Annotated in this window: 52 protein-coding genes (2 of these 52 cut by a window edge); 20 read left to right on the top strand and 32 right to left on the bottom strand. The window is 60.9% G+C overall.

Going from position 1 to position 55,764, the window contains the following annotated elements; genetic code table 11:
* From tcyN to ABFB52_RS02205, 9 genes are all read left to right on the top strand, one after another.
* A protein-coding gene (tcyN, locus tag ABFB52_RS02245) for an L-cystine ABC transporter ATP-binding protein TcyN (protein ID WP_085746330.1) crosses the window boundary here: on the top strand, nt 1-578 show its 3' portion. It extends 172 nt beyond the left edge of the window; the window shows 578 of its 750 coding nt (coding positions 173-750); its start codon lies off the left edge, out of view; it ends in the stop codon at nt 576-578.
* Between the two features lie 459 nt (nt 579-1,037).
* Nucleotides 1,038-1,802: a hypothetical protein gene (locus tag ABFB52_RS02240; RefSeq protein WP_129973802.1), complete on the top strand. Its 765-nt coding sequence runs from the start codon at nt 1,038-1,040 to the stop codon at nt 1,800-1,802.
* Between the two features lie 266 nt (nt 1,803-2,068).
* Nucleotides 2,069-3,310 carry an SfnB family sulfur acquisition oxidoreductase gene (locus ABFB52_RS02235; RefSeq protein WP_085746329.1) on the top strand — a complete coding sequence of 414 codons (1,242 nt, stop codon included), beginning with the start codon at nt 2,069-2,071 and terminating at the stop codon, nt 3,308-3,310.
* Between the two features lie 38 nt (nt 3,311-3,348).
* A complete protein-coding gene (locus ABFB52_RS02230; protein ID WP_129973804.1) occupies nt 3,349-4,542 on the top strand; it encodes an SfnB family sulfur acquisition oxidoreductase in 1,194 nt (397 codons plus the stop codon).
* Entirely contained in the window at nt 4,542-5,906 is a 1,365-nt protein-coding gene (locus ABFB52_RS02225) for an LLM class flavin-dependent oxidoreductase (RefSeq protein WP_129973805.1), read from the top strand. The genes ABFB52_RS02230 and ABFB52_RS02225 overlap by 1 nt, the downstream gene beginning before the upstream one ends.
* Nucleotides 5,907-5,919: 13 nt before the next feature.
* Nucleotides 5,920-6,729, top strand: a complete 810-nt coding sequence (locus ABFB52_RS02220) for a MetQ/NlpA family ABC transporter substrate-binding protein (RefSeq protein ID WP_007952748.1) — start codon at nt 5,920-5,922, stop codon at nt 6,727-6,729.
* A 2-nt stretch (nt 6,730-6,731) separates the two neighbouring features.
* The gene (locus tag ABFB52_RS02215) at nt 6,732-7,856 is read left to right on the top strand and encodes an ATP-binding cassette domain-containing protein (protein ID WP_129973806.1); all 1,125 of its coding nucleotides are present in this window, start codon (nt 6,732-6,734) and stop codon (nt 7,854-7,856) included.
* Nucleotides 7,846-8,490: a methionine ABC transporter permease gene (locus tag ABFB52_RS02210; protein ID WP_007952752.1), complete on the top strand. Its 645-nt coding sequence runs from the start codon at nt 7,846-7,848 to the stop codon at nt 8,488-8,490. The genes ABFB52_RS02215 and ABFB52_RS02210 overlap by 11 nt, the downstream gene beginning before the upstream one ends.
* Nucleotides 8,491-8,538: 48 nt before the next feature.
* Nucleotides 8,539-9,165 (top strand): methyltransferase domain-containing protein, encoded by a 627-nt coding sequence (locus tag ABFB52_RS02205; protein WP_129973807.1) that lies wholly within the window; start codon nt 8,539-8,541, stop codon nt 9,163-9,165.
* 3 nt (nt 9,166-9,168) lie between these two features.
* Here ABFB52_RS02205 and ABFB52_RS02200 read toward each other — a convergent pair whose 3' ends face one another.
* The 4 genes from ABFB52_RS02200 to ABFB52_RS02185 all read right to left on the bottom strand — a co-directional run bounded on the left by ABFB52_RS02200 (nt 9,169) and on the right by ABFB52_RS02185 (nt 16,738).
* Nucleotides 9,169-11,421, bottom strand: a complete 2,253-nt coding sequence (locus ABFB52_RS02200; RefSeq protein ID WP_129973808.1) for a glycoside hydrolase — start codon at nt 11,419-11,421, stop codon at nt 9,169-9,171.
* Nucleotides 11,422-11,511: 90 nt separating this feature from the next.
* Nucleotides 11,512-14,577 carry an efflux RND transporter permease subunit gene (locus ABFB52_RS02195; protein ID WP_129973809.1) on the bottom strand — a complete coding sequence of 1,022 codons (3,066 nt, stop codon included), beginning with the start codon at nt 14,575-14,577 and terminating at the stop codon, nt 11,512-11,514.
* Nucleotides 14,574-15,638: an efflux RND transporter periplasmic adaptor subunit gene (locus tag ABFB52_RS02190; protein ID WP_129973810.1), complete on the bottom strand. Its 1,065-nt coding sequence runs from the start codon at nt 15,636-15,638 to the stop codon at nt 14,574-14,576. The genes ABFB52_RS02195 and ABFB52_RS02190 overlap by 4 nt, the downstream gene beginning before the upstream one ends.
* The gene (locus ABFB52_RS02185) at nt 15,635-16,738 is read right to left on the bottom strand and encodes an efflux RND transporter periplasmic adaptor subunit (RefSeq protein ID WP_129973811.1); all 1,104 of its coding nucleotides are present in this window, start codon (nt 16,736-16,738) and stop codon (nt 15,635-15,637) included. The genes ABFB52_RS02190 and ABFB52_RS02185 overlap by 4 nt, the downstream gene beginning before the upstream one ends.
* 144 nt (nt 16,739-16,882) lie before the next feature.
* On the opposite strand from ABFB52_RS02185, the gene ABFB52_RS02180 reads away from it, so the two are divergent.
* Complete coding sequence (locus ABFB52_RS02180; protein ID WP_085746320.1) at nt 16,883-18,043, top strand: AAA family ATPase; 1,161 nt, start codon at nt 16,883-16,885, stop codon at nt 18,041-18,043.
* Nucleotides 18,044-18,273: 230 nt separating this feature from the next.
* Here ABFB52_RS02180 and ABFB52_RS02175 read toward each other — a convergent pair whose 3' ends face one another.
* From ABFB52_RS02175 to ABFB52_RS02115, 13 genes are all read right to left on the bottom strand, one after another.
* Nucleotides 18,274-19,152, bottom strand: a complete 879-nt coding sequence (locus tag ABFB52_RS02175; RefSeq protein ID WP_007952765.1) for a transporter substrate-binding domain-containing protein — start codon at nt 19,150-19,152, stop codon at nt 18,274-18,276.
* Nucleotides 19,149-19,946 carry an amino acid ABC transporter ATP-binding protein gene (locus ABFB52_RS02170; RefSeq protein WP_129973812.1) on the bottom strand — a complete coding sequence of 266 codons (798 nt, stop codon included), beginning with the start codon at nt 19,944-19,946 and terminating at the stop codon, nt 19,149-19,151. The genes ABFB52_RS02175 and ABFB52_RS02170 overlap by 4 nt, the downstream gene beginning before the upstream one ends.
* Complete coding sequence (locus tag ABFB52_RS02165; protein WP_007952770.1) at nt 19,943-20,602, bottom strand: amino acid ABC transporter permease; 660 nt, start codon at nt 20,600-20,602, stop codon at nt 19,943-19,945. The genes ABFB52_RS02170 and ABFB52_RS02165 overlap by 4 nt, the downstream gene beginning before the upstream one ends.
* Nucleotides 20,583-21,248: an amino acid ABC transporter permease gene (locus ABFB52_RS02160; protein WP_074689410.1), complete on the bottom strand. Its 666-nt coding sequence runs from the start codon at nt 21,246-21,248 to the stop codon at nt 20,583-20,585. The genes ABFB52_RS02165 and ABFB52_RS02160 overlap by 20 nt, the downstream gene beginning before the upstream one ends.
* A gap of 461 nt (nt 21,249-21,709) precedes the next feature.
* Entirely contained in the window at nt 21,710-22,507 is a 798-nt protein-coding gene (locus tag ABFB52_RS02155) for a MetQ/NlpA family ABC transporter substrate-binding protein (RefSeq protein ID WP_129973813.1), read from the bottom strand.
* Between the two features lie 166 nt (nt 22,508-22,673).
* The gene (locus tag ABFB52_RS02150) at nt 22,674-23,606 is read right to left on the bottom strand and encodes a sigma 54-interacting transcriptional regulator (RefSeq protein WP_129973814.1); all 933 of its coding nucleotides are present in this window, start codon (nt 23,604-23,606) and stop codon (nt 22,674-22,676) included.
* 56 nt (nt 23,607-23,662) lie between these two features.
* Nucleotides 23,663-24,244 carry an alpha/beta hydrolase gene (locus tag ABFB52_RS02145; protein ID WP_007952774.1) on the bottom strand — a complete coding sequence of 194 codons (582 nt, stop codon included), beginning with the start codon at nt 24,242-24,244 and terminating at the stop codon, nt 23,663-23,665.
* 169 nt (nt 24,245-24,413) lie between these two features.
* Complete coding sequence (locus ABFB52_RS02140) at nt 24,414-24,815, bottom strand: biopolymer transporter ExbD (protein WP_129973815.1); 402 nt, start codon at nt 24,813-24,815, stop codon at nt 24,414-24,416.
* A 1-nt stretch (nt 24,816) separates the two neighbouring features.
* Nucleotides 24,817-25,542 carry a MotA/TolQ/ExbB proton channel family protein gene (locus ABFB52_RS02135; RefSeq protein WP_007952775.1) on the bottom strand — a complete coding sequence of 242 codons (726 nt, stop codon included), beginning with the start codon at nt 25,540-25,542 and terminating at the stop codon, nt 24,817-24,819.
* 45 nt (nt 25,543-25,587) lie between these two features.
* Nucleotides 25,588-26,400: an energy transducer TonB gene (locus ABFB52_RS02130; RefSeq protein ID WP_041475106.1), complete on the bottom strand. Its 813-nt coding sequence runs from the start codon at nt 26,398-26,400 to the stop codon at nt 25,588-25,590.
* Between the two features lie 381 nt (nt 26,401-26,781).
* Nucleotides 26,782-27,108 carry a hypothetical protein gene (locus ABFB52_RS02125; RefSeq protein ID WP_039764506.1) on the bottom strand — a complete coding sequence of 109 codons (327 nt, stop codon included), beginning with the start codon at nt 27,106-27,108 and terminating at the stop codon, nt 26,782-26,784.
* A gap of 181 nt (nt 27,109-27,289) precedes the next feature.
* Nucleotides 27,290-28,633, bottom strand: coding sequence for an aryl-sulfate sulfotransferase (locus tag ABFB52_RS02120; RefSeq protein ID WP_129973816.1), 1,344 nt, complete (start codon nt 28,631-28,633; stop codon nt 27,290-27,292).
* 23 nt (nt 28,634-28,656) lie between these two features.
* On the bottom strand, nt 28,657-31,017 hold the full coding sequence (locus tag ABFB52_RS02115; protein WP_129973817.1) for a TonB-dependent receptor: 2,361 nt from the start codon (nt 31,015-31,017) through the stop codon (nt 28,657-28,659).
* A 165-nt stretch (nt 31,018-31,182) separates the two neighbouring features.
* Between ABFB52_RS02115 and ABFB52_RS02110 the strand changes: the two genes are divergently transcribed.
* On the top strand, nt 31,183-32,127 hold the full coding sequence (locus tag ABFB52_RS02110; protein ID WP_039764502.1) for a LysR family transcriptional regulator: 945 nt from the start codon (nt 31,183-31,185) through the stop codon (nt 32,125-32,127).
* A 101-nt stretch (nt 32,128-32,228) separates the two neighbouring features.
* The gene (locus tag ABFB52_RS02105) at nt 32,229-33,839 is read left to right on the top strand and encodes an alkaline phosphatase family protein (RefSeq protein WP_129973818.1); all 1,611 of its coding nucleotides are present in this window, start codon (nt 32,229-32,231) and stop codon (nt 33,837-33,839) included.
* 222 nt (nt 33,840-34,061) lie between these two features.
* Here ABFB52_RS02105 and ABFB52_RS02100 read toward each other — a convergent pair whose 3' ends face one another.
* The gene (locus ABFB52_RS02100) at nt 34,062-34,970 is read right to left on the bottom strand and encodes a TauD/TfdA family dioxygenase (protein WP_129973819.1); all 909 of its coding nucleotides are present in this window, start codon (nt 34,968-34,970) and stop codon (nt 34,062-34,064) included.
* 180 nt (nt 34,971-35,150) lie between these two features.
* Between ABFB52_RS02100 and ABFB52_RS02095 the strand changes: the two genes are divergently transcribed.
* A complete protein-coding gene (locus ABFB52_RS02095; RefSeq protein WP_041475105.1) occupies nt 35,151-36,071 on the top strand; it encodes a LysR family transcriptional regulator in 921 nt (306 codons plus the stop codon).
* Nucleotides 36,072-36,166: 95 nt separating this feature from the next.
* On the opposite strand, the gene ABFB52_RS02090 is transcribed toward ABFB52_RS02095, so the two are convergent.
* A complete protein-coding gene (locus ABFB52_RS02090; RefSeq protein WP_011331920.1) occupies nt 36,167-37,180 on the bottom strand; it encodes an ABC transporter substrate-binding protein in 1,014 nt (337 codons plus the stop codon).
* A 304-nt stretch (nt 37,181-37,484) separates the two neighbouring features.
* Here ABFB52_RS02090 and ABFB52_RS02085 point away from each other — a divergent pair, with 304 nt between their 5' ends.
* The 3 genes from ABFB52_RS02085 to ABFB52_RS02075 are packed head-to-tail and all read left to right on the top strand — an operon-like array spanning nt 37,485 to nt 41,520.
* On the top strand, nt 37,485-39,083 hold the full coding sequence (locus ABFB52_RS02085) for an ABC transporter permease (RefSeq protein ID WP_129973820.1): 1,599 nt from the start codon (nt 37,485-37,487) through the stop codon (nt 39,081-39,083).
* Nucleotides 39,080-39,895, top strand: coding sequence for an ABC transporter ATP-binding protein (locus tag ABFB52_RS02080; protein ID WP_129973821.1), 816 nt, complete (start codon nt 39,080-39,082; stop codon nt 39,893-39,895). Before ABFB52_RS02085 ends, ABFB52_RS02080 begins: the two co-directional genes overlap by 4 nt.
* A gap of 14 nt (nt 39,896-39,909) precedes the next feature.
* Nucleotides 39,910-41,520 (top strand): arylsulfatase, encoded by a 1,611-nt coding sequence (locus tag ABFB52_RS02075; RefSeq protein WP_129973822.1) that lies wholly within the window; start codon nt 39,910-39,912, stop codon nt 41,518-41,520.
* Nucleotides 41,521-41,601: 81 nt separating this feature from the next.
* Here ABFB52_RS02075 and ABFB52_RS02070 read toward each other — a convergent pair whose 3' ends face one another.
* Entirely contained in the window at nt 41,602-42,753 is a 1,152-nt protein-coding gene (locus ABFB52_RS02070; RefSeq protein ID WP_074690342.1) for an integrase core domain-containing protein, read from the bottom strand.
* A gap of 279 nt (nt 42,754-43,032) precedes the next feature.
* Nucleotides 43,033-44,106: a fatty acid desaturase gene (locus ABFB52_RS02065; RefSeq protein WP_129973823.1), complete on the bottom strand. Its 1,074-nt coding sequence runs from the start codon at nt 44,104-44,106 to the stop codon at nt 43,033-43,035.
* A gap of 100 nt (nt 44,107-44,206) precedes the next feature.
* Between ABFB52_RS02065 and ABFB52_RS02060 the strand changes: the two genes are divergently transcribed.
* Entirely contained in the window at nt 44,207-45,211 is a 1,005-nt protein-coding gene (locus ABFB52_RS02060; protein ID WP_129973824.1) for an AraC family transcriptional regulator, read from the top strand.
* Between the two features lie 14 nt (nt 45,212-45,225).
* Here the strand turns inward: ABFB52_RS02060 and ABFB52_RS02055 are convergent, their stop codons facing one another.
* The 4 genes from ABFB52_RS02055 to ABFB52_RS02040 form a co-directional block, all read right to left on the bottom strand.
* On the bottom strand, nt 45,226-46,449 hold the full coding sequence (locus ABFB52_RS02055) for a type II toxin-antitoxin system HipA family toxin (protein WP_085746305.1): 1,224 nt from the start codon (nt 46,447-46,449) through the stop codon (nt 45,226-45,228).
* Complete coding sequence (locus ABFB52_RS02050) at nt 46,442-46,690, bottom strand: helix-turn-helix transcriptional regulator (RefSeq protein WP_085746304.1); 249 nt, start codon at nt 46,688-46,690, stop codon at nt 46,442-46,444. The genes ABFB52_RS02055 and ABFB52_RS02050 overlap by 8 nt, the downstream gene beginning before the upstream one ends.
* Nucleotides 46,691-46,804: 114 nt before the next feature.
* The gene (locus ABFB52_RS02045) at nt 46,805-48,193 is read right to left on the bottom strand and encodes a heavy metal sensor histidine kinase (RefSeq protein ID WP_129973825.1); all 1,389 of its coding nucleotides are present in this window, start codon (nt 48,191-48,193) and stop codon (nt 46,805-46,807) included.
* A complete protein-coding gene (locus tag ABFB52_RS02040) occupies nt 48,183-48,863 on the bottom strand; it encodes a heavy metal response regulator transcription factor (protein ID WP_129973826.1) in 681 nt (226 codons plus the stop codon). The genes ABFB52_RS02045 and ABFB52_RS02040 overlap by 11 nt, the downstream gene beginning before the upstream one ends.
* A 136-nt stretch (nt 48,864-48,999) precedes the next feature.
* Between ABFB52_RS02040 and ABFB52_RS02035 the strand changes: the two genes are divergently transcribed.
* Nucleotides 49,000-49,482, top strand: coding sequence for a heme-binding protein (locus ABFB52_RS02035; RefSeq protein ID WP_129973827.1), 483 nt, complete (start codon nt 49,000-49,002; stop codon nt 49,480-49,482).
* A 16-nt stretch (nt 49,483-49,498) separates the two neighbouring features.
* Complete coding sequence (uraH, locus tag ABFB52_RS02030; RefSeq protein ID WP_007952813.1) at nt 49,499-49,909, top strand: hydroxyisourate hydrolase; 411 nt, start codon at nt 49,499-49,501, stop codon at nt 49,907-49,909.
* Nucleotides 49,910-50,033: 124 nt separating this feature from the next.
* Here uraH and ABFB52_RS02025 read toward each other — a convergent pair whose 3' ends face one another.
* On the bottom strand, nt 50,034-50,717 hold the full coding sequence (locus ABFB52_RS02025) for a Crp/Fnr family transcriptional regulator (RefSeq protein WP_129973828.1): 684 nt from the start codon (nt 50,715-50,717) through the stop codon (nt 50,034-50,036).
* A gap of 85 nt (nt 50,718-50,802) precedes the next feature.
* On the opposite strand from ABFB52_RS02025, the gene ABFB52_RS02020 reads away from it, so the two are divergent.
* Nucleotides 50,803-51,327, top strand: coding sequence for an Mpo1-like protein (locus ABFB52_RS02020; RefSeq protein WP_102687463.1), 525 nt, complete (start codon nt 50,803-50,805; stop codon nt 51,325-51,327).
* A 123-nt stretch (nt 51,328-51,450) separates the two neighbouring features.
* Here the strand turns inward: ABFB52_RS02020 and ABFB52_RS02015 are convergent, their stop codons facing one another.
* The 6 genes from ABFB52_RS02015 to dibA form a co-directional block, all read right to left on the bottom strand.
* Nucleotides 51,451-52,440, bottom strand: a complete 990-nt coding sequence (locus tag ABFB52_RS02015; protein WP_102687462.1) for a sulfate ABC transporter ATP-binding protein — start codon at nt 52,438-52,440, stop codon at nt 51,451-51,453.
* A gap of 3 nt (nt 52,441-52,443) precedes the next feature.
* Nucleotides 52,444-53,316 carry a sulfate ABC transporter permease subunit CysW gene (gene cysW, locus ABFB52_RS02010; protein WP_011331905.1) on the bottom strand — a complete coding sequence of 291 codons (873 nt, stop codon included), beginning with the start codon at nt 53,314-53,316 and terminating at the stop codon, nt 52,444-52,446.
* A 13-nt stretch (nt 53,317-53,329) separates the two neighbouring features.
* Nucleotides 53,330-54,148: a sulfate ABC transporter permease subunit CysT gene (gene cysT / locus ABFB52_RS02005; RefSeq protein ID WP_007952818.1), complete on the bottom strand. Its 819-nt coding sequence runs from the start codon at nt 54,146-54,148 to the stop codon at nt 53,330-53,332.
* A gap of 70 nt (nt 54,149-54,218) precedes the next feature.
* Nucleotides 54,219-55,232: a sulfate ABC transporter substrate-binding protein gene (locus tag ABFB52_RS02000; RefSeq protein WP_085746296.1), complete on the bottom strand. Its 1,014-nt coding sequence runs from the start codon at nt 55,230-55,232 to the stop codon at nt 54,219-54,221.
* Nucleotides 55,233-55,364: 132 nt separating this feature from the next.
* Nucleotides 55,365-55,547 (bottom strand): sulfur starvation response protein OscA, encoded by a 183-nt coding sequence (gene oscA, locus ABFB52_RS01995; RefSeq protein ID WP_007952821.1) that lies wholly within the window; start codon nt 55,545-55,547, stop codon nt 55,365-55,367.
* A 190-nt stretch (nt 55,548-55,737) separates the two neighbouring features.
* Nucleotides 55,738-55,764: the 3' end of a phosphodiesterase DibA gene (gene dibA, locus ABFB52_RS01990; RefSeq protein ID WP_085746295.1), read on the bottom strand. Its footprint extends 1,893 nt past the window's final position; only the last 27 of its 1,920 coding nucleotides appear in the window; the start codon falls outside the window, past its right edge; the stop codon is at nt 55,738-55,740.

Genomic DNA, 55,764 nt, shown 5'->3' with positions numbered 1-55,764 from the left:
TCAAGGTCGGCGAGATCGAGATCGATACCAGTCGCCCGCTGAACCAGCAGCAGAGCCTGGTGCGCAACCTGCGCCAGCACGTGGGCTTCGTGTTCCAGAACTTCAACCTGTTCCCCCACCGCACCGCGCTGGAAAACGTCATCGAAGGCCCGATCGTGGTCAAGAAGACGCCTCGCGATGCAGCCATTGCCCTGGGCAAGAAGCTGCTGGCCAAGGTCGGCCTGGCGGGCAAGGAAGACGCCTACCCACGGCGCCTGTCCGGTGGCCAGCAACAGCGCGTGGCGATCGCCCGGGCGCTGGCGATGGAGCCGGAAGTGATCCTGTTCGACGAGCCAACCTCGGCCCTCGATCCGGAGCTGGTAGGTGAAGTGCTGGCGACCATCCGCGGCCTCGCCGAGGAGAAACGCACCATGGTGATCGTCACCCACGAAATGGCGTTCGCCCGTGACGTGGCCAACCGCGTGGTGTTTTTCGATAAAGGCGTGATCGTCGAACAAGGTGAAGCGAAAGCGTTGTTTGCCAATCCGCAAGAAGAACGCACTCGACAGTTCCTCAGCAAGTTCAGAAACAACGGCTGACCTGCAAACTTCCCCGAATACAAACTTCCATGGACGGAAGTTTCGCTTACACCCTCCCAAATAAAAACTTAATCAAGTGACTGCATTACATATATATGTCCTGCAACAGTCTCCCCCGCGATTAAAGTTCGTCCCCTCCAAATTTCCAGCTGTACAAACCGACCGACGGCAGAGCAATAAAATCCGGCAAAAGCTGTGGCCCGATTCGCTATGGAGAATAGGTAGAGTGCCTTATCCGCGTAGGAAGCTTCTGATAAATCCGTAATTCTTCAATTAAATAATCCTGTCCGTTGACATGCCATTCGGCGAACTTTTATCTAGTCACTCATCGCAACCCGCTACATCAACAAGACCCAATAACGACTGGCCGAAAGATCCTGTTCTTATTACCAGGCAATTCTGGCCTTTTGAACTTTCAGAAACGGATTTCGCTGCAAGGCTTCAAGGAGAGAGGATTTCATGACCCGCACTTCGCACATCCCCGAACTGGCCGCGCCGAGCCTGGCGCCATCCCAAAACCACGGCATCAACCTCGCAGCAGCGGCTCATCTGCTGGTCGATGTGCCGCCCTACCCGGACATGGACATCGGCGATCTGATCGAACTGTTCTGGAACAACTGCTATGTCGCCTCTCACGTGCTGACAGCGCAGGACGTCGCCACCCCCGTCAGTCTGCGTGTGCCGGAGAGCTTTATCGCCAGCGGTCCGTCTCGCATCCACTACCGGGTCATGCGGGTGGGTCACGGGCCATCGCTGTCGGCGGCGGCGCGCGTCACGGTGAAACTCGACTGCCCCGGCGGGCAGCCCCCCGCGGTGTGTGGTGACGAAAACCAGCAACTGGCCCCTGTGACCCTGCCCGAGACCATTCGCCGTCAGGGGGTCAACGCGAACCAGATCAAGCGTGGCGTACCACTGACCATCGAGCCGTACCTGAACATGGCTGAAGGCGATGCCATCACCCTGCGCTGGGGCGATGTACGGATGGATCTGGCGCGCATCACCACGGCCGATATCGACAAGCCGATTCAGGTCTGGGTGCCGCCGGCGATCATCACCGAGGCCGGCGAGGACCTGCGGCTGGACGTGACCTACTGCATCCTCGACCGGGTCGGCAACAACTCGCGCTGGGCGCCGCCGCGAACACTGAAGATCGGTTGTGTGAATCCCTACCTCAAGGTGCCGCTCAAGGAAACGCTGAAGGCCGCAGAGCACCGAAAAAAATGACACACCTCGCTCGGCGAGAGGCGTCCTCCCTCGCCGCCGCGAACTTAACCAGACGGACCACGCCCCCTTCTATACATATTCCTAAAAGTTAGTTTATTTAAATTTTATACGCGCTTAGGGTATATGAACCGGACCACCGGACATTCTTTCGTTCGCCGCACTTTTGCGGCGTTTTTCATGAGATGTGAGGTAGGTAACATGGTCCGGAACACAATCACCCCAGTGCGGATCGCCAGGGCATTGCGTGCAGCCAAGGAGCGGCACTGATGTCCAGTCTGGCAGACGCAAACGTCCAGAGTGACCTGGATATCGCCCCGTTGTTGTTGCCCGCACAAGTGCTGCGCAACGACGCTCAAGCCATCAAGGCCGCCCATGAGCTGGCGCAGGTCGCCCGCGTGCAGGCCGCCAAACGTGACCGTCAGCGCAAGCTGCCGTGGTCGGAAATCGAACAGTTCACCCGCAGCGGCCTCGGCAGCATCGCGATTCCGCGCGAGTACGGCGGCCCGCAGGTTTCCTTCGTGACCCTGGCCGAAGTGTTCGCGATCATTTCCGCGGCCGACCCGGCACTGGGACAGATCCCGCAAAACCAGTTCGGCATCATCAACCTGATCCTCGGCAGCGCCACCGAACAGCAGAAAAAACAACTGTTGCAGAGCGTGCTCGAAGGCTGGCGCATCGGTAATGCCGGGCCTGAACGCGGCACCAAGGACACCCTGGAACTGAAAGCGCGCATCACCGCTGACGGCGATGACTACGTGATCAACGGCCAGAAGTTCTATTCCACCGGCGCCCTGTTCGCCCACTGGGTGGCGGTCAAGGCGCTCAACGATGACGGCAAGCAAGTCCTGGCCTTCGTCCGTCGCGGCACGCCGGGATTGCGCATCGTCGATGACTGGTCCGGTTTCGGCCAGCGCACCACCGCCAGCGGCACGATCCTGTTGAACAACGTGCGGGTCGATGCCGGCCTCGTGGTGGACAACTGGAAGATCAACGAAAAGCCCAACACCCAAGGCGCGGTGTCGCAGCTGATTCAGGCCGCGATCGACGCCGGCATCGCCCGTGGCGCGATCGATGACGCCATCGAATTCGTCAAGACTCGCGCCCGGCCGTGGATCGACGCCAACGTCGAACGCGCCAGCGACGATCTCTACGTGATCGCCGATATCGGCAAACTGAAAATCGAACTGCACGCCGCTGAAGCGCTGCTGCGCAAGGCCGGGCAGGTGCTGGATCAGGTGCACGCCGCGCCACTGACCGCCGAATCCGCCGCCCGCGCCTCGATTGCCGTGGCCGAAGCCAAGGTGCTGACCACCGAGATCTCGCTGCTGGCCAGCGAAAAACTCTTCGAACTGGCCGGCAGCCGCGCGACCCTCGCCGAATTCAACCTCGACCGTCACTGGCGCAACGCCCGGGTGCACACCTTGCACGACCCGGTGCGCTGGAAGTACCACGCGGTCGGCGCCTATCGCCTCAACGGCAAGTTGCCGGCTCGCCATTCCTGGATCTGACGACCCGAACACTTTTGACCAGATCTCTGGAGAAACACATGACTCTTTCCCATCCCGTCGCGCTCATCACCAGCGACGAGCAAGCCCTGATCGTCGCCAGCGACCTGGCCGAAGATTTCCAGCGTGACAGCAACCTGCGCGACCGCGAACGCCGCCTGCCGCTGCCGGAGCTCGACGTGTTTTCCCGCTCCGGCCTGTGGGGCATCAGCGTGCCCAAGGAGTACGGCGGCGCCGGCGTATCCAACGTGACCCTGGCCAAAGTCATCGCCCTGATTGCCCGGGCCGACGGCTCGCTGGGGCAGATTCCACAGAACCATTTCTATGCCCTGGAAGTGCTTCGGGTGAACGGCAGCCACGAGCAGAAACAACGGCTGTACGCCGAAGTCCTCGCCGGTCAGCGCTTCGGCAACGCCTTGGCAGAGCTGGGCACCAAGACCGCCCACGACCGTGTCACCAGCCTGAAACGCGACGGCAGCGGTTATCGCATCAACGGTCGCAAGTTCTATGCGACCGGTGCGATCTACGCCCAACGGATTCCAACGTCCGTAGTCGATGAAAACGGCGTGCAGCAGTTGGCCTTTGTCCCGCGCGATAGCAAAGGCCTGACCGTGATCGACGACTGGAGCGGCTTCGGCCAGCGCACCACCGGCAGCGGTTCGGTGGTGTTCGAAGACGCGTATGTCGCTGCCGAAGATGTCATCCCGTTCCAGAGTGCTTTCGAGCGCCCGACCCCGGTCGGCCCGCTGGCGCAGATCCTTCACGCCGCCATCGACACCGGCATCGCCCGCGCCGCTTACGAAGATGCACTGCACTTCGTGCGCAGCAAGACCCGGCCATGGATCGATTCGGGTAACGACAAAGCCACCGAAGACCCGCTGACCCTCAAGAGCTTCGGCCACCTGAGCATTCGCCTGCACGCCACCGAAGCCCTGCTCGAACGCGCCGGCGAATTCCTCGATGCGGCCCAGGTCGAGACCAATGCCGAGACGGTTGCAGCGGCCTCGATTGCCGTCGCCGAAGCACGGGCGATCAGCACCGAAATCTCCCTGGCCGCCGGCAGCACCCTGTTCGAACTGGCCGGCAGCCAGGCCACCCTGATCGAGCACGGCCTCGACCGCCACTGGCGCAACGCCCGGGTGCACACCCTGCACGACCCGGTACGCTGGAAGTATCACGCGGTGGGCAATTACTACCTCAACGATGAAAACCCTCCGCTGCGAGGGACCATCTGATGAGCAAGAAAAAGATCCTGCTCAATGCGTTCAACATGAACTGCATCGGCCACATCAACCATGGGCTGTGGACCCATCCCCGCGACACCTCGACCCGATACAAGACCATCGAATACTGGACCGAACTGGCGCAACTGCTGGAGCGCGGGCTGTTCGACGGGCTTTTCATCGCCGACATCGTCGGCGTGTACGACGTCTATCAGAACTCGGTGGACGTCACCCTGAAAGAGTCGATCCAGCTGCCGGTCAACGATCCGTTGCTGCTGGTATCGGCGATGTCCGCGGTAACCAAAAACCTCGGTTTCGGCCTGACCGCCAACCTCACCTACGAGCCCCCATATTTGTTCGCCCGACGCATGTCGACCCTCGATCACCTGAGCCGTGGACGGGTGGGCTGGAACATCGTCACCGGCTATCTGGACAGCGCCGCCAAGGCCATGGGCCTCAGTGAACAGGTCGAGCACGACCGGCGTTACGACCAGGCCGACGAGTACCTCGAAGTGCTCTACAAACTCTGGGAAGGCAGCTGGGAAAACGGCGCGGTGCTCAACGATCCGCAGCAGCGGATCTACGCGCAGCCGGACAAGGTGCACAAGGTCGAACACAAGGGCGAGTTCTATCAGGTCGAGGGTTATCACCTGTGCGAGCCGTCGCCGCAGCGCACGCCGGTGCTGTTCCAGGCCGGCAGTTCGGATCGCGGTCTGCTGTTCGCCGGGCGGCATGCCGAGTGCGTGTTCATCAGCGGTCAGAACAAGCCGTCGACCAAGGTGCAGGTGGACAAGGTCCGCGCCAGCGCCGTCGAGGCGGGGCGCAATCCCGAGGACATCAAGGTGTTCATGGGCCTGAACGTGATCGTCGGCGAGACCGAAGAAGCGGCCTGGGCCAAGCACGCCGAATACCTGAGCTACGCCAGCGCCGAAGCGGGCGTGGCGCACTTTTCGGCGTCCACTGGCATCGACTTTTCCCAATACGAAATCGACGAGCCGATCCAATACGTCAAAAGCAACGCGATCCAGTCCGCCACCAAGAACCTGCAGAACAACGACTGGACCCGGCGCAAGTTGCTCGACCAGCACGCACTCGGCGGGCGCTACATCACGGTGGTCGGCTCGCCGCAACAAGTGGCGGATGAACTGGAATCGTGGATCGCCGAAACCGGCCTCGACGGTTTCAACCTGACCCGCATCGTCACCCCGGAAAGCTATGTGGATTTCATCGATCTGGTGATTCCGGAGCTGCAACGACGCGGTTCGTACAAGACCGCATACGACAGCGGCAGCCTGCGGGAAAAACTGTTTCACGGCGAAGCGCATTTGCCGCAGCAACACACCGGCGCCCACTACCGACACTCCTCCTCGCACTGACTGGAAAACCACCATGACCAAGAAGCTCCTGTCCCACCCAGTCAAAGCACTGGCCCTGGCCTTCGGCCTGTTCAGCTCGGCGGTGTTCGCCGCCGATGCTCCGTTGAAAATCGGCACCACCGCCGCCTTCGCGATTCCGCTGGAAGCGGCCGTCGAAGAGGCCTCCAAACAAGGCCTGAAAGTCGAGCTGGTGGAATTCACCGACTGGATCGCGCCGAACGTCAGCCTCGCCGCCGGTGACATCGACGTGAACTACTTCCAGCACATCCCGTTCCTGGAAAATGCCAAGGCCGCCTCCGGTTTCGACCTGGTGCCATTCGCCCCGGGGATCATCAACAACGTCGGCCTGTACTCGAAGAAATACAAAAGCTTCGACGAGCTGCCGGAAGGCGCCAGCGTCGCCATTGCCAACGACCCGATCAACAGCGGACGCGGTCTGCAACTGCTGGCCAAGGCCGGTCTGATCACCCTCAAACCGGGCGTCGGCTACAAGGCCACCGAAGACGATATCGTCGCCAACCCGAAGAAGATCAAGATCCTGCAAGTCGAAGCCGTGCAACTGGTGCGCGCCTACGATGACGCCGATCTGGTCCAGGGCTACCCGGCCTACATCCGTCTGGCGAAGACCTTCGATGCGGGCTCCGCGTTGCTGTTCGACGGCCTCGACCACAAGGAATACGTGATTCAGTTCGTGATCCAGCCGAAGAGCAAAACCGACCCGCGCCTGATCAAGTTCGTCGACATCTACCAGCATTCGCCGGCCGTTCGCGCCGCACTGGATAAGGCCCACGGCAAGCTGTACCAGGCCGGCTGGGAAAGCTGAGGATGACCGCGGCCATTCAACGGCGACTGGATCTTCCAGAGCCACCCGCGCTGGCACAGCGCACCGAACTGCATCCCGAACTGAACCGCGCTCATGTGCGTTTCGTCGGGCTCGGCAAAACCTACGACGGCAAACAAGGCCCGGTCGCTGCCCTGCAAGGCATCGACTTGGCGATCCAGCGCGGTGAAGTGTTCGGCATCATCGGCCGCAGCGGCGCCGGCAAGTCGTCGCTGATCCGCACCATCAACCGCCTCGAACAACCGACCTCGGGCCGGGTGCTGATCGACCAGGTGGACATCGGCGAATACGACGAGGATCGCCTCGTCGCCCTGCGGCGGCGGATCGGCATGATCTTCCAGCACTTCAACCTGATGTCGGCGAAAACGGTGTGGCAAAACGTCGAACTGCCGCTGAAAGTCGCCGGCGTTCCGAAGGAACAGCGGGAGAAAAAGGTTCGTGAACTGCTGGAACTGGTGGGCCTGCAAGCCAAGCACACGGCGTATCCGGCGCAGCTGTCCGGCGGGCAGAAACAGCGTGTCGGCATCGCCCGCGCGCTGGTGCATGACCCGGACATTCTGCTCTGCGACGAAGCCACTTCGGCACTGGATCCGGAAACCACCCAGTCGATCCTCGGCCTGCTGCGCGAGATCAACAAACGCCTGGGCCTGACCATCGTGCTGATCACCCACGAGATGGCGGTGATCCGGGAAATCTGCGACCGCGTCGTCGTGCTCGAACATGGCCGCATCGTCGAGCAAGGCCCGGTGTGGGAAGTGTTCGGCAATCCACAGCACGAGGTCAGCCAGACCCTGCTCGCACCGTTGCAACACGCTTTGCCCGAGGAGCTGCAAAGCCGTTTGCAGGCGCAACCGTCGTCGTCCGATGCGTCAGTTGTGCTGCGTTTGCAGTTCACCGGCAGCCAGCAGGATGAGCCGGATCTGGCCGCGCTGTTCGCCGCGCTCGGTGGGCGGGTGAAATTGCTCCAGGGTGGCGTGGAACGGATTCAGGGCCACGCGCTCGGGCAACTGCTGCTGGCGGTAGCGGGCTCAAAGCTGAACGCCGAGGAATTGCGCCAGCGTGCCAGCCAGTGGGCACAACGCACGGAGGTGCTGGGTTATGTGGTTTGATCGCTTGCTGCAGGGTTTTATCGACACGTTTCTGATGGTCGGCGTGTCGTCGCTGATCGCGTTGCTCGCCGGGATTCCGATGGCGGTGATTCTGGTCACCAGCGACAAGGGCGGGATCTACGAAGCACCGGTGCTCAATCGCGCGTTGGGTGCATTCGTGAACCTGTTTCGTTCGATCCCGTTCCTGATTCTGATGGTCGCCCTGATTCCGTTCACCCGTTTGATCGTCGGCACCACCTACGGCGTGTGGGCGGCGGTCGTGCCGTTGACCATCGCGGCCACGCCGTTCTTTGCGCGGATCGCCGAAGTGAGCCTGCGTGAAGTCGACTACGGCCTGATCGAAGCCGCGCAGGCCATGGGCTGCCGGCGCTGGCACATCGTCTGGCATGTGCTGTTGCCCGAGGCGCTGCCGGGGATCGTCGGCGGTTTCACCATCACCCTGGTGACGATGATCAACTCCTCGGCCATGGCCGGAGCGATTGGCGCCGGCGGTCTGGGCGACATCGCCTATCGCTATGGCTATCAGCGCTTCGACAGCCAGATCATGCTGACGGTGATCGTGCTGCTGGTGGCGCTGGTAGCGCTGATTCAGCTGGGTGGCGATCGTCTGGCTCGAGGGTTGAACAAGCGCTGAATGGCATGGCGTATAGTCGGCAAAATCCTTTGCCGGCGCAGTTCGACCATGAAGCAGACCCCCACCGATCTGGAACAGATCACCTCTACCACCCTCGGCCACTACAACTCGGTGGCCGAGGACTTTCGTGAAGGCACCCGCGATCACGATGTCAGCCAGAACATCGACGCCCTGTTGCGGCACATCCAGGCTGAGGCGCCGTTTTCCATCCTCGATTTCGGCTGTGGGCCGGGGCGGGATTTGCAGACATTCACCCGGATGGGACACGTCGCCGTCGGCCTCGACGGCGCGGAGAAATTCGCGCAGATGGCTCGGGAAGACAGTGGCTGTGAAGTGTGGTGCCAGGACTTTTTGAAGCTGGATCTGCCGGCAGAACGCTTCGACGGGATCTTCGCCAATGCGGTGCTGTTTCATGTGCCGTTGCAGGAATTGCCTCGGGTCTTGAAGCAGTTGCACGGGACATTGAAACCGGGCGGCGTGCTGTTCAGCTCCAATCCGCGTGGGGATAACCGTGAAGGCTGGAACGGGCCGCGTTATGGCTCGTATCACGATCTTGAAGCCTGGCGCGGGTTGTTGACCGCTGCCAGGTTCGTCGAGCTGGAACATTACTACCGACCGGCGGGGCTACCGCGTGAGCAGCAGCCCTGGCTGGCGAGTGTCTGGCGCAAGACCTGAGACTCAGGGCCCCGTCTCAACCTGAAAGTAAGCTGGCGCTTGCTCGGGCGAGCGCACAGTGATGCTCCGTGCGGGCAATGTCAGCCCCTGCACCTCACGCGCCTGCACATCAAAATTGGCCAGCAATCGCGTGCCGTCTTCAAAGGATGTCTGCTGAACCAGCCGGTCCGCACTCAACCATTCGAAACCGGTGAGCGCCTGAGTTGCCAGACGTTCATGCAAAGGCCGGAAGAACGCATCCTGACGGGCAATCTGCGGCAATCGCTGCGCAAGCGTATCGACACTGAGGTGATACAGCGGCGCAACGTTGTAGAGAAGCTGAGCGAGCTCGTTGTCCGCCCGAACGTTGGTCAATTTCAGGCTATCGAACAGCCAATGGTGGGACGTGATCACCGAGCCATGAAAAACCGCTTGGTACAGCGGCAAACGGCTGGCCGGATCAAAGTGAATACGCCGCAACGACTCTTTGATCGGCACGGGTTTGAAGAAAACCTCTGGCTGCTCCGGCGGATACCACTTGCCTGCAAAATACCTGGACTTGGTGTTCTTGCTCATTTCGACGTCACCCCAACCGATCACTGGTGTCTGCATGCCATGGGCGAACAGCACGCCTTGCGCGGTCGTTGCGTTGCCATCTTCTGAACCGGTGGGCAGTTTCAATACTTCATTGATCCAGCGTGATGCGCCGATGTTGCCTTCGGCATTTTGTGCCTGGGTCATCGTTGCTCCGGGACGGTAGCTGTCGAACAGCATGCCGGTGGCATAGGCATCGAGAAACCAGCTGTTGAAACCGGCGGCGTCGCGAATCGCTTCGACGCGCTGCTCAAGCAGCGGTCGCACGCAACGGGGGTCGGTGTAATGCCCCGATTGCTGGAAACCGCTTTTCAACGTTCCGTCGCCCTTCACGATTGCGCACTCGAGATTCGCCTTGTCCCCCAGATGTGCCGTGGTCCAATCAGGGTTCTCGCTGCGGCTCAGCGCCGTCTCATAGGAATCGTACGGCGCGATCAGATAACCCGCCGCCACGCCGGCCTTGATCGTCTCGGGGTGCCAGAGGCCACCCTCCCAGCCTTCACCCAGTCCCAACCACAAACGGGACAGCCCGGCGTTCTGTAATTGCTTGATCGTATCCAGTGACAAGGTGCTGCCCCAGCGTTCGGGTTCGGGCATCAGCGCCTCACCGAGGTCGGACGCCACTTTCGCGCGGACTTCAGCGTAACCGTTGACGAGAGCCTGCATGTCCGGCACCGCTCGGGCCTGCCAGGTCTTGCGCGCCAGGGTATTCACGGCACGGTTGAGACCGCGTAAAAGCACGGTTTTCTGATACCCGCTCAACTCCCTGTCGGTGACGAGAGTCTGCAACGCCTCACGGTCCATTCCCGTTTTCAGCTCACGGGCCAGTGGGCCACCGCCACGCAAGGTGTCGAGCAGCAAGGGCCAACTGCGCACATCTTTGGCCCCCAGCAGATCGTTGCCCCAAAGGTACAGATGACTGGCACCCAGCAGCCGCTTCGCCTGAGGCGTTTTCTCGAATTTGCTGCTCAGAGTTTCATAGCGACCGTTATCGATCAGCCATTGCCGGTAGCGTTTGGCACCAGCCAACGGGTCGTCCGCCCCGAGGAACAGCGTGAACGTCAATGGTGCGGACGGATCGAGTGAGGTGAAGCGATGCCGGGCGGAAAGTGCCAAAGCCTCGCCTTGGGCACTGAACAACAGCCGATTGTTGAAGGGATTGGTCATCAGCCAATGCAGGCTGAATCCGTCATGCTCAACACCCCAGAGCGGCAGGCTCAGATCCTGAGTGGTATTGAATTCGCCCTGACTCAAAAGGAATGCCTGCCACACCGGATCGCCACGCGGCACATAGTGCCCCTCGGCCAGGGGCCAGATCAGTCCCTTGCCCATCACGCTGGCGGGCTGACGAAGAAATTCCAGTTCCGCGGGTTCACGCGCGGTGATCGAGAAGGACAGTTCATGTTGATCCAGGCTCGCGCTGAGGGTCCAGGCCCCGTCATCCCATTGCCAATCGATGCGATCACCACGCCTGATCAAGTGGCTGACCTTATGTGCGGCAACGCCCGCCGAGACCTGCACCGTCGCATCGTTTGCAGGCGTGACACGGACAGCCAGCGTTGCCGGATCGAGTTGCACGTGCCACAACGAGTTTTCCAATAATGTGTCGGCCCAGGACAGGGACGACAGGCATAAACCGGCAATCAGCAATAGCGCGCGCAGCCAGCAGGTAACGGTAAGCATCAGACGTCCCTTCTCCTAAAGGAGGAGGGACGTTAACCGAATACGCCGACGCTGTAAGTCAGGCCCTTCGCAAATATGTAACAGGCGTACTCACTGTGCCGATGGCGAAGCGTCCTTCTTCGGCTCGCGAATCTTGTACCAGGCCACGTACAGCGCTGGCAGAAACAGCAGCGTCAGCAGGGTCGCAATCACGATCCCGCCGATCATCGCGTAGGCCATCGGCCCCCAGAACACTTCCCGGGCGATCGGGATCATGCCCATGCTCGCCGCCGCGGCGGTGAGCAGGATCGGGCGACGTCGGTGCTCGGTGGCTTCCACCACCGCATCCCACGGCGCGTAGCCTTTGCGCTCGAACTCGTCGATCTGGGTCACGAGGATCACCGAGTTGCGGATGATGATGCCGATCAGCGCCAGGATCCCGAGGATTGCCACGAAGCCCATCGGCGTACCGGTCGGCACCAGCGCCAGCACCACGCCGATCAGCCCAAGCGGCGCGACACTGGCCACCAGGAACAGCTTCTGCACGCTGTGCAGCTGGATCATCAGGAAAGTCGCCATCAAAAACAGCATCAACGGCAGCACTTTCGCAATCGGCCCTTGGGCCTTGCCACTCTCCTCGACCGTACCGCCGGTGGCGACCTTGTAGCCAACGGGCAGTTTTTCGGCGAACGCGTCGATGGACGGCTTCAACAGTTTCACCAGATCGGTCGGCTGAATCTCGTCACGCACCGACGCCTTGATGGTGATGGTCGGAAGGCGATCACGACGCCACACCAGCGGCTGCTCCAGCTCATAACGAACCGTGGCGAAGGCCAGCAGCGGAATCGACGTGCCGTTGGGCGTGACGATCTGCAGGTTCTGCAGGGTTTCCGGCGTACCGCGTTCCGAACTCACTGCGCGACCGACCACATTGATCAGGTAGATGTCGTCGTTGACCTGGGTCAGCGGCGCGCCACTGACGATGCTGTTCATCAGGTTCGCCACGTCTTCGGACGACAGCCCGAGCTGGCGCGCCTTGTCCTGGGCGATGTCGATTCGCAGGACTTTGCCTGGCTCGTTCCAGTCGTAAATGATCTCGCCGATGTGCTCGTTCTTGTCCAGTTCAGTCGCCAGGTCGATGGCGTGCTTGCGCACCTGATCGATGTCCTTGCCGCTGATCCGGTACTGGATCGGACGCCCCACCGGCGGGCCCATTTCCAGCGCCTGCACGTAACTGCCGATGCCGACGAAGTCCTTGTGCAGCCGTTCGCGCAGGCGCTGACTCAGGGCCTCGCGGGCTTCGAAGTCTTTGCTGACGATCACCAGTTGCGCGTAGTACGGGTTCTGCAATTGCTGGTCGAGTGGCAGGTAGAAACGGATCGCACCCTGGCCGATATAGGTGCTCCAGCGCACGATGTCCGCATCGCCCTTGAGCGTGGCCTCGAGCTTGTCGACGGCCTTGCGGGTCTCGTCGATCGAGGCGTTTTGCGGCAGGTTGAGGTCGACCAGGATTTCCGGTCGATCCGAAGACGGGAAAAACTGATTCTGCACAAACCGCATGCAGAACACCGCCAGCACAAACAACAGCACGGTGATGCCGATGGCCCACCAGCGATTGCGCATGCACCACAGCAAACCGCCGTTGAATGCGCGGCCAACGCGCCCCGGTTCGGCTTCATGGGCTTTCACGTTGGTACTGAGAATGTGCACGCCGATCACCGGGGCGAAGAACACCGCCACAATCCAGGACACGATCATCGCCACGGCAATCACCGCGAACAGCGTGTAGGTGTACTCGCCGGCAGAACTGGCGTTGAGCCCGATGGGGACGAAACCGGCGACCGTCACCAGCGTACCGGTGAGCATCGGGAACGCGGTCGAGGTGTAGGCGAACGTCGCGGCCTCTTCCTTGCTCTCGCCCATTTCCAGGCGCGTGACCATCATTTCCACGGTGATCATCGCATCGTCCACCAACAGGCCGAGGGCAATGATCAGAGCACCGAGGGAAATCCGCTGCATGGTGATGCCGCTGTACTCCATGAACACAAACACCATCGCCAGCACCAGCGGGATCGAGCACGCCACCACCAGCCCGGCGCGCACGCCGAGGCTGATGAAGCTGACCACCAGCACGATCACCACTGCTTCGAACAAGGCACTGGTGAAGCCGCCAACGGCCTCCTCCACCACCACGGCCTGATCCGACACCGTGTGCACCCCGACGCCGACTGGTAGATCCGCCGTCAGTTCATCGATGCGCTTGTGCAGGGCCTTGCCAAACTCCTGGACGTTGCCGCCCTTCTGCATGGCAATCGCCAGCCCGATCGCCGGTTTGCCGTCGAAACGGAATTCCGGCGTGGCCGGATCGGTGTAACCGCGAGTGATGTCGGCGACGTCTGCCAGGCGATAGAAGCGGTCGTTGAGCTTGAGATTGACCTCGGCCAGGTCTTTCTCCGAAGCGAACTGCCCCGAAGTCCGCACGGAAATCCGCTCCGGGCCCGCCTCGATGACACCGGCCGGAGTCACGGCGTTCTGCGATTGCAGGCTCTGCACCACCTGGCGCTGATCGATGCCCAGCGCCGCGAGTTTGCGGGTGGAGAAGTTCAGGTAAATCACTTCGTCCTGCTGGCCGATCATTTCGATCTTGCCCAGCCCCGGCACATTGCGGATCTCGGCCCGCGCCTGTTCCACATAATCGCGCAACTGGCGCATGGTCAGGCCGTCGGCGGTGAAGGCGTACACCGAGCCGAACACGTCACCGAATTCGTCGTTGAATCCCGGCCCCTGAATGCCTTGAGGAAACTGCCCGCGAATGTCGTCGATCTTCTTGCGCACCTGGTACCAGATCTCCGGAATATCCTTGGCGCTGGTGGTGTCGCGCAGGTACACGTACACCGTCGATTCGCCGGGGCGCGTGTAGCTTTTCACATAGTCTAGGGAATCGAGTTCTTCGAGTTTTTTCTCGATGCGGTCGGTGACCTGCTTGAGGGTTTCTTCCTGGGTCGCGCCCGGCCATTTGGTCTGGATCACCATGGTCTTGATGGTGAACGACGGGTCTTCCTCGCGCCCCAGATTGAAGTAGGAGAACACCCCCATGAGCAATGCGACGAACATCAGATACCAGACGAAAGACTGATGCTTGAGGGCCCATTCGGAGAGATTGAAAGAGCCTTTCATTGACTGTCCTCGTCAAGTTTCACGGATTGTCCGGGTTTGAGACTGTTGACGCCGGCGCTGACCACACGCTCGCCGTTCTTCACGCCCCCCGCAAGTACAACGCTGCTATCGGTGCGGCTGATCACGCTGACGTCGCGCGGGTTGACGGTTTTGCTCTGGGTGTCGATGACCCAGATCCGCGCTTTTCCGTCGACCTCCTGCAACGCGGTGACGGGCAATTCGATACGCGGCTTGATCGCCGAGCTGAGGGTGACGCTGATCGCGGTGCCGAGGCGAAAGCCGTCGGGCGTATTGGCCAGGGTCAACCGTGCGCGGCGGGTGCGCGTCGCACTTTGTGCCTGGGGTTCGATCTCGCGCAGGGTGGCCGTGGAGTTGATGCTCGGGTCGAGCTGCCCGGCCACCAGAAACACCACGTCGGACGGGATCTCATCGACCAGGGTGTCCGGCAGATCGATCACGGCTTCCTTGATGTCCGGTTGCGCCAGGGTCACCACCTGCTGGCCCGCCGTCACCACCTGCCCGGTCTCGGCGTTCCACGCGGTGACCACCGCCTTGTGGTCGGAGCGTAGCTGGGTGTAATCGAGTTGATCCTTGCTCTGGTTGACCGCCGCGCGCGCCTGATCCAGCGAAGCCTGGGTGGTTTTCAGGTCCGTCATGGCAATGTCCAGTTGCGCCTGCGCGCCGACACCACGGTCGAACAGCGCTTGCTGACGGCGGGCATTGGCCTGGGCGTTGATCAGCTGTGCCTGAACCCTGGCCAGGTCGCCCTGGGCCGAACGCAACTGGTTCTGCTGGTCGGTCGGATCGAGGGTGGCGAGCAGCGTGCCCTTCTGCACCTCGGTACCGACGTCGACGTTACGGCTGGCAATGCGCCCGCCAACACGAAAACCGGTGTTGCTTTCATAGCGTGCCTGAATGCTGCCGGCGAAACGCCCGAGGTTTTCCTCGCTCATCGCTTCGACCTTGACCGACAACACCGGCCGTACCGGCTCCGGCGGTGGCTCGCTTTTCGAGCAGGCGGCGAGCAACACGCCAATGGATAACAGCCCCAGACGCTTCATGGCTGTGCTCCCGGTTGCAGATCCTTGTAGGTGTTTTCGGCAATTTCGACCTTCATGCCCGGATGCAGCAACTGCCCACCCGCGACAATGACTTTTCCCCCGCCCTTGAGGCCCTCGCTGATGATGACCTTGCCGATCAGATAGCGGCTGACGGTGACGTTGTGCAACTGAGCTTCGCCTTTATCGTCGACCATCCACACGGCCGGATCGCTGACGTTCTTGGTCAGCGCCGACCAGGGCAATTCAACGGCCGACTTGCCGGTGCCCTTGGCCGTGGCGCTCACCACCGAGCCCAGTTGCATCCCCTGCGGCAGGCTGTCGAGGCTGACCTTGACCTGCACCGTGCCGGATTGCGCGGACACCGCCGGGGTGATTTCGCGCACGGTGCCGGTGGTCTTGATGGCGGGGTTGTCGAGCAGGCTGACGACGATCGAACGCTCCGCCGGCCGCTCGGCCAGCAGGGATTCGTAAACGTTGAACACGGCGTCGCGGTCACCGTCCCGGGCCAGGCTGAAAATCGGTGCCGTGGCCTGAACCACTTGGCCGACTTCGGCCTGACGCTCGGTGATGACGCCCGGCGCATCGGCAATCAGCGAGGTGTAGCTCAGTTGATCCTTGGCGTTGGCCAGCTGCGCCTGGGCCGCGCTCAAGGCACTCTGGCTGCTGCGCAAGGCGGCCTGCGCCGAATCGTATTCGCTCTGGCTGGTGTAGCCCTTGGGCAACAGTTTCTGCTGGCGGACGAACGCGGCGGCGCTCTGTTTGACCCGCGCCTGCTCGGCCACTACCTGAGCCTGGGCGGAATCGACGTTGGTCTGCAAATCCTTCGGATCGAGCTTGGCCAGCACTTGTTTGGCCGAGACGCGGTCACCGACATCGACCATGCGCTGGATGATCTTGCCACCGACCCGGAACGACAGTTCGGTCTGCACGCGGGCCTGCACATCGCCGGTGAGGGTCACGGCGGCGGCGTAATTGGCGGGGTTCACCTCCTGCACGAAGACCCGGGGCAGGTATTCGGCGGGGGCCTTTTTCTCGCCGCAGGCGCTCAATAAAGCGAGCAGACTCAGCATGACCGCTGTTTTCAATCCGGGACTCGCCATGCAGACTCCTTCCTGTGTACGAACGTGCAAGTGACGATACGACTGTGAGCTTAGAACAGGGTTCAACCTTCGTCCGGGCGATATATGCATTTCTGTGCAGCGAGTATCCTGACCCGGATTTCGGGGCACTCAAGAAGGATTTTCATGCTCAAGACCCTCGCGGTGGCCAATTACCGCTCGATCAATAAATTGGTGATTCCGCTGGGCCGTCTGAACCTGATCACCGGCCCCAACGGCAGCGGCAAGTCCAACCTTTATCGGGCGCTGCGGCTGCTGGCGGAAACCGCTCAGGGCGGCGTGGTCAATGCGCTGGCCCGTGAGGGTGGTCTCGACTCGACCTTCTGGGCCGGACCGGAAACCATCAGCCGGCGCATGCGCAACGGCGAGGTGCCGATCCAGTCCACCGTGCGCCAGGGTGTGAAACGCCTGCGTCTGGGCTTTGCCGGGGAAGATTTCAGCTATTCGATCGCCCTGGGTTTGCCGGAGCCAAGCCTCTCGTTTTTTTCCCTCGACCCGGAAATCAAAAAGGAATGCATCTGGGCCGGACCGCTCTATCGTCCGGCCAGTCTGCTGGTGGATCGCGACGGGCCGATGATCCGTACCCGTGAAGGTCGTGGCTGGGATGTTCTGGCGCAATACACGCCGAACTTCGACAGCCTGTTCGATCAGGTCGGCAGCCTGCGTACCTCGCCGGAAGTTTTCCAGATGCGTGAGTTCATCCGCCGCTGGCGCTTCTACGACCACTTTCGCAGCGACGCCGACGCCCCGGTGCGCCAGCCGCAACTGGGCACGCGCACGCCGGTGCTACATCACGACGGGCGCGATCTGGCGGCGGCGTTGCAGACCATCCGCGAGATCGGCGATCCCGAGGCGCTGCAGGCGGCGATCAGCGATGCGTTTCCCGGTGCACGGCTGAACATTGCGCCGCTGGCAGGCGGACGCTTCGCTATCGAGTTCTTTCAGGAAGGGTTGCTGCGGCCGCTGTCGGCGGCGGAACTGTCGGATGGCACGTTGCGCTATCTGCTGCTGGTCGCCGCGCTGCTGACGCCACGCCCGCCATCGCTGATGGTGCTGAACGAGCCGGAAACCAGCCTGCATCCGGATCTGCTGCCGGCGCTGGCGCGTTTGATTATCCGGGTGTCGGAGCAGTGTCAGGTGTGGGTGGTGTCCCATGCCCGGCGATTGATTTCGGCGCTGCAGGAAGACCCGGAATGCAATTGCATCGTGCTGGAAAAAACCCTCGGCCAGACGGGGATCGTCGGGCAGAGGGTTCTGGATGAGCCGGCGTGGAATTGGCCTGATTAGGTGTGTCAGTTGGAGAGCCCCTCACCCTAACCCTCTCCCGGAGGGAGAGGGAACCGATTGGGGAAAGCTCAAGAGTTACGCCGACCTGAAAGTGCTTCTGTGAATCCATAATCGACTCGGTGTCTCAGGTCGATGTAACTCTCAAAACACCTCGGTCGGCTCCCTCTCCCTCCGGGAGAGGGCTGGGGTGAGGGGTTGCTCTGCATCCTCACCGCCGACCTGTCAGGCAATCAGCCCTGCCACTTCCCACCCTCAACAATCACGCTCTCGGGCTTGGTGTCATCACTCAGCTCTTTACGCACATATTGGTCATACAGCTTGAGCAGATATTTCTCCTCACCAAGCTTGGCCAGTTCAGTATTCACCCAGTCGCGCAATTCGATATTGCCCTTCTTCACCGCCGGGGCAATCGGCGCTTCGGCGCCAAGTTTTTCGTCCAGCACGCGGTAGCCCGGGTTCTGCTTGGCCCAGCTGAACAGCACCAGATTGTCCTGCGCGTAGGCATCGCCACGGCCGTTGGCCAGGGCTTGCAGGGACTCGGAGTTTTTCTCGAACTTCAGCAGTTTCCAGTCCGGGTGGTTCTTGGTCAGCCAGATATCGGCGGTGGTGCCGGTGGTGACGATGGTGGTGCGGGTCGCCAGGTCATCCAGCTTTTTCACCTCACTGCCTTGGGGCACCAGCGCCTGCACCGCGACCTTGAGGTTCGGGTTGGTGAATTCCACCGCTTCCTTGCGCTCCGGGGTCACGGTCATGTTGGCGAGGATCAGGTCGACCTTGTCGCTTTGCAGGAACGGAATGCGGCTCGCCGGTTCCACGGCCACGAACTCGACCTTGTTTTCATCGCCCAGCAGATCCTTGGCGAATTGACGACCGATGTCGGTATCGAAGCCGACATAGCGTCCCGCTTCGTTGACGAAACCGAACGGCGGCTTGTCGGTGAACACGCCGACGATCAGTTTGTCGCGGGCCTTGATCTTGTCCAGGTAACCGGCCGGCGCGGTGCTTTCGCTGGCGACTTTCGGCTTGGCCGGTTCTTCGGTCTTGTTGCAGCCGGCCAGCAGCGCGAGGCTGATCAGCGGTAAAGCAAATAGGGCTTTGGCAGTTTTCATGGCAGTTCCAGTTCCTTGGGTTGAGTCGTTGTGGGCGAAGTCGTTGAAGTCAGCGCTTCGACGTAGGAGAACTTCTCCAGGAACTGCTGCGCGCGTGCGGTTTGCGGGTTCGTAAAGAAAAGCTCGGGCGGGTTCTGTTCAAGGATGCGCCCGCCATCCATGAACACGATGCGATCGGCCACCGCGCGGGCGAAGGCCATTTCGTGGGTGACGATCAACAGGGTCATGCCTTCGCGGGCCAGGCCCTGAATCACTTCCAGCACTTCCTTGACCATCTCCGGATCAAGGGCGGCGGTGACTTCGTCGAAGAGCATCACCCGCGGGTTCATGCACAACGAGCGGACGATGGCGATGCGTTGCTGCTGGCCACCGGAGAGCTGGCGCGGGAAGGCGTCCCGCTTGTCCGCCAGGCCGACGCGCGCGAGCAACGCTTCGGCTTGTTGCTGTGCTTCGCGGCGTTCGCGTTTCTGCACTTTCAGCGGGCCGAGCAGCAGGTTGTCGAGCACGCTCATGTGCGGAAACAGGTGATAACTCTGGAACACCATGCCGATCTGCTGACGCACTTCGCGCCAGTCGGTGGCCTTGTCCAGCAATTCACGGCCGGCGAACTTCAGGTGACCGCTGTGGGCGGTTTCCAGACCGTTGAGGCAGCGCAGCAAGGTGCTTTTGCCGCAGCCGCTGGGGCCGAGGATGACGATGACTTCGCCGGACTTCACTTGCAGGTCGATGCCCTTGAGCACCTGCTGTTCGCCGAAGAATTTGTTGAAACCCTGAAACTCGATCAATGCGCTCATGCTTGCGTCCAGCGCCGCTCCAGCACGCGCGAGGCGGCCGACAGCGGGTAGCAGATGAAAAAGAAAAACAGAAACAGCGCGCCGTAGATCAGCACCGATTCGTAGGTGCGCTCGATGATCTGCTGGCCGACCTTGATCACATCCACCACACCGATCAGCACCGCCAGCGAACTGGTCTTGATGATCCGCGTGTAGACGTTGATGGTCGGTGGCGTCATGCGTTTCAGCGCCTGGGGCAGCAGCACGTAACCGTAGAGTTGCGCCGCGTTCAGACCGATCGACAGCCCCGCTTCACGCTGCCCGCGCGGCAACGAATGCAACGCACCGCGCGCCACTTCGCCAACCTCGCTGGCGCCCCACAGCGACAGCACCAGGACCGCACACCAGAAGCTCGGCAGGCTCAGCCCGAAGAAAATCGGCAGGCCGAAAAACAGCAGGTACAACCAGACCAGCACCGGGATCGCCCGGAACAGCTCCAGATAGATCCGCAGCAGCGCGTTCAGCCACGTCACGTTGAGCGTGCGCAGCACGCCGTAGAGCACGCCGCCGACGGTGCTGATGGCGATACTGAGGAACGAGATCGACAGGGTTTGCCCGGCGCCTTTGGCCAGTTGCGGCAACGACACCCAGAGCAGTTCAAGACCCGAACTGGCCATGCTGGAGCCTCCTTTCCAGACGGCTCAACAGCAGCGACAGCGGCAGGAACAGCAGCACGCAGATCAGCGTCAGCACGGCGAGCATTTCGTAGGTTTTGTAGTAGAGCGCGATGTAGCTTTTGGTGGTGTAGAGAATTTCCGGCACCGCCACTGCCGAGACCACGGTGGTCTCCTTGAGCAGGAAAATGAAATTGGCGAACAGCGACGGCAGGCTGAGGATCCCCGCTTGCGGCAGGATCACGTAACGCAGCAACTGACCGTGGGACAGGCCGATTGAGCGGCCCGATTCAAGCTGCGCCTGAGGCACCGCATCGACACCGGCGCGCAGCACTTCGGTGAGGTAGGCCCCGCCGAGAAACGTCATGGTGATGATCGCGGCGCTGAAGCCGGAAACCTTGATCCCCAGGGCCGGCAACGCGAAGTAGACGAAGAACAGCTGGATCAGCAGCGGCGTGTTGCGTGCCAGTTCCACATACAGCCCGACCAGTTTTTGCAGGTAAGGCGTGCGGAACACCAGAATCGTCGCATTGAGCAGCGCCACCAGTAGCGAGGTGCCAATGGCAATCAAACCGACCTGCAGCGTCACGCCCACGGCCTTGAGAAACGCCGGCAGGGTGCTGAGGATAAATGCGTAATCGAAGGTCATGAAACATCCTGACGCCGCTCGGTAAGCGACGGTGGTGCAGTCCATGGACAGCGGGTAACTGTCCGGCAGGCACCGACTTTAAAGGTATAAGAAAAAGAATTTAAATACCGTTAAAGCATATTGATATCACGCAAAAAACTATCCTGCGGGTTTGCTCCGACAGAATAAGAAGGCTATTTTTCCTTTCGCTGTAGGACGGATCTTTTTTTCGTAAAAGCCCTCCAAGGACGAACAGCTTTTGGCCAGACTCCCCCGGCCAACCCCATAACAAGGAAGAGAACATGGACGTAAAAGTGCCGCAGCGACCGGACCCGCAGGATTTCGTGAAATGGCTGGTGGCCTTGCGCAGGGCGCTGAAAACCAGCGCTGCCTGAGTTATCCACACGCAAAAAAAACGCCGATGACCATCGCTGATCATCGGCGTTTTTTTCAACCTTGAAGGGGGTTGCTGTTGCGTCGGATCAGAACGCCGGCAGTACCGCGCCGTTGTACTTCTTCTCGATGAACGCTTTGACTTCAGGGCTGGTCAGGGCAGCGGCCAGTTTCTTGATGGCGTCGCTGTTCTTGTTGTCTTCACGGGCAACCAGGAAGTTCACGTAAGGCGAATCAGCACCTTCGATCACCAGGGCGTCCTTGGTCGGGTTCAGCTTGGCTTCCAGTGCATAGTTGGTGTTGATCATGTCCAGGTCGACTTCTTTCAGAACGCGCGGCAGCAGGGCCGACTCCAGTTCCTTGAACTTGAAGTTGTGCGGGTTCTTGGCGATGTCTTTTGGCGTGGCCAGGGCATTCTTCGGATCTTTCAGCTCGATCAGGCCAGCCTTCTGCAGCAGGATCAGAGCGCGACCGCTGTTGCTGCCTTCGTTCGGAATGGCGATGGTGGCGCCGTCCGGCAGTTCAGCCAGGGCCTTGTACTTGCTCGAGTAGCCACCGAACGGTTCAACGTGAACGCCTTGCACGGTCACCAGGTACTTGGCCTTGTCGTCCTTGTATTTGCCGGCGTTGAAGCTGTCCAGGTAAGGCTTGGTCTGGAAGTAGTTGGCGTCCAGACGCTTCTCGCCCACCTGTACGTTCGGCTGTACGTAGTCGGTGAAGACCTTGATTTCCAGATCCACGCCTTCTTTGGCGAGGGTCGGTTTGATCAGTTCGAGGATCTCGGCGTGCGGTACCGGCGTCGCAGCAACCACCAGTTTCTCGCCGGCCTGGGCCAGGGAAGCAGTCAGAGCAGCCGCCAATGCGGTAAACAACAGAACCTTTTTCATGCAGTGTCCTTATCGAAAATCACGGTCGTCATCGACGACGGCATTAATACGTGTGCCAGCGATGTGCTACTGCTGGCGTGAAGCGGACAATACCGGGATTTTTTATTCCCGGACAATAACGTTTATTCAGCTTCATATTCCATTTTGTTCGTGTTGAACAAAATGGTTACAACGCCTCGCTCAGGCTCAACAGCAATTCTTTCAATGCCTTACGTTCGTCGACGGTGCCGTTGAGGCTGACGCTCGCCACCTGACGTTCGATCTGAACCAGCGGCCCAGACACCTCGGGCAGGTTCAGGTGCTCCGGCAGGATTTCGTCGCCGGTGCTCACCAGCAGCGCAAAATGAATGACGTTTTCCAGCTCCCGGGTGTTGCCCGGCCAGCTGTGTTGCTCCAGCACCTGTTGCGCCGCCTCGCTGATCAGCGGCACCGGCAGGTCCAGGCGCTGGCTGTAGATGCCGAGGAAGTACTCGGCCAACGACAGAATGTCGCCGACCCGCGCGCGCAATGCTGGCAGCTCCAGATGCCCTTCGCTGAGATAGTGATAAAGCCGCTCGTGGAATTTCCCCGCCGCCACCGCTTGGGCCAGATCGATGCTGGTCGCAGCGACCAGCCGCACGTCCACCGGGCTCGGTTGATGCGCACCGACGCGGGTGACTTCGTGATTTTCCAGTGCGGATAGCAACTTGATCTGGATCGGCAGCGGCAGGTCGCCGATCTCGTCCAGGTACAAGGTGCCGCCGTTGGCCGAACCGAACCAGCCGGCGCGACTGCTGGCCGATCCGCTGTAGCTGCCGGCGGCGTAGCCGAACAATTCGGCATCGGCGTAGGTCGGGCTGATCGCCCCGCAATTGACCGAGACAAACAAGCCGCTGCGATCACTGGCGCGGTGGATGTGGCGGGCGAGCAATTCCTTGCCGGTGCCGGTCTCGCCGCGAATCAACACCGAGATCGAGCGGGGTGCGAGCTGGGCCATTTCCTCGCGCAACTGGCGCGAGCGTGGATCGACGAACACCAGCGCCTTGGCGCGAATGCTCAGGGGACTTTTTTCCGCATCGGGAAAGGTCAGCAACGGCTGACCGAAGGTTTCAAGACTCATGGCAGACTCCCGCCCCAAATCGCCGGGAGACGGGGGCGTTGAAAAAATAAAAGTGATCAGGCACGGCGCCGGGCGTGGTGTTCCATGCGGTTTTGCAGGCGATACAGATAAGCGAATCCCTGCTCCCAGCGTTGATGCCCGGACTTCACGTTGATATGGCCGGCACCGGCGAGAATCCCCGCCTCGGCGCCCCAGTTGCGCGCCAGTTCCAGCGCACGCGGCGCACTGACGGCGGCGTCGTTGTCGGAGCTGACGACCTGGCTCGGGAACGGCAGCAGATCGGTCGGGATCGGTGCGAAATTGCGCAGTGCCGGCACGCACGCCGGGCGCTCGACATCCGCCGGTGCGACCAGCAGCGCCCCGCGCACCTGACGCAAATGATGCAGTGGCGCGGTGGCCGCCCAGTGCGCTACGGTGATGCAGCCCAGGCTGTGCGCGATGAGAATCACCGGCGAGCTGTCGGCGGCAATCGCCTCGGCCAGCGCCGCGACCCAGTCTTCACGACGCGGCGTCAGCCAGTCGGCCTGCTCCACCCGCGCGCTGTTGGGCAGGCTGTTCTGCCAGTGGGTTTGCCAATGATCTTCTGGCGATCCTTGCCAGCCCGGCACAATCAGATAACGGATTGATTCGTTGCGCATGGGGGAGCTCTCCTGCGTCGTGTCTGTTCCTGAACGAGTATAGGGACGGGATATATATTCGTTAAGGAATAAGAAGCTATTTATTAAGACCTGAAAAGCATATTAAGCATTGGGCAAAAAAAGGGGCCGCACCCTGCCAAGGAGACGGCCCCGGAAAAACGTGAAACCCTTATCGTGCAGTGATCACCGACAGCTTGGTGATGCCCGCCCGCTCAATCGAAGCCATGGCTCGCGCCACTTCGCCGTAATTCACCCCGTCGTCGGCCTGCAATTGCACGCGCACTTCCGGGTCCTTGGCCTTGGCCGACTTGAGGTTGAACTCCAGCAGATCCGGCTGGATTTCGTCCTTGTTGATAAACAGTTTTCCAGCACCGTCGATGCTCACCACCAACGGGTCTTTCTGCTCGACCGGCGCCACCGCTTCGGTCTTCGGCAGGTTGATCGGTATCGCGTTGGTCAAAAGCGGCGCGGTGACGATGAACACCACCAACAGCACCAGCATCACGTCCACCAGCGGCGTCACGTTGATCTCGCTCAGCACCTCGTCGCTGTCTTGCGCGGAGAAGGCCATATCAGGACGCCTCCTTCACTTTTGTTGCGTTGCCCTGGGCCGCAGCCTTGTGCGCGGTCGGGTGGATCAGTACGCGGAACGAGCTCTTTTGCGCCAGGCTGTAGAAGTCGTGGGCAAAGTCGTCCAGGTCCGCCGCCGTCAGTTTCAGACGACGCAAAAAGTAGTTGTAAACCAGCACCGCCGGCACCGCGACCGCGATCCCCACTCCGGTGGCGACCAGCGCTGCACCGATGGGCCCTGCGACCGTTTCCAGGCTCGCCGAGCCCGCCGCGCTGATGCCTTTCAACGCTTCCATGATTCCCCACACCGTGCCGAACAGACCAATGAACGGCGAGGTGCTGCCAATACTCGCGACCACCGCCAGACCGGTTTCCAGCGAACGGCGCTCGCGGACGATCTGCTGGCGCAAGGCACGTTCGAGGCGATCCTGATGATTGATCGCCTGGCTCAGGTCATTGGCCTGCGGCGCCTCGCCCACTTGTATCGCCGCATAACCGGCCTGTGCCACCCGCGCTGCCGCGCCGGGCTGGGTTTCGCTCAACTCGGCGGCGGAGTCCAGACTCGACGCCGCCCAGAAGCGTTTGTGAAATTTTCGGTCCTGCGCCTTCAACCGGCCGAACTGCAAAGCCTTGAGCAATGCCAGGCCCCAAGTGGCGACAGAGAAGACCACCAGCAGCCAGATCACCGCGCTTTCGATGGATTCCAGTGGAGATGCCAGTAACGTCATGATGTGTTCCCTCGTGTAAACGTTTAGCGCGAAATTGGTTTCGGTTTAATGAATCTTGAAATCGATGGGTACGCTGACCCAGCCGTCCTGGGCGACATCACCCTGCTTGGCCGGCACGAAGCTCCAGCGCTTCACGGCGTCCAGCGCCGCGTCGTCGAGCTGTTGCCGGCCACTGCTTTTCTGGATCTGGATCTCGCCCGGTTTGCCGCTGGCCAACACGTGCACCCGCAACAACACCGTGCCTTCCCAACCGCGACGCTGGGCCAGCGACGGATACTCGGGCGCCGGGTTCTTCAGGTACGCGGCGTTGGCCGAGGCCGGCGTCACCGGAGCAGGCGCCGGCGGTGCAGGTGGCGCCGGCGCGGCGACCGGAGCGGCCGGTTGTGGCGGAGCCGGTGGTTGCTCGACCGCTTTCGGCGCCGGTTTCGGTACGGGTTTGGCGACCGGTTTCGGTTTTGGAATCGGCTTTGGTTTCGGTGGCGGCTTGGTTGCCAGTTCGTCCTCCACCGGGGGCGGAGGCTCGACCACCGGTGCCGGTGGCGGCGGTACAACCACAGGTGGTGCCGGTGGCGCCGGGCGCGAAAATTCGATGGTCATCGGTGGAATTTCCGGCGGCACGATCGGCAGCGCCGGTGTCGGATGCTGGTTGATCCAGTAGATCACCGCGCCGTGCACCACCAGCGCCAGAACGCCGAGCAGAATCGTTTCGCGGCGGCTCAGAATGCCCTTGGGCGCGCGCTGCAAACGCAGCTGCCCCAACGGCACACGATGGGGCCGGCCGAGATCGACCAACTCGCCGCTCGGCGCCTGGCGCCACAGCACCTCCTGTGCGCTGGCGGCGGTCTGGACATTGCCCATTGATTTACTCCCTGCGGTCTCTTTGCGTTTTTTCGCTTAGCCGATTCGCCGCTTGTTGAATCCCCCACGGCGTGATCGATGGGTCAATCATTGGGCCAGCGGCTTATCTCCGAAAGTAATCTTTCATGTTATGAATAGATGTTTATGGAATATATGAAACAGTCATTTTCGCCAAAGCCACGGCCCGCAAGGCTTCCAGCGATTCGCCGGAATCGACATGCTTTCCCGGCATAAAAAGTATTCATCCAAGGCATCGGGTTATCGATGACCCGGGATTCAGTGACAACTAATTCCAAGGTGATAGTTGACGAGCTTTATAAAAAGTAAAATAAAAAAGGCCGATGCATGTTTAATGCATCGGCCTTCGATTTACGGAATTTCTTATTGCTTCAGAAACTCACCACCCAAGTTCACCACTTCACCATCGAAGTTCACGCGGGAACCGGTAGCCCGGAGTTTCGCGTAGTTGTGATCAGGCGAAAACAGCGTCCAGGTCTGATAACCACTATTTCCGTTCTGAGCCAGCACCGCGATTGTGGTCGGGTTGCCGGTGCTGTTCTGGAAGTGGTAGTTCCCGTAACGGATGTCGTAATTCACGCCACCCTGGCTGAGGGTGCCGCTGAAGCTGCCATTGGAATCATTACCGTCGGTGATAACCAGCTTGGCGCCAGAGTTGGCATTTACGTAAGTGCCATTAATGCTCGACATAACGAGATTTCCTTTATCGTTGGATAAGTGTCTTCCGATGAGAGCAAGTTTCCTCCTGGAAACTCACGACACTCAGGATGGTTGGACATTCATTTATTGTCCACGCGACTTTTCAACGAAATTGCTATATGCACTATTCATGTCGCTCATAACTTATTTCGATTCGGAAGACTCTTAATAACTAACGACTGGCATTGGTTTGTTGCACACCAATGGCCGGCGCAATCACTGCCGTCTCCGAGCGCGGAGTTCCTGCCGGCACCCAGTCATAACTCACAGGAAGGGCCCGATAGACCCAGTTGCTGATCGCGTCGCTGCCCGGCGCTTTGCCCAGATAAGGGCTGACGTATTCCCAGACGTTTTCACCGCTGGCTGTCACCTGGAAGAACCGTCCGTTCATGCCTTCATCGATCAGCGTGTTGCCGTTGGGCAAGCGCCGTGCGCTGCTGATGAACGAGCTGTAGAACGCCCACCCCGGCTGCTTCGAATTCGCCGCGCTGTACTGCCAGACGATTTCATTTTTCATCGGGTCGATCTCCAGCACCCGCGAACCGGAAATCAGCCCCAGCGTGACGTTCGGGTACCCCGCCGAACCCTGGTTGTCGAACACCAGCAGATTGCCCGCGCCGGGCAATCCGGCCGGGATGATGTGCGCGTCATGCTGACCGACGAACTGGTCCACCGGGCGCGGGATTTTCTGCGCGGTTTTCGGATTGGCCAACGGCAGATTCGGCCCCAGGCGCCAGACCACCTTGCCACTGTGTTTGTCGATGATCGCGATGAAATTGGCATTGCGCGAATCGATCAGCAGGTTGTCCGGGTTGAAACGCTTGTCGCCGGCATCGAACCATTTGTTCGGCCCGACCAGGCTGAGGTTGTTGATGTGCAGGTAATCAGGATTTTCACTGGCACGAACCAGCTTCAACTGCTCGGCGGTGAAGCCGAATTCGTTCAAGTGATCCGACGCCAGCCACTGCCATTTCACCTCGCCGGCGGGGCTGACTTCATAGATCGCATCGTCGATCACCTCGGGCACCTTGAAGCCTTTGACCTGGTGCACCTTGTTCGCCAGCACCACGGTGTTGCCGTTACTCAGGCGACGCTGATCGTGATGCTGTTGCGCCGCCCCACCGGGGGCCTTGTCGCCCCACTGCCAGACGACTTTGCCATTCCAGTCCAGCTCGCCGACGCTCTGATTGCCGAGACCGTTACCGGCGGAACCGAGCTTGCCTGGATCCTTTTCGCTCAGTTGCAGCAACACATGGCCACGCTCGCCACCCACCAGTTGCGGGTCGATGATCGCCGACGGGAAACCTGACTGCGGCCAGTTCTTCACCTCGTTGCCGTTCATGTCGATCAGGTGCGTCTGCTTGTCGGCACCGCTGAAGATCACATATTGATTGAAGGCCTTGGCCGGGTCGTAACGGGTGACGCCGGTGGGGTAGACGCTGGGTGCGGCGAGCGCCCCGGCACTGAGCACTGCGCCGGACAGCAACACCGGTAAAGCGGTTTTGATGCGCAACATGATGCAGCTCCTTGAAGGATCGATCAGAAGTCGTAGCGACCGGTGACGCCGAGGGTACGCGGCGTACCGAGCAGGCCTTCATAGCCGCCGTTGCCGCCGGTCCACAGGGTCGTGTAGTAGGTTTTGTCGAAGGCGTTTTTCAGCCACAGCGAGACGTCCCACTGACCCTGATTGAAATCGCCGCGCAGGCCGGTGGAGAGATTGACCACCGCGTAACTCGGGATCTGGCCGTAGTCGGAATCTTCGACCGTGCCCACCGCTTTTGAGCGGAACGCGTAGCTGCCGGTGACGTAAGGTTGCAGGCCGTTATCCATATTCCATTCGTACTTGCCGTTGGCATTGCCGATCCATTTCGAGGCGCCGACCACCTGATGACCGCTGAGGTCGCAAGAGGCTGGAGCACCCGGTGCCTGGCTGACCTCCGGCGGGCACGGCGCGTCCTTGTACGAGAGGTAACTGACGTCGTTGTACGAGCCGTTGAAGTTCAGCGTCAGGCCGCGCAACGGGATCACGGTGCTCTCGAACTCCACGCCGCGCGAGCGCACCGAACCGGCGTTGGTCAGGTATTGCACACGGTTGACGTCGTCGTAGGCGTTGGTCTGGTAAGCGTTGACCTGAGTCCAGAACACGTTGGCGTTGAACTGCAAACGGCGATCCCAGAGCGTGCTCTTGAAACCGAGTTCGGCGTTGTTGGCGCGCTCGGTACCGATAAGCAGCGAGTCGGCACCAGCGGTCGGGGCCGAGCCGACCACAAGGTTGACCCCACCGGATTTTTCGCCGTGAGACAACGTAGCGTAGCCGAGCAGATCATCGGTGAAGCGATAGCTGAGGTTGAGCAATCCGGACGGGCTGGAGCTGTACTGATTCAGGTCGCCGGAATCGTAGGCGCCGGTCCGGCCGCGTCGCGCAGTGGCTGCGGCACCCGTGACAGCGGCGCCACCGACCGGTGCATCACGATTGACCCAGGCGTTCTTCTCTTCATAGGTGCCACGCACCCCGGCGGTGAAATCCAGACGCGGGGTCAGGTGCCAGGTGCCTTGGGCGAACAGCGCGAAGCTGTCGGTCTTGATATGGCCACGGCCGACGCTGTTGACGTTGGCCAGCGCGCCCCGTGGCGTGCCGTTCCAGATGTCTGCCTGCGGGCCGTAATAGGCGAAGGATTTGTTGTCCAGGTCCGAGCCGAAATAGTAGGCACCGAGGACGTAATCGAAGAACTCGCCCTTGGGCGAGGCGAGACGAAATTCCTGGGAATACTGTTTGTCCTCCACCGACACCCCGGCGTTGTAGGTTGCCGGCACGTTGAGGCCATCATCGTTGCGCGGGGTGAAATTCCAGAAGCGGTAGGAGCTGACCGAGGTCAGGGTGAAGTCGCTCGGCAGGGTCCAGTTGGCCTCCACCGACGTGCCGCCCTGATGCACGGTGACGTGCTGGTCATTGTCCAGATTGACCTTGCGGTGCGAGCCGTTGACCAGCGTCGCGCCGGCAGCGGCGGCGCGGGCCGAGTAGAGATTGACGCCATTGATGGTCGGCCCGGTGTTGTACAGCACGCGGGTGCCGGCGCTGGAATCCTCTTCGTTGTAATCACCGATCCAGCGCAGGTTGAAGTTTTCGTTGGGCTTGAACAGCAACTGCGCACGGAAACCGTCGCGGGAACCGCCGTTCAGATCATGGCCGTTGAATTCGTTCTTGATGTCGCCGTCGCTACGAGTGCGATAGGCCGACAAACGCCCGGCCAGCACATCGTTGAGCGGCCCGGAAATCGTGCCCTTGGTCTGGAAATAACCGTCCTCGCCGACCGAGGTTTCGATGCTGCGCTCCGGGGTAAAACTCGGCGCGCGGGTGCTGATGTTGATTACCCCAGCGGTAGTGTTCTTGCCGAACAACGTCCCCTGCGGCCCGCGCAGGACTTCGAGCTGTTCGATGTCCATCAGGTCGAACACCGCCATCCCCGGACGGCCCAGATAAACGTTATCGATGTACAGCCCGACGCTGCCTTCCAGACCATCGCTGGCCGGGTTGTTGCCGAGGCCCCGGATCGACACGCTGGACTGACGCGCATGCATGTAGGCGACGTTGACGCTGGGCACCAGTTGCTGCAGATCCTGAATCCGGTAGATCCGCTGCGTCTCCAGAGTCTGGCCGCTGACCACGCTCATGGGTGTCGGCACGTCCTGAGAACTTTCTTCGCGACGGCGGGTGGTGACGGTCACGGTTTCCAGTTGCGAAGTGGCGGTCGCGGTCTTGCCTGCCGGTGCCGGCACAGGGGTTTCCGTTTCCGCAGCGTAGCCGTGGGTGCAGCTGGCACTCCCCGCCAGCAACAGGGCCAGAGGCAGACGTTTGAGCCGTCGTGGCGGCGGCGGTGAAGCGAGGTTCAACGGACTCATGGGACTGCTCCTGGTCAAAAAACACGCAGACATCTTCCGTGCCGCATATTCTTTTAAGTTATTTATTTATGTTTTTACAAAGATTTACTGCATAAGAGATTGCCTTTATAAGGAGTCGACCTAATGCATATCCAATGCATTTCCCGGATATTTTTTATGTGAAAAATGCATATCGACTTGCGCCAACTCAGACACTTCATCGCCCTCGCCGAACAACGCAGCTTCGTCGCGGGCGCGCAGGCGGTGAACCTGTCGCAGTCGGCATTCAGCCGCAGCATTCAGGCGCTGGAACACAGCGTCGGTTGCCAGTTGGTGGATCGCGGACGCAAGGAATTGCCGCCGACCAAACAGGGCCAGGTGCTGCTTGAACACGCGCGGCGACTGGTCAGCGGTGCGCAGCAGATGGCCAACGAGATCAGCCAGTTCAACGGATTGGAGGCGGGGGAATTGCGCTTCGGTTGTGGCCCGGCGCCAGCGGCAGGATTGATCCCCCGAGCGATCGGCAGCTTCATCGGCCGCTACCCGAAAGCGCGGGTGCATTACCAGGTCGATGACTGGCAGAGCCTGAGCAAACGGCTGCTGAGCGAAGAGTTCGAATTCTTCGTTGCCGACACTCGGCACTTCGAGGCAGATCCGGATTATCTGACCCACCGGTTGAGGCCGCGCAAATGGCATTTCTGCTGCCGCGCCGGGCATCCGCTGGCCGCATCGGATCGGGTCACCGCCGAGCAATTGATGAGTTATCCACTGGCCGTCAGCATTCGCCCGCCAAACCTGCGCAAGGTCATCGTTGACCTCAGTGGTCGCCCGGATTTCGTTCCGAACGTGGAGTGCGAGAACAGCGCCAGCCTGCTCGGCGTGGTGTTGCGTTCGGATGCGATCGGCATCGTCGGCGCCTATTCGGATGCACTGCATCAGGCCCGGGGTGAGCTGGTGTGCTTGAAGGTCGAAGGGTTGGCGGATGATCTGGAGGAGCTTTACACCCGTTATGGAATCGTCAGCCGCGCCGGGTATCGGTTGTCACCGTTGGCCGAGGCGATGATCGAGCAGATCAAGGCGATCGATGCGGTGGATGAGGAGGTGTGCTCACTGGCGAACCTCGCCGTCTGAGCCCATGCGTTTCATGCATGGCAAGCATTCCCCGAATGCACTTGCCGAACACCCTCGCCGAAAGCGAAAAACCTCGCCTGTCTTTCTGACTGGTGAACCCCATGTCCAACCCGCAAAACCCTGTGCGCAACGTGCTGTACATCATGTGCGATCAACTGCGCCGCGATTACCTGTCCTGCTACGGCCACCCACACCTGCACACCCCGAACATCGATCGCCTGGCTGCGGCCGGCGTGCGCTTCAGCCGTGCCTACACCCAAGGCACGATTTGCGGACCGTCGCGGATGTCGGCCTACACCGGGCGCTATGTCAGCAGCCATCAGGTGGCGTGGAACGCCGTGCCGCTGCCGCTGGAAGAACTGACCATCGGCGATTACCTGCGACCCCACGGCATTCGTACTGCGCTGGTCGGCAAGACCCACGCCACGGCCAATGTGGACGCCTTGCAGCGGTTGGCGATCAACCCCGAAAGCGCCCAGGCCGAAGTGCTCAATGAAGTCGGCTTCGAGCCGTACTTTCGTCACGACGGCATCTTCCCCGACAACCCGCTGTTCGATGACAAACGCGAATCCGCGCCATACACCCACTACCTGCGCGAGCAGGGTTTCGAAGGGCGTAACCCCTGGCATGACTGGGCCAACGCGGCCGAAGGCGACAACGGCGAAATCCTCAGCGGCTGGAAAATGCGTAATGCCCATTTGCCGGCACGAATTCCCGAGCAACATTCAGAGACTGTCTACACTACAAATCGAGCCATCGACTTCATCGGTGAGCAAGGTGAAAAACCGTGGTTTTTACACCTGTCCTATATCAAACCCCACTGGCCCTACATTGTACCGTCGCCGTACCACACTTTGTACAGTACGAAATCGATTCTCGAACCGGTACGTAATGCCTCTCCAAGCGACCACCCGGTCTATCAGGCCTTTCGCCAGCATGAGGAAAGCCTGAATTTCTCCAAAGATCCGGTACGACTGAACGTGATCCCGACGTACATGGGCCTGGTCAAACAGGTCGATGATCAGTTGGGGCGGCTGTTCGATTTCCTGCAAAGCAACGGCCGCTGGGAGGACACGCTGATTGTGTTCACCAGCGATCACGGCGACTTCCTGGGCGATCACTGGCTGGGCGAGAAGGAGTTTTTGCTGGAGCAGGCGGTGGGCGTTCCATTGATCGTGCGCGACCCGCGTGCGGCGGCGGATGTCACACGGGGCACCGTGGACGAGCGACTGGCGGAAACCATCGACGGCGTGCCGACCTTTCTCGACGCGCTGGGCGTTACGGGGGCCGAGCATCGCCTGGAAGGTCGCTCGCTGATTCCGCTGCTGCACGGTGAAAATCCTGACTGGCGCCGCTATGCGATCAGCGAATACGACTACGCCTTCCAGGCCCCGGCACGGGAGCGACTGGGCCAGCCGATCGACCGTTGCCGCATGACCATGGTGCGCAGTGAACGCTGGAAATACCTGGCGTACGACGGCTTCCGGCCGCAGCTTTTCGATCTGTTGAATGACCCGCAGGAGCTGCAGGATCTGGGCGCGGACCCGGCGTATGCGGCGGTGCGCGAGGAGCATGCGGGGTATCTGTTCGAGTGGGTGCGCGGGTTGAAGCGGCGCACGACGATCAGTCATCAGGAGATTGATTTGCGCGGGCAGCGGTTTCGCTATGGGGAGCCCGAGACCGAGAAGCTCGTTCAGATTGGCGTTTGGTAGTGATCGAGCGAAGGCAAGAGCAAGAGCCCCCTCACCCTAACCCTCTCCCGGAGGGAGAGGGGACTGACCGCGGGATATTGGTGATTTGCGCTGACCTGTATGAGCTTTGCTGAATCCATAATCGACTTGATCCTTCAGGTCGATGTATGGCGCCAGACATCTCGGTCAGCTCCCTCTCCCTCCGGGAGAGGGCGGGGGTGAGGGGCTTTTGATCTTCTGCTCTTACTCACGCCCTTTGATGGTCTGGCTACGCTGCCCATTCGCCCCGACCGGCACTTCCCCTTTGAGCGTCACCCGACGCACCACCCGATCCTGAGTGCCGTAATCATCAATCGCATAATGCTGCGTCGAACGGTTATCCCAGATCGCCACATCACCGGCCTTCCAGCGCCAGCGCACGACGTTCTCCTGGCGGATCACATGACTTTGCAGCAAGCCGAACAGGTGCGCCGAATCGGCCTGGGAATAACCCTTGATGCGCTTGACGAAATGCCCCAGCAGCAGGCTCTTTTCGCCGCTGATCGGGTGCACACGCACCACCGGGTGCTCGGTCTCGTAGACGGTCGAGGTGAAGATCTTGCGATAGCGCTCAAGCTTTTCCGCCGACACGTCCGGCTTCACGGCGGCGTAGTCATATTCGTTGCTGTGCACGGCCACCAGTTTGTCTGCCAGCTCACGCAATTCAGTCGGCAGTTCGTTGTACGCGGTCGCGGTGTTCGCCCACAGCGTGTCGCCACCGAACGCCGGGGCCACCACCGAGCGCAGGATCGAGGCTTTCGGGTAGGCATCGACGAAGGTCACGTCGGTGTGCCACGAGTTGGCGCGCTGCCCTTCGGCGCCGTCCAGTTCCAGCAGATAGCGGGTGCCCTCGCGGGATGGCACGGTCGGGTGCGCTACGGGCTCGCCGAGCAGATGCGCGAAGGCTTCCTGACGTTGATCGTCGAGCTGGGTCTGCTCGCGAAAGAACACCACCTTGTACTGGATCAACGCCTGTTGAATGGCTTCAACCGTCGCGGCATCCAGCTCACCGGACAGCTGCACGCCACGGATTTCGGCGCCGATACGGCCGGCCACCGGATGAACGTCCAGCGTGTGGACAGCGGGTTTTACAGCGAGTGCGGCATTGCTCATGGGTAGACCCTCATCGACTGCTTGCGGTTGGACGGCAGCGAAACAACGCTCTATCTATATTCCATTTACATCTAATAGATATTCACATGCTTCGTTGACGGAATAAGAGCTTGCATTTAAAACCTCAAGCAACCTCGTCGCAAATGCCTTCGAGCTATTTTTAGGATGCCGGAAAAGCATATGGATCTTCGCCAGTTGCGCTACTTCATCGCCCTCAACGAACACCGCAGTTTTGTCCGCGCAGCCGACGCCATGGGCATCACTCAACCGGCATTCAGCCGCAGCATTCAAGGGCTGGAGCAGGAGTTCGGCTGCGTGCTGGTGGATCGCGGCAACAAGGATCTGCGCCCGACGCCCGAAGGCCAGGTGGTGCTTCAGCACGCCCTGACCCTGGTGCAGGGCGCGGCATTGCTCAGCGCCGAGGTGACGCAGATGACCAAGCTCGACGCCGGCGAACTGCACTTCGGTTGCGGCCCGGCGCCGGCAGTGAAACTGGTGCCGGACGCGGTGGCGCAATTCATCAATGCGCACCCGAAAGTGCGCACCTGTTTTCAGGTGGATAACTGGGAAAAACTCAGCCGCGCCCTGAGCCGCGAGGAGATCGAATTCTTCATTGCCGACATCCGCCATTTCGAGTCCGACCCGAACTTCCAGACCCAGCCGCTGACGCCCAAGCGCGGGGTGTTTTTCTGCCGGCCGGGGCATCCGCTGCTCGCCAAGGAAAGCCTGTCGACCAACGACATGTTCGACTACCCGCTGGCGACCACGCTGATCCCGCCAGGCATTCGCAAACTGCTGGCGAATCTCAGCGGGCGGATCGATTTTTCACCGACCATCGAGACCGAGCATTTTCCGGCGCTGGTGAAAGTGGTGCTGCAATCCAACGCGATTGGCGTTGGCACCGAAGAGGCGTTTGTCGAGGACATCGCCCAGGGCTCGCTGGCGCTGCTGCACTGGCGCAACCTGCCGCAGAACCTGGAGAGCATGAATGCGCGGTGCGGGATCGTCAGCCGCACGGGATTCCGCTTGTCGCCGGCGGCGCGGGCGATGATCGAGACGCTGGTGGCGGTGGATAAACAGGCGATCAGCGTCGCGGTCTGAGGTCGTCATCGCCAGCAGGCTGGCTCCCACATGAAAATGAATCCAATTGTGGGAGCCAGCCTGCTGGCGATGAGGGCTGTTCTGACGCTAAAAATTCAGAGCTTCGCAGCCGCCAGCTCAGGCGCGACCCACTCGTTCACCTTGAACGGCTTGCGGATCAGCTTCTGCTGCGCCGCCAGGTCCACCTTGCCCTGCAGGTTTTCGAGGAACAGCGGGTCCAGTGTCGACGGGAACACTTCGCTCAGGTTCTGATCCTTCAGATCCTGGGTCAGGATCACCGGCGGATAGCTCGCCAGCCCCGACACAAGCTGCACATAGGCGTCCTTGTTGCTGTCCTGCGTCAACCACTCCACCGCCTGCTGCTGCGCCTTGAGCAGTTTTGCCACGGCTTCCGGATGCCCATCGACAAACTTGCCGGTACCCACCAGCACCGACTGCACACTGCCGGCGCCACCGAGGTCTTTGGTGTTAAGCGGCAACTCGGCCAAGCCTTTGGCCTGCAATGCAGTCAGCCCGGAGCTGCCCCACGACGCATCGATCTGCTTCGCCGCCAGCGCCGCTACCGCTGCGTTGAAATCGAGGTTGATCACTTTCACGTCCTTCTCGCTCAGGCCCACGCTGGCCAGCGCCGCATCGAACGACAACTGGGTCGCGGTGCCCCGGAAGATCGCCACGCGCTTGCCTTTGAGATCCTGCAGCGTCTTGATCCCCGAACCCGGCACCACGCCCAGGTATTGCTTCACACCCCGGGCGCTGGCGCTGAGCAGGCGCGTATCCAGACCGTTGGACTTGCCGATGATGGCCGCCAGATCTCCGAGATAGGCCAGATCCACCTGACCGTTGGCGAACGCCTCGTTGATCACAGGTCCGGCGCCCTTGAAGAAGCTCCACTGAATCTTGATGCCCTGATCGGCGAAAGCCTTTTCGAAAATCTGCTGATCGCGCAGCACGTCCACGATGCCCCCGCCGCTGTGCTGGGTACCGGCGCTCAGATCAGGCACGGCAATCCTGATTTCCTTGAGCTCGTCGGCCTGGGCAGAGAACGCCAGCAGACCCGCCAGTGCCGGCGCGGCAAACAGACTGATGACACGTTTGAAGGGAAGGTTCATGGGTGCGGCTCCTGATCACGGCGGGCATTGAGGAGCCGAAAGTAGGCGCAATCCGTATCAGCGCTTAAATACTTAAAAAGCACATTTTTATAGCTTTTCAAGCTAAGCCAGCAAAGTCGGGACATGCAGAGCCGTATGCATGGAGAGCATCGAAAATATTCTTCGAATGCATTGGATGCGCGCAGGGCTGGAGGCCTTAAATGGCGCTGCTTATCTCCAAAATGATTATTTTCTAACTCACTTATAACAATTGGTTTTTAGCTAATTCCGCTGACTCGATCCAACCCGACAACGGAGGTCACCCATGGCCCGTGAATCCCTGCTCAGCCTGCCACTGGCCGCACCGCCGTTGAAAAGCCGGCGTACCTGGCCAAGCCTGAGCCACCGCGTTTTACCCTGGATATTACCGCTCGGACTGTTCGCCCTGTGGTGGCTGGCGGCGCGCAATCAATGGATGAGCGAACAGATTCTGCCGGCGCCATCGCTGGTGTGGAACAGCGCGATCGAGCTGTCCCAGGGCGAGTTGTGGAGTCATTTGTGGATCAGCCTGCAACGGTTGTTCTGGGGCTTGCTGGCGGGCGTTACCGCCGGCGCGGTACTCGGTGCGGCGCTGGGTTTCAGCCGTCGTCTCGAACGCTTGATCTTCCCGACTTTCGCCGGCCTGGCCCAGGTGCCGACGCTGGCGTGGATTCCACTGTTCATGGTGTTTTTCGGCATCGGCGAAACGCTGAAACTGGTGGTGCTGATCAAGGCCATCGTGGTTCCGGTGACCTTGCATACGCTGGTCGGCGTGCGCGATGCGCAACCCAAGCTGCGCGAAGCCGCCGCTGTTTTACGTTTGCCTCCACGACTGTTGATCCGCCGACTGGTGCTGCCCGCCGCCCTCCCCGCATTCATGGCCGGCGTACGCTTGGCGCTCGCCGCTGGCTGGACTTCATTGCTTGCCGTCGAGCTGCTGGCCTCCAGCGAAGGCATCGGTTACCTGATGGTCTGGGCGCGACAGCTGTTCATGCTCGACATCGTCTTCGTGTGCATCGTCGTAATCGGCCTGATCGGCGTGGCGATGGATCGCGGCATCGGTCTGCTGGACAAAAAACTGGTGCACTGGCCGCACCCGGCCACGGCAGAAATCCGTCGCGGCCCACGCTACGAAGGCTGGCAACGCGTACAGCCGTGGCTGCTGCCGCTGGCGCTGTTTGCGCTGTGGCAACTGGCGGTCGATCAGCAATGGATCGATGCCAACATTCTGGTCAGTCCGTGGGTGGTGCTTGAGGCGACGAAAAACGGATTGCTCGACGGCACGTTGATCTCGGGCATGGCCCTGAGCCTGGGCCGCACACTAGGTGGTCTGTTGATTGGCGGCGGCCTCGGCCTCGTGCTGGGTTTGCTGCTGGGTCTGTCGCGCACCAGCGAACGCGTGCTCGGCCCGACCCTCGCCGCCCTGCGCCAGATCGCGATTTTCGCCTGGGTGCCGCTGCTCACCGCCTGGTTCGGTCTAGGCGAACTGGCGAAGTGGGTGTTCGTCGCCCTCGCCGCTTTCTTTCCATTGTTTGTCGCGACTCAACGCAGCGTCGCCAACCTCTCGCCACAACTCAACGAAGCCGCGCAGGTCCTGCGCCTGAGCCTCGGCCAGCGCCTGCGTCGACTGGTATTGCCGGGCGCCGCGCCGGGGATTTTCGCCGGCTTGCGCCTGAGCCTGATCTACGCCTGGCTCGGCACCATCGGCGCCGAATACTTCATGCCGTCCAACGGCGGCATCGGCAGCCAGATGATCGGCGCCCAACAACTGCTGCGCATGGACCTGATCATGGCCGGGATGCTCCTGGTCGGCCTCACCGGCGCCCTGCTCAACCTCATTGGCCAACGCCTGGAAATCCGCGCCACCCGCTGGAGACACGCATGAACGCACCGATTGTCAGCTTCAACCATGTAGGCAAATCCTTTGACGTCGACGGTTTCGAACTGGAGGCGATTCGCGAATTCAACCTCGACATCGCCGAGGGCGAATTCGTCGCCATCGTCGGCTCCAGCGGCTGCGGCAAATCCACCCTGCTGCGTTTGCTGGTGGGCCTCGACACGCAGTTTCGCGGGCAGATCACGGTCGATGGCAAAGCCGTCAGCGGCATCGGCGGCGAGCGCGGCATCGTGTTTCAGGAGCACCGTTTGTTCCCGTGGCTGACCGTAGCCGACAACATCGGCCTGGGCCTGGTCAACGAGCCGCTGAGCGCCGCTGAAAAGCAGCAACGCGTCAACGATTTCATCGAACTGGTGGGCCTGCGCGACTTCACCCGCGCCTACCCGCATCAACTCTCCGGCGGCATGGCCCAGCGCGTGGCGATTGCTCGCGGTCTGGTGGCGAGCCCACGGATCCTGTTGCTCGACGAACCCTTCGGCGCCCTCGATGCGCTGACCCGCCAGCAGATGCAGGACGAACTGCTGGCGATTCGCGAGCGGGCAAAGATCACCACGATTCTGGTCACCCACGATGTCGAGGAAGCGATTTTCCTCGCCGACCGCGTGGTGGTGATGGAACCGCGCCCCGGCCGGATCAAGCGGGTGGTGGACATCGCCCTGCCCCATCCGCGCCAGCGCAGCAGTTTCGACTTCCACCAGTTGCGCGAAGAACTGCTGCACGAGCTGACCAGTGACGACCATTACCAACCGAGCGCACCGGTGCAGATCCGTGATCTGCCGTTGTCGTTCATTGCCTGCTGAACAGGAGCCTGTTGATGCCGCAACGTCCCAACTTTCTGGTGATTCTGGCCGATGACCTCGGTTTCTCCGACATCGGCGCGTTCGGCGGCGAAATCGCCACGCCGAACCTCGATGCCCTGGCCAACAATGGCCTGCGCCTGACCGATTTTCACACTGCACCAACCTGTTCGCCGACCCGCTCGATGCTGCTCACCGGCACCGACCACCACATCGCCGGCATCGGCACCATGGCCGAAACCCTGACCCCGGAGCTGATCGGCAAACCGGGTTACGAAGGCTATCTCAACGACCGTGTCGTCGCGTTGCCGGAGTTGCTGCGCGAGGCCGGTTACCAGACCTTGATGAGCGGCAAATGGCACCTGGGCCTGACCGCCGAACTGGCGCCTCACGCCCGAGGCTTCGAGCGCTCGTTCTCGTTGCTGCCCGGCGCGGCGAACCACTACGGATTCGAACCGACCTACGATGAACACACGCCCGGCCTGCTGAAATCCACCCCGGCGCTGTACATCGAAGACGACACGTTCATCGACGAATTGCCCAAGGATTTCTATTCCTCCGACGCTTTCGGCGACAAGCTGTTGCAGTACCTCAAGGAGCGCGACCAGAGCCGGCCGTTCTTCGCCTACCTGCCGTTTTCCGCGCCGCACTGGCCGTTGCAGGCGCCCGCCGACATCGTCGAAAAATACCGTGGCCGCTACGACGCGGGCCCCGAAGTCTTGCGCCTCGAGCGTCTGGAAAAACTCAAATCGCTTGGGCTGATCGAGCCGGATGTCGAGCCGCATCCGCTGATCCAGCTGACCACGCAATGGGACGCGCTGAGCGATGAACAAAAACGCATTTCCGCCCGGGCGATGGAAGTCTACGCAGCGATGGTCGAACGCATGGACTGGAACATCGGCCGCGTCGTCGACTATCTGCGCCAGCAGGGCCAGCTCGACAACACCTTCATCCTGTTCATGTCCGACAACGGTGCCGAAGGCGCGCTGCTGGAGGCCTTCCCGAAATTCGGCCCGGAGCTGGTGACCTATCTGAGCCAGCATTACGACAACAGCCTCGACAACATCGGACGCGCCAACTCCTACGTCTGGTACGGGCCGAACTGGGCGCAGGTGGCCACCGCGCCGTCGCGCCTGTTCAAGGCGTTCACCACCGAGGGCGGGATTCGCGTTCCGGCACTGTTGCACTATCCGCAGCTGCCGCTGAAGGGGCAGATCAGCCATGGTTTCGGCACGGTGATGGACATCACGCCGACCATCCTCGATCTGGCCGGCGTGCGCCATCCCGGCAAGCAATGGCACGGCAAACCGGTGGCACAGTTGCGTGGTAAATCGTGGCTGGGCTTTTTGTCTGGCGAGACGGCGCAGGTGCATGACGAACACACCGTTACCGGTTGGGAATTGTTCGGGCGCCGGGCGATTCGGCAGGGGCAGTGGAAGGCGGTGTGGATCCCCGGTCCAGTCGGGCCGGCGACCTGGCAGCTTTACGACCTGGGGAGTGATCCGGGGGAGATTCATGACCTGGCGTCGAGTCAGCCGCAGAAGCTTGAGGCGCTGATCGAGCATTGGCAGCGGTATGTGGAGGAGACCGGGGTGATTTTGAGTGAGTCGCCGTTTCAGCCGGATTGAGGTGGCAAGATCAAGAGCTGCCCTCACTGTAGAGACCGGTACATCCTTTACACATTAGACCGGGGACATCGTTTACACCTTTTACAGGCTTGATACGCGGTTGGCACCGCGCTCAAGCCTGCCTAAACAGAAGTTGCAAAGGTACAGCTCCCACACGTCATCAGCCACTTCCTTCAGCGCGATGTCCTCGCCGATCAGCGCCTCGCCCAAAAACATTCGTTGCCCCTTCCACTTGAACTCGCCGTTCGAACGAACCTTGCGTACCTCAACCTCAGGGCCATATTCGACCGCGGGCAAGTAGCCCGGATACGGGCGCAACGAAGGTCTGTATACGGAAGCCGGCGGTTTCATGCCCAGTGCGGTGTGTGGTCGATCATGGTTGAAGTCCTGAACGAACTCTTCAAAGGCCAGCTGCTGGCGTACGAGATTTTCCGCAGGTGTTCGCAGTACCGCTGCTTTGAGGGTGCGGTGCATCCGTTCGTGTCGACCGTTCTGGTCAGGACGCCCTGGTGTGATTGTCTCGATATGGATGCCATGCCTGATGAACCAGACGGACAGCTTCGACAGCCGCGCCAAACCGGTCGATGCGAAAGGCGCCCCGTTATCTGTGCGGATTACGTCCGGCAATCCAAACTCCCGGAAAGCCCATTCGAATCCCTGTCGCGTCGGCTCGCTGTGCGTGCCGGGCAACGCCCGGCAGAGCAGCAGATAGCGGCTCATCTGATCGGTAATGGTCAGCGGATAGCACCAATTGCCGTCCTGCATCCTGAACTGCCCTTTGAAGTCGGCACACCAGGTCTGGTTGGGTTCATCGGCCGGGCGTAAATGCGTCGGAGCACGCGGGCGCAAAGGATAAGGGCGCCGCGCAATGACCAAGCCAGCCTTCTTCAACCACTCACCAGCAGTGCTCGCGGCCGGCCATGGGATCTGTGGATCGGACTTTCGCAGGCGATCAATGATCTGTTTGGGACCTCGATCCGGATGCTCGTTTTTCTTGGCCAGCAATGTGGCGATGATTTCATCCGGGGTTTGATGAGGGCAGTTCAAAGGCTTGCGGGATTGCTCTTTCAAGCCATCCACACCGAGCGCTGCATACCGATCCAGCCACTTATCGACGGTTGGCCGGCTGACCCCATAACGCCGGCTCAATTGGCTCTTGGTGTAGCTGCCACTGAGCCAGTCACTGACTAATTTCACTCGTTGATCCATCGGGGACTCTTGATTCCAGGGCATGGTCAGCACCTCCTGACCATGATTGATACCTGTAAACCATGTCCCCGGTCTCAAACGTAAAGGATGTACCCGGTCTTTACCCACCCCAGCCCTCTCCCGGAGGGAGAGGGAGCCTACCGAGGTGTCTTTCGCTATACATCGACCTGAAAAAACCAGTCGACTATGGATTCAGAACAGTTCGTTCACGTCGGCGTACTTCCCCAATATCCCCCAATCAGTCCCCTCTCCCCCCGGGAGAGGGTTAGGGTGAGGGCTGGATCTCCAGCCGAAAACACAAAGTCAGTTCACCTCGATCGCCTTACCCGCCAACCCTTCATTTTCCTTGCGAACAAACCTGTTCGCCCGCCCAAACGTCCCGAAATCGTTGAACCGAACCCCCATCTCCCGCATCACCTTATGCGCCACCGGCACCGTCAACTGGCGAATGTAAAACGGCTCCCTCACCACGAAATGATGAATCCCGTGACTGCTGCCGAAATTGAAGCAGAACGCCTGCAAAGGCCACAGCCACCAAGGATTCAGCACCTGACATTGCTGAAGCACATTACCCGGCTCCACATCCCCGTAGTAATGCATGTTCGAACTGATGAAGTGCAGGCAGAAAGTGCGCAATACGTTCGGGCCAATGATCACCACGGCGGCGATGTCGATCACCTGCATCACCGACAACGTGGTCGCCGACCATTCGATCGGCGAGCCCATCAGGTAGGCGATGCCATTGGCCCCATGGAACCCGAGAAACACATACCACGCCCCCCAATGCACCAGCGCCAGCGGCGCGTAGACCTTCAAAGTGCGTTTGATGATGCTGAACTTGTGCGCCCAGGTCTTGGCCCGCAGCATGCGGATGAACGCCGACATCACGTTGTCGCCGACCATCAGCAACCGCGCGAAACCCCAAGGCTCGCCATTGGTGATCGCCCGTTCTTCCATGTCGGTTTCGGTACCGGACACCTTGTGATGATTGAGGTGCAGATGGCGGCGGATCCACGGGTTGATCGTGCTCGGCCGCGCCAGCCATACCAGGCCCATCATCAGGTTGTGCGGCACGCGCTGTTTGCGGAAATACATGCTGTGGATCAGGTCGTGTTCGAGTTCGTGGGTCAGCGAAGCGAAAAACGCGTTGAGCAACAGGCATACCCACCACGCCAGGTGCCCGCTGATATACAGCGCCGCCGAACCGATCATTCCGGCCAGAGCAAAGGCGAGAATCCCGGCGCCGAGTGCATCCTGATGCTTGAGAATCGGGTAGCGCTCGCGCAGTTCCACGCCCTTGGCCAGCACCACTTCGCGAATATGCGCTGATCGCTGGGCAGCATTGTGTCGCTGGGGACTTGCAGAAGTACGGTCCATGCTTCCATCCTCTGGTTATTGATGTTCGCATCCTGCCCCGCGCGGACTCCAAACGCGGTAGCCGAGAACGCCAACCTGTTGACCGGAAGCGCCAATCAGCATGAAGGAACCGACTTCTCTCGCTAGCTGGACCCGTGCCCTGCGCAAGCAACTCGACGCGCTGGGGCTGGACAGCACTGCCCTGTGTCAGCAGGCCGGGCTCGATCCGCAACTGATGGACGACCCGAACGCCCGCTATCCGTTGTCCGCCACCACGCGTCTGTGGGAAATCGCGGTGCAGGTCAGCGGCGATCCGGCAATCGGCTTGCGGGTGTCGCGGTTCGTCAGCCCCACCACCTTTCACGCACTGGGCTATGCGTTAGTGGCCAGCGGCAGCCTGCGGGAAGTGTTCGAGCGGATCGTGCGTTATCACCAGGTGGTCAGCGACGCGCTGGAACTGGAGCTGACCCGCACCGAAGACCGCTATCGGTTTCGCCTGAAAATTCCGGCCGACAACCCGGCGCCCGCCTTCGAGGCCATCGACGCGTTTGCCGCGATCTACGTGCGCACCTGCCGCAATCGCCTGGGTCGCGACTACGCACCACTGGCGGTGTACCTGCGCCGCCCGGAGCCGGCCGATGCGCATCAGTGGCACAAGGTGTTCCGCTCGCCGGTGCATTTTTCCGCCGAAGAAGACCGCATCGAATTCGCCCTCGCCGACTTCGACAGTCACCTCGACGACGCCAACCCTGAACTGGCCGAGCACAACGAAGCAGTGCTCAAACGCACCCTCGCCCAACTCAAGCCGCTGACCTGGGAGCGCAAGGTGCGCGACGCCATCGAAGAACAACTGCCCGAAGGCGAACCCAGCGCTGAACGCATCGCCCAGGCCCTGCACCTGAGCCTGCGCAGCCTGCAACGGCACCTGGCGGACGAGGGTTGTCGCTTCGACACCCTGCTGAATGAAAGCCGCGAGAACCTCGCGCTGCTGCACCTGCGCGATCCGCAATGCTCGCTGAGCGAGGTCAGTTATCTGTTGGGATTTGCCGATACCAGCAGCTTCAGCCGCGCGTTCAAACGCTGGACCGGGATGACGCCGGGGCAGTTTCGGGATCAGTTGCGCTGAGCGCACATGGGCATTCAACCCTTGGTCAGACTGCGTTCAATCCCGGACTCCCACTGCTCGATCATTGCCGTACCCACCTCGGCGAATGACTGATGGGTTCGGCAATGCTCGAGCATTTCCGCCATCGCCGTCTGCATGCCATGAACAACCTGCTGCAGTAGTTCATTGCACCGGCCTTCAGTGAGATTGCACGCCGTACGGCCGAAGCGGATGAGCGCCTTCTGCTTGGGCCATGCCTTCGACCCGCCCAGCAGCAAGGCCAGGCTGTCGTTCCTGATGTAAACCGATGTGGTGATGATGTCGTAAGCCGGGGCCAGCCGGATCGAAGCCTGCGCACCGCATTGGTCATACAGCACACCGAAGTTCTTCAGGTGCGCATCGCCATTTTTCAGTCCCGCCGACAGCGCTACGATCTTGAAAAAAGCTTCCAGCGCCTGACTCAACAGCGCAGGCGAAACAAAGGCCTTGATCTGTCGGGCAGCGCCTTCGTAAGAACCATCGTATTTGGCTCTGGAAGGCCAGCCATTGAGTACGCAGAAGTCCTCGAAACCCAGATAGCCGTGCTCAATCAGGTCAAAACGCTCGACCACCAGAAATTTGCCCTGCTCACTCAATTCAAACTTTGGCACTTCAAGTCCGCTAAGCGCTGCGGCGCGCATACAGAAGTACTCGTTGGTCGCCAGCTCGGGAAACTCTTCGGGACGGAAGGCTTTGACCAGATGTGTGGAGCCTCGGTGAGTCAGGCGATCAACTGCTGCCGCACTGTCGCGCACCAGAACTTTGGGCTGTACGCCCGAAACCCCGGAGTATTGGCCGTACTTCTGTAGCAAATCATCGAACAATCCCTGGGCACCGTCATGCACCAAAAGCTCGGCCAATGATGTTTCGGGCTGACGCTCGGTTGCCGACTCGCTGGTAATCGCCAGCCGTCCCAACTGATGCGGTCCGACGATAGCGAGCAAGGCGAAATCATCAAAACCGCGCACTGCTTTACTGAAGCGTCGAACCAGCTCATCGCGCAGCGCGCCTTCCGGCAGATTCATTTCGAAGACGGGATGAATGCCCCGCTCCCAGCCGTAGCTCTCCAGCCGGGTCGGCATTGTCAGCGACACTGCATTCTCGTCGATGGCGTCCTCGCGATAACTGAACACACTGTCCATGCCCGGCTGCCCTCGACCGAGCGTTCCGACCGGGCTATCAGCGACTGTGATGTGCAAGCGATCTGTCGGCTCAGTCATGGAAATTGACCTTCTGCAACGCGTCGAGTGTCGGGCGTTGCGCTCTCACGGGAACCGCCGTCAGCTCATAGCCAAAGCCGTTGAGGATCGCCTCGACTTTGCGCAGACCAATTTCAGAAATCGTATTGTTTTCGATACCCGAAATGGTGGCGCGGCTCATGCCGTAACGTTGCGCCAACGCCTGTTGCGAGAGTTTTTGCGCTTTGCGCAGAGTTCTGATCAGTTCGCCCAACTGTTCCATGACACACCAGTGCATTATATACAGTGCAATAAATCGTAAATAAAGAAATATGCATCGCATTTGATGCCAATTCAGGGCGAGTCTAGCTCAGATGAAACGGCATGTGCGGGTCGATTAGCGACTGGTTACAAATCCAAGCTCAAAAACCGTACCCGTTGCATCACTGCTGACCCGCACCCGGCCCCCATGCAACTGCATGATCGACTGCACGATTGCCAGTCCCAATCCGCCGGAGTCTCCTGGCTCCGCGCGGGACGGGTCGACGCGGTAGAAACGGTCGAACAGTTTGCCCAGATGCTCTTCTGCGATGACCGGGCCAAGATTGTGGACTTGCAGCCAGCACATGCCCAGCTCATCCCGCCGGCGCAGGCTGATGACCGAGCCGGCGTCGGCATGGCGTACGGCGTTGGCCAACAGGTTGCCCAAGGCGCGTTGCAGCAGTTGCTGATCCGCCAGCAATTCTCCGCTGAGCGTGTTTTCGAGGCGGATTTCACGGTCATCGGCCAATGCCTCGAAGTAGTCGCACAACTCATCGCCGATTTCGTGCAGTTCCAGCGTGCGCAGATCGAGCGCTCGCTCAGCCTGCTCGGCGCGGGCGAGAAACATCAGGTTTTCGGCCATGCGCTTGAGCCGTTCGAACTCTTCCATGTTCGACGCCAGCACTTCCTGATACTCGGTGCTGCTGCGCGGATAATTCAGTGCCTGGCCGTTGCTTGCGAGCAAGGTGTGCAGCGGCGTGCGGATTTCATGGGCGAGGTCGGCGGAAAACTGTGAGAGGCGCTGGAAGCCGTCGTCCAGCCGCACCAGCATGCCGTTCAGCGCGTGCACCGGTTCCAGCAATTCCGCTGGCGTGCCGGCGGTGGGGACGCGTTGGTCGAGGCTGCGCAGGTCGATGCCGCGCAGCGCTTCACTCAGCTTGCGCAGAGGCCGCAAACCACGGCGCAACAGCACCAGACCCAGCGTGAAGGCGAGCACGGCACCCAGGCCGACGGCCAGATACAAGCGCAGGCGATAGCTGCCGAGCATCTGCTCGCGCTCGCTCAAGACCTTGCCGGCGATCACGGTCAGTGCTTCGCCGTTCGGCCCTTGAGCCTGACCTGACAACAAGGCCAGTTCGACACCGTCCGCCGCCTGCCAGGTCAGCACATCGCGGCGTTGCGGCGGTTGATCCCGGGGGATGGCCTGCAAGGACGGCAGTGCGCGTTGGCGAGGGTTGATCGTGATCACATTCGAGCCGTCCGCGCGCTGCACCAGCAGCAGACTGTCGAGGTTGCCGAGCATGTTCTGGTACAGCCGTGGCCGCGCCTGCAAGGCGTCGAGGCTGTCGCTGTCGGCGAGCAGCGCGCGCACCTGTTCCAGACGACCGAGCAACGCCATGTCGTCGCGCCAGGCGATTTCCGAGGCCAGCGAGCGATACAGGAACACGCCAATCGCACTGAGTACCAACGCACAGACGGCGGCGAACGCCAGGGCCAGGCGCCAGGCGATGGATCTAGCGCGCATCGTCGGGCGCTTCGAGTTGATAGCCGACCCCGCGCACGGTGTGGATCAGCTTAGGCATGTACGGATCATCGACTTTCGAACGCAGCCGGCGCACCGCGACTTCGACCATGTTGGTGTCGCTGTCGAAATTCAGGTTCCACACTTGCGAAGCAATCAGCGTACGCGACAGCACTTCACCTTGGCGGCTGGCGAGCAAATGCAGGAGGGCGAATTCCTTGTTGGTCAGGGCGATGCGCTGGCCGCCACGGCTGACCCGGCGGCGCAGCACGTCGATTTCCAGGTCGGCGATGTTGTACGACTCGGCCTCGCGCATCGGCCCGCGCCGCAACAACGTGCGCACCCGCGCGAGCAATTCGGCGAAGGCGAACGGCTTGAGCAAATAGTCATCAGCACCCAGTTCGAGACCGCGCACGCAGTCTTCGATGGCGTCCTTCGCTGTCAGGAACAGCACCGGCGTGGCGCCGCGCTGGCGGATCAGCTGGAGCAATTGCCAGCCGTTAAGGCCCGGCAGCATCACGTCGAGGATGATCAGGTCATATTCCTGCTGCTCAATAAAGTAGCGACCGTCGAGGCCATTCAGCGCCACGTCCACGGCAAAACCCGACTCACCCAGCCCTTTGGCGATGAAATTCGCGGTTTTGGCTTCATCTTCTACGACCAGCAAACGCATGGCACACCTCGATTGATCAGAGGCACAGGCTAGGCCCCTTCGCCGCCGTTGCCCATTACAAACTTGTAATCCGACTGACGAGGTTTCGACGGGGACCGGCGGATAAGGTGATGGCCTTCGCTTATGGAGCCTGCCCATGTTTGCTAAATACTTGATCGCCAGCCTGGCAATCAGCTTCGGCACTGCCGCAATCGCCGCACCTGAGCTGCCCCGTCACGCCGATCTCGATCTGAAAACCGCACGGCTGCTGGCCGACACGGCGCTGGAAAACTGCACCGGCACGGTATCGGTGCTCGACCGTGGCGGCAACCTGCTGGTGACCTTGCGCGGCGACGGTATCGGCCCGCACAACACCGTCGCCAGCCAACGCAAGGCCTACACCGCGCTATCAACGAAAACCCCGACCCGGCTGTTCGCCGAGCGTGCCCGCAGCAACCCGGAAACCGCCAACCTCAACACCCTCGATGAGCTGTTGTTGCTCGGCGGCGGCATCCCGCTGTTCGCTGGCAAGGAACTGGTCGGCGCCATGGGCGTGGCCGGTTCCGGCGGCGGCGAGCAAGACGAGAACTGCGCGATCAAGGCTGCCGACATCGTCGGCCTTTCCATCAACCGTATTTGAACCCAGGAGCATCACCATGACCCCACTGCGCATGACTTTTGCCGCGCTCGGCCTGAGCGCTTTTTCGAGCCTGGCGCTGGCCGCCGGCAATCCGCTGAGCGTGCATGTACTCAATCTGGAAAACGGCCTGCCATCGCCGGGCATCAACGTGACGCTGGAGCGCCATGTCGGCCAGGACTGGCAGCCGCTGGCGCAGGGCACCACCAATGAACAGGGGCGGATCGCCGAACTGTTCCCGGCGAACAAACCGTTCGAGGCGGGTGAATATCGAGTGGTGTTCAAGACCGGCGAGTACTTCGAGAAGACGAAGCACGAGACGTTTTTCCCGGAGATTCCGGTGATCTTTAAAGTGAAGCAGACGGATCAGCACTATCACATTCCGTTGCTGCTGAGCCCGTATGGTTTCTCCACTTATCGCGGTTCATAAGAAGGTCGCAAGACTCCTTGTGGGAGCTAGCCTGCTAGCGATTAGATCTGTGAGCCACCTCGATGTTGGCTAATCGACCGCAATCGCTAGCAGGCTAGCTCCCACAAGAGATTGTCGGTGTCTTTTAGAGGGTCGCCAGCGCGCGCAGTCGCACAGCGTCGAGGATTTCGATCTCGCCATAACTCAAGCCGATAATCCCCTGCCCCTGCAACTCCTTGAGAATCTGGTTGGTGGTCTGCCGCGACAGCGACAGCATCGACGCCAGCTGCTCCTGGGGCAGTTGCAGCGCCCGGCGTGGCGGATCGAGTTCGCCGTAGCCTTCGGCGATCATCAGCAAGCGATGGGCCAGTCGCGCCGGGGCCGGCAGCAGGCTCAGCTGTTCGAGATTGATGAAGGTCAGGCGCAGTTTGTGGCTCATCAACAGAGCGAGATGCCGCCAGTAGACGGGTTGCTCGTCGAGCATTTTCAGCAGCGTGGCCTGGGGAATGTTCAGCAAGGTGCAAGACCCGACCGCGTAGGCATCGTGGGTGCGGGGCTGGCCGTCGAACAGGCAGATTTCGCCGAACCAGTGCGGCGCTTCCACCAGGCTCAGCAACGCCTCCTTGCCCTGCTCGCTGACCGCGCCGATACGCACCGCACCATCGAGCACCGCGTACAACCCGCACGGCGCATCACCGCGCTGGAACAGCCGCTGCCCCGCCGACAGCCGCCGCTCCCGGGCCGCTGCCAGCAGACTATCCTGAAAGGACGAAGGCAGATGACTGAACCATTGCCCGGTCAGCAGGCGCTCGCGCCAGACCTTATCCATGCGTTCTCCTAAAGACTGTCGCCTGCCTGACAGAGCGAGCCGTGAACCCGGGGCATGATTCGATCACCCTACAGGAGGAACAACAATGAAAAGCCTCGTCGATCATTTGAGTCAATACGCCGCTTACCACCGTGACCCGCGCAACATCGCCAGCCACTTTATCGGGATTCCGCTGATTGTGGTGGCGGTGGCCGTGCTGTTGTCGCGGCCGGAATGGTCGGTGGGCGGATTGTGGATCTCCCCGGCGGTGATCGCTGCCCTTGCTTCGGCGTGGTTTTACCTGCGTCTGGAACTGAAGCTCGGGGTTTTGATGACCGTGTTGATGGGGCTATCGGTCTGGGCCGGACATGTATTGGCGCAGCAGAGCACCATGGTCTGGCTCAGCAGCGGTCTGGCGATGTTCGTGATCGGCTGGGCGATCCAGTTTGTCGGGCACCACTATGAAGGGCGCAAACCGGCGTTTGTCGATGACTTGAGCGGACTGATTGTCGGGCCGCTGTTTGTAGTGGCCGAGCTGGCGTTCATGCTCGGGATGCGGCATGAGCTGAAAGAGCAGATCGAGGCGCGGGCGGGTGTGGTGCGGGTCAATCCGAATCGTGCGGCTGTCTGAACCACTGCCCGGCTCGCTCGTTCCCACGCTCTGCGTGGGAATGAATCCCGTGACGCTCCGCGTCACAGTGGATGCGGAGCGTCCATAGCGGCGTTCCCACGCAGAGCGTGGGAACGAGCGAGATCAAACGTTGGCGACTTTCTGCCAGACCTTCGGCTTGAAGAACAACGTCTCACCTTTCGCCAAACCGGTCAGGCTGTCGTGGTCCTTCACCACTTCCGCCTCGATCAGATCGCTCTGCCCCTCAACCTTCAACGTCACCCGCGTGGTCGCGCCCAGCGGCCGGATATCGCGGACTTCAGCGGCGTGGTGATCCTCCAGCTCATGCCGCGACAGCGACACTTCGTGCGGACGGAACAGCACGTGATTGTCATCGCCCAGATGCAGGCGGTTCGAATCGCCGAGGAAGTGATAGACGAAATCGCTGGCCGGGTTTTCGTAGACGTCGCCCGGTGAGCCGATCTGCTCGATCACACCTTTGTTCATCACCACGATGCGGTCGGCCACTTCCATCGCCTCTTCCTGGTCGTGGGTCACGAACACCGAGGTCAGGTTGATGTCTTCGTGCAGGCGCGCCAGCCAGCGGCGCAGCTCTTTGCGCACCTTGGCGTCGAGGGCGCCGAACGGCTCGTCGAGCAGCAGCACTTTCGGCTCTACCGCCAGGGCGCGGGCCAGGGCGATACGCTGACGCTGGCCGCCGGACAGTTGCTCCGGATAACGATCCGACAGCCAGTCCAGTTGCACCATGTTCAGCAGCTCGTGGACCTTGGTCGCGATCTGGCTTTCAGTCGGGCGCTGGTTCTTCGGCTTCATGCGCAGGCCGAACGCGACGTTGTCGAACACCGTCATGTGGCGGAACAAAGCGTAGTGCTGGAACACGAAACCGACATTGCGATCCCGCACGTCGTGGCCGGATACGTCTTCGCCGTGGAACACGATGTTGCCGTTATCCGGGGTTTCCAGACCGGCAATAATGCGCAGCAACGTGGTCTTGCCGCAGCCCGACGGGCCGAGCAGCGCTACCAGTTCACCGCTGTGGATGTCCAGGCTGATGTTGTCCAGCGCCTTGAACGCATTGAAATTCTTGCTGACGTTACGCACTTCGATCGACATGAATTATTCCTCCGCGGCGCTGGCGCGCAGGCGGTTGATACGGTTTTCGCTCCACTGCTTGAGCAGCAGGATGAAGAGCGCCAGGATCAGCAACAGGCTCGCCACGGCGAACGCGGCCACGTGGTTGTATTCGTTGTAGAGGATCTCGACGTGCAGCGGCAAGGTGTTGGTCACCCCGCGAATGTGCCCGGAGACCACCGACACCGCACCGAACTCACCCATGGCCCGCGCGGTACACAGCACCACGCCATAGATCAGGCCCCATTTGATGTTGGGGACGGTCACGTGCCAGAACATCTGCCAGCCGTTGGCGCCGAGCAGACGCGCGGCTTCCTCCTCCTGAGTGCCTTGTTCCTGCATCAGCGGGATCAGCTCACGGGCCACGAACGGCACAGTGACGAAGATCGTCGCCAGCACGATGCCCGGCAGGGCGAAGACGATCTGGATGTCGTGATCCTGCAGCCACGGCCCGAACAGGCCCTGGGCGCCGAACATCAACACGTAGACCAGACCGGCGATCACCGGCGATACCGAAAACGGCAGGTCGATCAGCGTCACCAGCATGCTCTTGCCGCGGAACGAGTACTTGCTCACGCACCACGCGGCGCTGACACCGAACACCAGGTTCAGCGGCACCGACACCAGCACCGCGATCACGGTGAGTTTCAACGCCGACAAGGCATCCGGTTCAAAGATCGCAGTGAAGAACGCGCCGAGGCCGTTCTTCAATCCCTGGGACACCACGATGAACAGCGGCAGCAGCAGAAACAGGAAGAAAATCAGCCAGCCGAGGCCGATCAGGATCCGCCGCGAAGTGGCACTGCCACGGCGGGCGGCGTTGGCCGAGGAAGCGGCCGCAATAGACGATTGGGACATGGTTCGCGCCTCCTTATGGGGTTTCGATGCGCCGCTGCAGCAAGTTGATCAGCAGCAACAGGACGAAGGAAACCACCAGCATCAACACGCCGATGGAGGTAGCGCCGGTGTAATCGTACTGGTCGAGCTTGACCATGATCAGCAGCGGCAGGATCTCGGTTTTCATCGGCATATTGCCGGCGATGAAAATCACCGAACCGTACTCGCCGACGCCACGGGCAAACGCCAGTGCAAAACCGGTCAGCCAGGCCGGCAACAGCGCCGGCAGCAGGATGTGACGGAACACCTGCAATGGTTTGGCACCGAGGCACGCCGCGGCTTCTTCGACTTCACGCGGGATGTCGGCCAGCACCGGCTGCACCGTGCGCACCACGAACGGCAGGGTCACGAAGGTTAGCGCCAACGTGATCCCAAGCGGGGTGTAGGCGATCTTGAAACCGAGGTCAGCGGCGAACTGCCCGACCAGCCCGGTCGGCGTGTACAGCGCCGTCAGCGCAATACCGGCCACGGCGGTCGGCAGGGCGAACGGCAGATCGATCATCGCGTCGATCACCTTGCGTCCCGGGAACGTGTAGCGCACCAGCACCCAGGCCAGCAACGTGCCGATGATGCCGTTGATGATCGCGGCGCACAGCGCGGTGCCGAAGCTCAGCTTCAATGCGGCGAGAACGCGGGGCGCGGAGATGATCGTCCAGAACTGATCCCAGGTGAGTTGGGCGGCGTGGACGAACATCGCCGCCAGCGGGATAAGCACAATCAGGCTGAGGTACACCAAGGTGTAGCCCAGCGTCAGCCCGAAGCCGGGTATGACGGGGGAGATACGACGCGACATAAAAGTCCTTGGTTTGAGAACGCGCAAAGCCCCGAACATAAATCCGGGGCTCGTTTTAGGCTATTGAAACTTACTGCGCCTGATAGATCTGGTCGAACACGCCTCCGTCGTTGAAGAATTTCGGCTGTGCGGTTTTCCAGCCGCCGAAGTCCTTGTCGATGGTCACCAGCTCCAGTTTCGGGAACTGCTGGGCGTACTTGGCGGCCACGTCCTTGTCACGCGGACGGTAGAAGTTCTTCGCCGCGATTTCCTGGCCGGCCGGGCTGTACAGGTGCTTGAGGTAGGCTTCGGCGATCTGCTCGTTGCCCTTCTTCTCGGCGTTCTTGTCGACCACCGCCACCGGTGGTTCGGCGAGGATCGACAGCGAAGGCACGACGATGTCGAACTTGTCCTTGCCGCCGTCTTCTTTCAGCGCCAGGAAGGCTTCGTTTTCCCAGGCCAGCAACACGTCACCCTGACCGTTGTTGACGAAGGTGATGGTCGAGCCACGGGCACCGGTGTCCAGAACCGGAACGTGCTTGAACAGGGTCTGTACGTATTCCTTGGCTTTGGCTTCGTTGCCGCCGTTGGCTTTCAGGCCGTAGGCCCACGCCGCGAGGAAGTTCCAGCGCGCACCGCCGGAGGTTTTCGGGTTCGGGGTAATCACCGAGACGTCGTTCTTGATCAGATCGCCCCAGTCCTTGATGCCTTTCGGGTTGCCCTTGCGCACCAGGAATACGATGGTCGAGGTGTACGGGGTGCTGGCTTCCGGCAGACGCTTCTGCCAGTCAGCCGGCAGGGTCTTGCCGAGCTTGGCGATTTCGTCGATGTCGCCGGCCAGGGCCAGGGTCACGACATCGGCGCGCAGACCATCGATCACCGCACGGCCCTGCTTGCCCGAACCGCCGTGGGATTGCTGGATCTTCACGGTGTCGCCGGCGTGCTCCGACTGCCAGTACTTCACGAACTCGGCGTTGTAATCCTGATACAGCTCGCGCGTCGGGTCATACGACACGTTGAGCAGTTCGTAATCCTTGGCAACCGCGGAACCGGCAAACACAGCACTGGCCAGGGCGGCCAAAGCGTAACGGCGAATCGACGACATGGTGAAAGCTCCTGGAATTCTTGGTGGTGGCTTTTTCTTATGGATTGCTGGAATCGGGTTGCTCATTCAACGACCGCAGCCTGTGGCAGCTTCTGCCAACAGCTCCCCGCAGGAGCTGCCGCAGACTACGAATCAGGCCGGTTTGTTACCCGGTTGCTGCAGACGGAATTTCTCTTTGCGTTCGATCTGGACCACCTGGGCGTTATGCACAGTGATTTCCACCGCGCCGAAACGCAGGTCGCGCAAGGCGCTCTGGATTTCGCGCAAAATGGTGCTTTCGTCCTGACCGTCAACGCTACGCAGGGATGCGCTCATGGTGCTGCTCCTTTGTATGGGATATGCCTGGCAGTGGGCGGCACTGCGTTCGGCGTGGGAGCAATATAAGAGAGCTTTGGATATTCTTAAAAAGACTATTTAAGAATGTTTATATAACTGGAAAACATTATGTGATGCAGCAAGGGTTTGCGGCGGATTTGCCCGCCGACAAACCCGCCGCAGGCCGCCCTTAACCGATCAAGGGCGCCCGATTCCA

The organism is Pseudomonas sp. 9.2(2024) (assembly GCF_039695385.1).
Lineage (GTDB): Bacteria > Pseudomonadota > Gammaproteobacteria > Pseudomonadales > Pseudomonadaceae > Aquipseudomonas > Aquipseudomonas paraglycinae.
Note: the sequence above shows the minus strand (reverse complement) of the source record. Positions and strands in the feature narration are given on the sequence as shown.

What these genes read in the sequence shown, in the direction of transcription:
- ABFB52_RS02240 (WP_129973802.1), top strand. Translation starts at nt 1,038, where the DNA reads ATGACCCGCACTTCGCACATCCCCGAACTGGCCGCGCCGAGCCTGGCG.
- ABFB52_RS02235 (WP_085746329.1), top strand. Translation starts at nt 2,069, where the DNA reads ATGTCCAGTCTGGCAGACGCAAACGTCCAGAGTGACCTGGATATCGCC.
- ABFB52_RS02230 (WP_129973804.1), top strand. Translation starts at nt 3,349, where the DNA reads ATGACTCTTTCCCATCCCGTCGCGCTCATCACCAGCGACGAGCAAGCC.
- ABFB52_RS02225 (WP_129973805.1), top strand. Translation starts at nt 4,542, where the DNA reads ATGAGCAAGAAAAAGATCCTGCTCAATGCGTTCAACATGAACTGCATC.
- ABFB52_RS02220 (WP_007952748.1), top strand. Translation starts at nt 5,920, where the DNA reads ATGACCAAGAAGCTCCTGTCCCACCCAGTCAAAGCACTGGCCCTGGCC.
- ABFB52_RS02215 (WP_129973806.1), top strand. Translation starts at nt 6,732, where the DNA reads ATGACCGCGGCCATTCAACGGCGACTGGATCTTCCAGAGCCACCCGCG.
- ABFB52_RS02210 (WP_007952752.1), top strand. Translation starts at nt 7,846, where the DNA reads ATGTGGTTTGATCGCTTGCTGCAGGGTTTTATCGACACGTTTCTGATG.
- ABFB52_RS02205 (WP_129973807.1), top strand. Translation starts at nt 8,539, where the DNA reads ATGAAGCAGACCCCCACCGATCTGGAACAGATCACCTCTACCACCCTC.
- ABFB52_RS02200 (WP_129973808.1), bottom strand. Translation starts at nt 11,421, where the DNA reads ATGCTTACCGTTACCTGCTGGCTGCGCGCGCTATTGCTGATTGCCGGT.
- ABFB52_RS02195 (WP_129973809.1), bottom strand. Translation starts at nt 14,577, where the DNA reads ATGAAAGGCTCTTTCAATCTCTCCGAATGGGCCCTCAAGCATCAGTCT.
- ABFB52_RS02190 (WP_129973810.1), bottom strand. Translation starts at nt 15,638, where the DNA reads ATGAAGCGTCTGGGGCTGTTATCCATTGGCGTGTTGCTCGCCGCCTGC.
- ABFB52_RS02185 (WP_129973811.1), bottom strand. Translation starts at nt 16,738, where the DNA reads ATGGCGAGTCCCGGATTGAAAACAGCGGTCATGCTGAGTCTGCTCGCT.
- ABFB52_RS02180 (WP_085746320.1), top strand. Translation starts at nt 16,883, where the DNA reads ATGCTCAAGACCCTCGCGGTGGCCAATTACCGCTCGATCAATAAATTG.
- ABFB52_RS02175 (WP_007952765.1), bottom strand. Translation starts at nt 19,152, where the DNA reads ATGAAAACTGCCAAAGCCCTATTTGCTTTACCGCTGATCAGCCTCGCG.
- ABFB52_RS02170 (WP_129973812.1), bottom strand. Translation starts at nt 19,946, where the DNA reads ATGAGCGCATTGATCGAGTTTCAGGGTTTCAACAAATTCTTCGGCGAA.
- ABFB52_RS02165 (WP_007952770.1), bottom strand. Translation starts at nt 20,602, where the DNA reads ATGGCCAGTTCGGGTCTTGAACTGCTCTGGGTGTCGTTGCCGCAACTG.
- ABFB52_RS02160 (WP_074689410.1), bottom strand. Translation starts at nt 21,248, where the DNA reads ATGACCTTCGATTACGCATTTATCCTCAGCACCCTGCCGGCGTTTCTC.
- ABFB52_RS02155 (WP_129973813.1), bottom strand. Translation starts at nt 22,507, where the DNA reads ATGAAAAAGGTTCTGTTGTTTACCGCATTGGCGGCTGCTCTGACTGCT.
- ABFB52_RS02150 (WP_129973814.1), bottom strand. Translation starts at nt 23,606, where the DNA reads ATGAGTCTTGAAACCTTCGGTCAGCCGTTGCTGACCTTTCCCGATGCG.
- ABFB52_RS02145 (WP_007952774.1), bottom strand. Translation starts at nt 24,244, where the DNA reads ATGCGCAACGAATCAATCCGTTATCTGATTGTGCCGGGCTGGCAAGGA.
- ABFB52_RS02140 (WP_129973815.1), bottom strand. Translation starts at nt 24,815, where the DNA reads ATGGCCTTCTCCGCGCAAGACAGCGACGAGGTGCTGAGCGAGATCAAC.
- ABFB52_RS02135 (WP_007952775.1), bottom strand. Translation starts at nt 25,542, where the DNA reads ATGACGTTACTGGCATCTCCACTGGAATCCATCGAAAGCGCGGTGATC.
- ABFB52_RS02130 (WP_041475106.1), bottom strand. Translation starts at nt 26,400, where the DNA reads ATGGGCAATGTCCAGACCGCCGCCAGCGCACAGGAGGTGCTGTGGCGC.
- ABFB52_RS02125 (WP_039764506.1), bottom strand. Translation starts at nt 27,108, where the DNA reads ATGTCGAGCATTAATGGCACTTACGTAAATGCCAACTCTGGCGCCAAG.
- ABFB52_RS02120 (WP_129973816.1), bottom strand. Translation starts at nt 28,633, where the DNA reads ATGTTGCGCATCAAAACCGCTTTACCGGTGTTGCTGTCCGGCGCAGTG.
- ABFB52_RS02115 (WP_129973817.1), bottom strand. Translation starts at nt 31,017, where the DNA reads ATGAGTCCGTTGAACCTCGCTTCACCGCCGCCGCCACGACGGCTCAAA.
- ABFB52_RS02110 (WP_039764502.1), top strand. Translation starts at nt 31,183, where the DNA reads ATGCATATCGACTTGCGCCAACTCAGACACTTCATCGCCCTCGCCGAA.
- ABFB52_RS02105 (WP_129973818.1), top strand. Translation starts at nt 32,229, where the DNA reads ATGTCCAACCCGCAAAACCCTGTGCGCAACGTGCTGTACATCATGTGC.
- ABFB52_RS02100 (WP_129973819.1), bottom strand. Translation starts at nt 34,970, where the DNA reads ATGAGCAATGCCGCACTCGCTGTAAAACCCGCTGTCCACACGCTGGAC.
- ABFB52_RS02095 (WP_041475105.1), top strand. Translation starts at nt 35,151, where the DNA reads ATGGATCTTCGCCAGTTGCGCTACTTCATCGCCCTCAACGAACACCGC.
- ABFB52_RS02090 (WP_011331920.1), bottom strand. Translation starts at nt 37,180, where the DNA reads ATGAACCTTCCCTTCAAACGTGTCATCAGTCTGTTTGCCGCGCCGGCA.
- ABFB52_RS02085 (WP_129973820.1), top strand. Translation starts at nt 37,485, where the DNA reads ATGGCCCGTGAATCCCTGCTCAGCCTGCCACTGGCCGCACCGCCGTTG.
- ABFB52_RS02080 (WP_129973821.1), top strand. Translation starts at nt 39,080, where the DNA reads ATGAACGCACCGATTGTCAGCTTCAACCATGTAGGCAAATCCTTTGAC.
- ABFB52_RS02075 (WP_129973822.1), top strand. Translation starts at nt 39,910, where the DNA reads ATGCCGCAACGTCCCAACTTTCTGGTGATTCTGGCCGATGACCTCGGT.
- ABFB52_RS02070 (WP_074690342.1), bottom strand. Translation starts at nt 42,753, where the DNA reads ATGCCCTGGAATCAAGAGTCCCCGATGGATCAACGAGTGAAATTAGTC.
- ABFB52_RS02065 (WP_129973823.1), bottom strand. Translation starts at nt 44,106, where the DNA reads ATGGACCGTACTTCTGCAAGTCCCCAGCGACACAATGCTGCCCAGCGA.
- ABFB52_RS02060 (WP_129973824.1), top strand. Translation starts at nt 44,207, where the DNA reads ATGAAGGAACCGACTTCTCTCGCTAGCTGGACCCGTGCCCTGCGCAAG.
- ABFB52_RS02055 (WP_085746305.1), bottom strand. Translation starts at nt 46,449, where the DNA reads ATGACTGAGCCGACAGATCGCTTGCACATCACAGTCGCTGATAGCCCG.
- ABFB52_RS02050 (WP_085746304.1), bottom strand. Translation starts at nt 46,690, where the DNA reads ATGGAACAGTTGGGCGAACTGATCAGAACTCTGCGCAAAGCGCAAAAA.
- ABFB52_RS02045 (WP_129973825.1), bottom strand. Translation starts at nt 48,193, where the DNA reads ATGCGCGCTAGATCCATCGCCTGGCGCCTGGCCCTGGCGTTCGCCGCC.
- ABFB52_RS02040 (WP_129973826.1), bottom strand. Translation starts at nt 48,863, where the DNA reads ATGCGTTTGCTGGTCGTAGAAGATGAAGCCAAAACCGCGAATTTCATC.
- ABFB52_RS02035 (WP_129973827.1), top strand. Translation starts at nt 49,000, where the DNA reads ATGTTTGCTAAATACTTGATCGCCAGCCTGGCAATCAGCTTCGGCACT.
- uraH (WP_007952813.1), top strand. Translation starts at nt 49,499, where the DNA reads ATGACCCCACTGCGCATGACTTTTGCCGCGCTCGGCCTGAGCGCTTTT.
- ABFB52_RS02025 (WP_129973828.1), bottom strand. Translation starts at nt 50,717, where the DNA reads ATGGATAAGGTCTGGCGCGAGCGCCTGCTGACCGGGCAATGGTTCAGT.
- ABFB52_RS02020 (WP_102687463.1), top strand. Translation starts at nt 50,803, where the DNA reads ATGAAAAGCCTCGTCGATCATTTGAGTCAATACGCCGCTTACCACCGT.
- ABFB52_RS02015 (WP_102687462.1), bottom strand. Translation starts at nt 52,440, where the DNA reads ATGTCGATCGAAGTGCGTAACGTCAGCAAGAATTTCAATGCGTTCAAG.
- cysW (WP_011331905.1), bottom strand. Translation starts at nt 53,316, where the DNA reads ATGTCCCAATCGTCTATTGCGGCCGCTTCCTCGGCCAACGCCGCCCGC.
- cysT (WP_007952818.1), bottom strand. Translation starts at nt 54,148, where the DNA reads ATGTCGCGTCGTATCTCCCCCGTCATACCCGGCTTCGGGCTGACGCTG.
- ABFB52_RS02000 (WP_085746296.1), bottom strand. Translation starts at nt 55,232, where the DNA reads ATGTCGTCGATTCGCCGTTACGCTTTGGCCGCCCTGGCCAGTGCTGTG.
- oscA (WP_007952821.1), bottom strand. Translation starts at nt 55,547, where the DNA reads ATGAGCGCATCCCTGCGTAGCGTTGACGGTCAGGACGAAAGCACCATT.